This window comes from Neoalteromonas arenosi, from assembly GCF_030362855.1.
GTDB classification, from domain to species: domain Bacteria; phylum Pseudomonadota; class Gammaproteobacteria; order Enterobacterales; family Alteromonadaceae; genus Alteromonas_E; species Alteromonas_E arenosi.
In genome coordinates, this window is the sequence record NZ_JAUCBP010000002.1 from 57,672 (window position 1) to 114,808 (window position 57,137).

At 45.6% G+C, this 57,137-nt stretch carries 57 protein-coding genes and 1 tRNA gene (1 of these 58 only partly in view); 29 read left to right on the top strand and 29 right to left on the bottom strand.

What is annotated here, in order from left to right:
• Positions 1-79 precede the first annotated feature (79 nt).
• The 3 genes from QTP81_RS02200 to QTP81_RS02210 all read right to left on the bottom strand — a co-directional run bounded on the left by QTP81_RS02200 (position 80) and on the right by QTP81_RS02210 (position 3,329).
• On the bottom strand, positions 80-934 hold the full coding sequence (locus QTP81_RS02200) for a transglutaminase family protein (RefSeq protein ID WP_289363432.1): 855 nt from the start codon (positions 932-934) through the stop codon (positions 80-82).
• A gap of 34 nt (positions 935-968) precedes the next feature.
• Positions 969-2,342 (bottom strand): Na+/H+ antiporter NhaA, encoded by a 1,374-nt coding sequence (gene nhaA / locus QTP81_RS02205; RefSeq protein WP_289363433.1) that lies wholly within the window; start codon positions 2,340-2,342, stop codon positions 969-971.
• Positions 2,343-2,618: 276 nt separating this feature from the next.
• Entirely contained in the window at positions 2,619-3,329 is a 711-nt protein-coding gene (locus QTP81_RS02210) for a Crp/Fnr family transcriptional regulator (RefSeq protein WP_289363434.1), read from the bottom strand.
• A 560-nt stretch (positions 3,330-3,889) separates the two neighbouring features.
• Between QTP81_RS02210 and QTP81_RS02215 the strand changes: the two genes are divergently transcribed.
• Complete coding sequence (locus tag QTP81_RS02215) at positions 3,890-5,143, top strand: sensor domain-containing diguanylate cyclase (RefSeq protein WP_289363435.1); 1,254 nt, start codon at positions 3,890-3,892, stop codon at positions 5,141-5,143.
• Positions 5,144-5,206: 63 nt separating this feature from the next.
• On the opposite strand, the gene hflC is transcribed toward QTP81_RS02215, so the two are convergent.
• The 3 genes from hflC to QTP81_RS02230 all read right to left on the bottom strand — a co-directional run bounded on the left by hflC (position 5,207) and on the right by QTP81_RS02230 (position 8,828).
• Complete coding sequence (hflC, locus tag QTP81_RS02220; RefSeq protein WP_289363436.1) at positions 5,207-6,193, bottom strand: protease modulator HflC; 987 nt, start codon at positions 6,191-6,193, stop codon at positions 5,207-5,209.
• Entirely contained in the window at positions 6,186-7,244 is a 1,059-nt protein-coding gene (hflK, locus tag QTP81_RS02225) for an FtsH protease activity modulator HflK (protein ID WP_289363437.1), read from the bottom strand. The genes hflC and hflK overlap by 8 nt, the downstream gene beginning before the upstream one ends.
• A 165-nt stretch (positions 7,245-7,409) precedes the next feature.
• Complete coding sequence (locus QTP81_RS02230) at positions 7,410-8,828, bottom strand: class II fumarate hydratase (RefSeq protein ID WP_289363438.1); 1,419 nt, start codon at positions 8,826-8,828, stop codon at positions 7,410-7,412.
• Between the two features lie 673 nt (positions 8,829-9,501).
• On the opposite strand from QTP81_RS02230, the gene QTP81_RS17185 reads away from it, so the two are divergent.
• Positions 9,502-9,774 (top strand): PRC-barrel domain-containing protein, encoded by a 273-nt coding sequence (locus QTP81_RS17185; RefSeq protein WP_353059713.1) that lies wholly within the window; start codon positions 9,502-9,504, stop codon positions 9,772-9,774.
• Positions 9,775-10,386: 612 nt separating this feature from the next.
• Here the strand turns inward: QTP81_RS17185 and QTP81_RS02235 are convergent.
• Positions 10,387-10,473, bottom strand: a tRNA-Leu gene (locus QTP81_RS02235).
• Positions 10,474-10,735: 262 nt separating this feature from the next.
• Between QTP81_RS02235 and QTP81_RS02240 the strand changes: the two genes are divergently transcribed.
• Positions 10,736-11,179, top strand: a complete 444-nt coding sequence (locus QTP81_RS02240) for an RDD family protein (protein WP_434532964.1) — start codon at positions 10,736-10,738, stop codon at positions 11,177-11,179.
• A gap of 7 nt (positions 11,180-11,186) precedes the next feature.
• On the opposite strand, the gene lptG is transcribed toward QTP81_RS02240, so the two are convergent.
• Positions 11,187-12,248, bottom strand: a complete 1,062-nt coding sequence (gene lptG, locus QTP81_RS02245) for an LPS export ABC transporter permease LptG (RefSeq protein ID WP_289363440.1) — start codon at positions 12,246-12,248, stop codon at positions 11,187-11,189.
• Positions 12,248-13,357, bottom strand: a complete 1,110-nt coding sequence (lptF, locus tag QTP81_RS02250; RefSeq protein WP_289363441.1) for an LPS export ABC transporter permease LptF — start codon at positions 13,355-13,357, stop codon at positions 12,248-12,250. The genes lptG and lptF overlap by 1 nt, the downstream gene beginning before the upstream one ends.
• Before the next feature lie 213 nt (positions 13,358-13,570).
• Between lptF and pepA the strand changes: the two genes are divergently transcribed.
• Genes pepA through QTP81_RS02265 form a run of 3 tightly spaced genes read left to right on the top strand, consistent with a single transcriptional unit; the run spans position 13,571 to position 18,289 of the window.
• Positions 13,571-15,076: a leucyl aminopeptidase gene (gene pepA / locus QTP81_RS02255; protein WP_289363442.1), complete on the top strand. Its 1,506-nt coding sequence runs from the start codon at positions 13,571-13,573 to the stop codon at positions 15,074-15,076.
• 5 nt (positions 15,077-15,081) lie between these two features.
• Positions 15,082-15,516, top strand: a complete 435-nt coding sequence (locus QTP81_RS02260; protein ID WP_289363443.1) for a DNA polymerase III subunit chi — start codon at positions 15,082-15,084, stop codon at positions 15,514-15,516.
• On the top strand, positions 15,509-18,289 hold the full coding sequence (locus tag QTP81_RS02265) for a valine--tRNA ligase (protein ID WP_289363444.1): 2,781 nt from the start codon (positions 15,509-15,511) through the stop codon (positions 18,287-18,289). Before QTP81_RS02260 ends, QTP81_RS02265 begins: the two co-directional genes overlap by 8 nt.
• Before the next feature lie 8 nt (positions 18,290-18,297).
• On the opposite strand, the gene QTP81_RS02270 is transcribed toward QTP81_RS02265, so the two are convergent.
• The gene (locus tag QTP81_RS02270; RefSeq protein ID WP_289363445.1) at positions 18,298-18,852 is read right to left on the bottom strand and encodes a DUF6436 domain-containing protein; all 555 of its coding nucleotides are present in this window, start codon (positions 18,850-18,852) and stop codon (positions 18,298-18,300) included.
• A gap of 18 nt (positions 18,853-18,870) precedes the next feature.
• Complete coding sequence (locus QTP81_RS02275; RefSeq protein ID WP_289363446.1) at positions 18,871-20,355, bottom strand: methyl-accepting chemotaxis protein; 1,485 nt, start codon at positions 20,353-20,355, stop codon at positions 18,871-18,873.
• A gap of 154 nt (positions 20,356-20,509) precedes the next feature.
• Between QTP81_RS02275 and QTP81_RS02280 the strand changes: the two genes are divergently transcribed.
• A complete protein-coding gene (locus tag QTP81_RS02280) occupies positions 20,510-21,376 on the top strand; it encodes an SPFH domain-containing protein (protein ID WP_353059714.1) in 867 nt (288 codons plus the stop codon).
• Positions 21,376-21,588, top strand: coding sequence for a type II toxin-antitoxin system antitoxin (locus tag QTP81_RS02285; RefSeq protein ID WP_289363448.1), 213 nt, complete (start codon positions 21,376-21,378; stop codon positions 21,586-21,588). The genes QTP81_RS02280 and QTP81_RS02285 overlap by 1 nt, the downstream gene beginning before the upstream one ends.
• A 24-nt stretch (positions 21,589-21,612) precedes the next feature.
• On the opposite strand, the gene QTP81_RS02290 is transcribed toward QTP81_RS02285, so the two are convergent.
• Entirely contained in the window at positions 21,613-22,383 is a 771-nt protein-coding gene (locus QTP81_RS02290) for a choice-of-anchor H family protein (RefSeq protein WP_289363449.1), read from the bottom strand.
• A 644-nt stretch (positions 22,384-23,027) separates the two neighbouring features.
• Here QTP81_RS02290 and QTP81_RS02295 point away from each other — a divergent pair.
• The 3 genes from QTP81_RS02295 (at position 23,028) to QTP81_RS02305 (ending at position 25,051) form a co-directional block, all read left to right on the top strand.
• On the top strand, positions 23,028-23,465 hold the full coding sequence (locus QTP81_RS02295; RefSeq protein ID WP_289363450.1) for a DUF6265 family protein: 438 nt from the start codon (positions 23,028-23,030) through the stop codon (positions 23,463-23,465).
• 200 nt (positions 23,466-23,665) lie between these two features.
• Entirely contained in the window at positions 23,666-24,274 is a 609-nt protein-coding gene (locus QTP81_RS02300; RefSeq protein ID WP_289363451.1) for a hypothetical protein, read from the top strand.
• Between the two features lie 135 nt (positions 24,275-24,409).
• Complete coding sequence (locus QTP81_RS02305; RefSeq protein WP_289363452.1) at positions 24,410-25,051, top strand: C39 family peptidase; 642 nt, start codon at positions 24,410-24,412, stop codon at positions 25,049-25,051.
• On the opposite strand, the gene QTP81_RS02310 is transcribed toward QTP81_RS02305, so the two are convergent.
• The 3 genes from QTP81_RS02310 to QTP81_RS02320 all read right to left on the bottom strand — a co-directional run bounded on the left by QTP81_RS02310 (position 25,013) and on the right by QTP81_RS02320 (position 27,590).
• Positions 25,013-25,459, bottom strand: coding sequence for a hypothetical protein (locus QTP81_RS02310; protein WP_289363453.1), 447 nt, complete (start codon positions 25,457-25,459; stop codon positions 25,013-25,015). The two genes, QTP81_RS02305 and QTP81_RS02310, sit on opposite strands and share 39 nt — an antisense overlap.
• 171 nt (positions 25,460-25,630) lie before the next feature.
• Positions 25,631-26,848, bottom strand: a complete 1,218-nt coding sequence (locus QTP81_RS02315) for an acyltransferase family protein (RefSeq protein WP_353059715.1) — start codon at positions 26,846-26,848, stop codon at positions 25,631-25,633.
• On the bottom strand, positions 26,814-27,590 hold the full coding sequence (locus QTP81_RS02320; protein WP_289363455.1) for a substrate-binding periplasmic protein: 777 nt from the start codon (positions 27,588-27,590) through the stop codon (positions 26,814-26,816). The genes QTP81_RS02315 and QTP81_RS02320 overlap by 35 nt, the downstream gene beginning before the upstream one ends.
• Positions 27,591-27,782: 192 nt before the next feature.
• On the opposite strand from QTP81_RS02320, the gene QTP81_RS02325 reads away from it, so the two are divergent.
• Complete coding sequence (locus tag QTP81_RS02325; protein ID WP_289363456.1) at positions 27,783-28,205, top strand: hypothetical protein; 423 nt, start codon at positions 27,783-27,785, stop codon at positions 28,203-28,205.
• 114 nt (positions 28,206-28,319) lie between these two features.
• Here the strand turns inward: QTP81_RS02325 and rraB are convergent, their stop codons facing one another.
• Positions 28,320-28,703, bottom strand: a complete 384-nt coding sequence (gene rraB / locus QTP81_RS02330) for a ribonuclease E inhibitor RraB (RefSeq protein ID WP_289363457.1) — start codon at positions 28,701-28,703, stop codon at positions 28,320-28,322.
• A gap of 33 nt (positions 28,704-28,736) precedes the next feature.
• Positions 28,737-29,462 carry a 1-acylglycerol-3-phosphate O-acyltransferase gene (locus tag QTP81_RS02335; protein ID WP_289363458.1) on the bottom strand — a complete coding sequence of 242 codons (726 nt, stop codon included), beginning with the start codon at positions 29,460-29,462 and terminating at the stop codon, positions 28,737-28,739.
• A gap of 198 nt (positions 29,463-29,660) precedes the next feature.
• On the opposite strand from QTP81_RS02335, the gene QTP81_RS02340 reads away from it, so the two are divergent.
• Entirely contained in the window at positions 29,661-30,806 is a 1,146-nt protein-coding gene (locus QTP81_RS02340; RefSeq protein WP_289363459.1) for an HD domain-containing phosphohydrolase, read from the top strand.
• Between the two features lie 10 nt (positions 30,807-30,816).
• On the opposite strand, the gene murA is transcribed toward QTP81_RS02340, so the two are convergent.
• From murA to QTP81_RS02375, 7 genes are all read right to left on the bottom strand, one after another.
• Positions 30,817-32,079 (bottom strand): UDP-N-acetylglucosamine 1-carboxyvinyltransferase, encoded by a 1,263-nt coding sequence (gene murA, locus QTP81_RS02345; protein ID WP_289363460.1) that lies wholly within the window; start codon positions 32,077-32,079, stop codon positions 30,817-30,819.
• Positions 32,080-32,093: 14 nt separating this feature from the next.
• Positions 32,094-32,351: a BolA family protein gene (locus tag QTP81_RS02350; RefSeq protein ID WP_289363461.1), complete on the bottom strand. Its 258-nt coding sequence runs from the start codon at positions 32,349-32,351 to the stop codon at positions 32,094-32,096.
• Between the two features lie 78 nt (positions 32,352-32,429).
• Positions 32,430-32,744 (bottom strand): STAS domain-containing protein, encoded by a 315-nt coding sequence (locus QTP81_RS02355; RefSeq protein WP_289363462.1) that lies wholly within the window; start codon positions 32,742-32,744, stop codon positions 32,430-32,432.
• Between the two features lie 6 nt (positions 32,745-32,750).
• A complete protein-coding gene (locus QTP81_RS02360) occupies positions 32,751-33,386 on the bottom strand; it encodes an MlaC/ttg2D family ABC transporter substrate-binding protein (protein ID WP_289363463.1) in 636 nt (211 codons plus the stop codon).
• Between the two features lie 27 nt (positions 33,387-33,413).
• Positions 33,414-33,881: an outer membrane lipid asymmetry maintenance protein MlaD gene (gene mlaD, locus QTP81_RS02365; RefSeq protein WP_289363464.1), complete on the bottom strand. Its 468-nt coding sequence runs from the start codon at positions 33,879-33,881 to the stop codon at positions 33,414-33,416.
• Between the two features lie 8 nt (positions 33,882-33,889).
• Positions 33,890-34,669, bottom strand: a complete 780-nt coding sequence (gene mlaE / locus QTP81_RS02370) for a lipid asymmetry maintenance ABC transporter permease subunit MlaE (protein ID WP_434532962.1) — start codon at positions 34,667-34,669, stop codon at positions 33,890-33,892.
• The gene (locus QTP81_RS02375; protein WP_289363465.1) at positions 34,666-35,466 is read right to left on the bottom strand and encodes an ATP-binding cassette domain-containing protein; all 801 of its coding nucleotides are present in this window, start codon (positions 35,464-35,466) and stop codon (positions 34,666-34,668) included. Before QTP81_RS02375 ends, mlaE begins: the two co-directional genes overlap by 4 nt.
• A 332-nt stretch (positions 35,467-35,798) precedes the next feature.
• On the opposite strand from QTP81_RS02375, the gene QTP81_RS02380 reads away from it, so the two are divergent.
• The 13 genes from QTP81_RS02380 (at position 35,799) to QTP81_RS02440 (ending at position 45,355) form a co-directional block, all read left to right on the top strand.
• Positions 35,799-36,755, top strand: coding sequence for a calcium/sodium antiporter (locus QTP81_RS02380; RefSeq protein ID WP_289363466.1), 957 nt, complete (start codon positions 35,799-35,801; stop codon positions 36,753-36,755).
• Positions 36,756-36,758: 3 nt separating this feature from the next.
• Positions 36,759-37,724: a KpsF/GutQ family sugar-phosphate isomerase gene (locus QTP81_RS02385; protein WP_289363467.1), complete on the top strand. Its 966-nt coding sequence runs from the start codon at positions 36,759-36,761 to the stop codon at positions 37,722-37,724.
• The gene (gene kdsC / locus QTP81_RS02390) at positions 37,724-38,278 is read left to right on the top strand and encodes a 3-deoxy-manno-octulosonate-8-phosphatase KdsC (protein WP_289363468.1); all 555 of its coding nucleotides are present in this window, start codon (positions 37,724-37,726) and stop codon (positions 38,276-38,278) included. Before QTP81_RS02385 ends, kdsC begins: the two co-directional genes overlap by 1 nt.
• A complete protein-coding gene (lptC, locus tag QTP81_RS02395; RefSeq protein WP_289363469.1) occupies positions 38,275-38,847 on the top strand; it encodes an LPS export ABC transporter periplasmic protein LptC in 573 nt (190 codons plus the stop codon). Before kdsC ends, lptC begins: the two co-directional genes overlap by 4 nt.
• 1 nt (position 38,848) lies before the next feature.
• On the top strand, positions 38,849-39,454 hold the full coding sequence (gene lptA / locus QTP81_RS02400; protein WP_289363470.1) for a lipopolysaccharide transport periplasmic protein LptA: 606 nt from the start codon (positions 38,849-38,851) through the stop codon (positions 39,452-39,454).
• Complete coding sequence (gene lptB, locus QTP81_RS02405) at positions 39,454-40,179, top strand: LPS export ABC transporter ATP-binding protein (protein WP_289363471.1); 726 nt, start codon at positions 39,454-39,456, stop codon at positions 40,177-40,179. Before lptA ends, lptB begins: the two co-directional genes overlap by 1 nt.
• A 71-nt stretch (positions 40,180-40,250) precedes the next feature.
• Complete coding sequence (locus QTP81_RS02410) at positions 40,251-41,735, top strand: RNA polymerase factor sigma-54 (RefSeq protein ID WP_289363472.1); 1,485 nt, start codon at positions 40,251-40,253, stop codon at positions 41,733-41,735.
• Between the two features lie 27 nt (positions 41,736-41,762).
• Complete coding sequence (gene hpf / locus QTP81_RS02415; protein WP_289363473.1) at positions 41,763-42,050, top strand: ribosome hibernation promoting factor; 288 nt, start codon at positions 41,763-41,765, stop codon at positions 42,048-42,050.
• 45 nt (positions 42,051-42,095) lie between these two features.
• The gene (ptsN, locus tag QTP81_RS02420; protein WP_289363474.1) at positions 42,096-42,539 is read left to right on the top strand and encodes a PTS IIA-like nitrogen regulatory protein PtsN; all 444 of its coding nucleotides are present in this window, start codon (positions 42,096-42,098) and stop codon (positions 42,537-42,539) included.
• Positions 42,540-42,578: 39 nt separating this feature from the next.
• Positions 42,579-43,424: an RNase adapter RapZ gene (gene rapZ / locus QTP81_RS02425; protein WP_289363475.1), complete on the top strand. Its 846-nt coding sequence runs from the start codon at positions 42,579-42,581 to the stop codon at positions 43,422-43,424.
• Between the two features lie 11 nt (positions 43,425-43,435).
• Positions 43,436-43,708 carry an HPr family phosphocarrier protein gene (locus QTP81_RS02430; protein WP_289363476.1) on the top strand — a complete coding sequence of 91 codons (273 nt, stop codon included), beginning with the start codon at positions 43,436-43,438 and terminating at the stop codon, positions 43,706-43,708.
• A gap of 29 nt (positions 43,709-43,737) precedes the next feature.
• Complete coding sequence (locus QTP81_RS02435; RefSeq protein WP_289363477.1) at positions 43,738-44,139, top strand: response regulator; 402 nt, start codon at positions 43,738-43,740, stop codon at positions 44,137-44,139.
• Positions 44,140-44,368: 229 nt separating this feature from the next.
• Positions 44,369-45,355 carry a DUF4382 domain-containing protein gene (locus QTP81_RS02440; RefSeq protein ID WP_289363478.1) on the top strand — a complete coding sequence of 329 codons (987 nt, stop codon included), beginning with the start codon at positions 44,369-44,371 and terminating at the stop codon, positions 45,353-45,355.
• 81 nt (positions 45,356-45,436) lie between these two features.
• On the opposite strand, the gene QTP81_RS02445 is transcribed toward QTP81_RS02440, so the two are convergent.
• Positions 45,437-46,852, bottom strand: coding sequence for an FAD-dependent oxidoreductase (locus QTP81_RS02445; RefSeq protein WP_289363479.1), 1,416 nt, complete (start codon positions 46,850-46,852; stop codon positions 45,437-45,439).
• A gap of 17 nt (positions 46,853-46,869) precedes the next feature.
• A complete protein-coding gene (gene gltB, locus QTP81_RS02450; RefSeq protein ID WP_289363480.1) occupies positions 46,870-51,336 on the bottom strand; it encodes a glutamate synthase large subunit in 4,467 nt (1,488 codons plus the stop codon).
• A 670-nt stretch (positions 51,337-52,006) separates the two neighbouring features.
• Between gltB and QTP81_RS02455 the strand changes: the two genes are divergently transcribed.
• The 3 genes from QTP81_RS02455 (at position 52,007) to arcB (ending at position 55,784) form a co-directional block, all read left to right on the top strand.
• The gene (locus tag QTP81_RS02455; RefSeq protein ID WP_289363481.1) at positions 52,007-52,507 is read left to right on the top strand and encodes a 3TM-type holin; all 501 of its coding nucleotides are present in this window, start codon (positions 52,007-52,009) and stop codon (positions 52,505-52,507) included.
• A 5-nt stretch (positions 52,508-52,512) separates the two neighbouring features.
• Positions 52,513-53,346, top strand: a complete 834-nt coding sequence (locus tag QTP81_RS02460) for an N-acetylmuramoyl-L-alanine amidase (protein WP_289363482.1) — start codon at positions 52,513-52,515, stop codon at positions 53,344-53,346.
• An 86-nt stretch (positions 53,347-53,432) separates the two neighbouring features.
• Entirely contained in the window at positions 53,433-55,784 is a 2,352-nt protein-coding gene (gene arcB, locus QTP81_RS02465) for an aerobic respiration two-component sensor histidine kinase ArcB (RefSeq protein ID WP_289363483.1), read from the top strand.
• 17 nt (positions 55,785-55,801) lie between these two features.
• On the opposite strand, the gene QTP81_RS02470 is transcribed toward arcB, so the two are convergent.
• The 3 genes in view from QTP81_RS02470 to QTP81_RS02480 are tightly spaced (at most 5 nt apart) and all read right to left on the bottom strand, a layout consistent with a single transcriptional unit that may run on beyond the window.
• The gene (locus QTP81_RS02470) at positions 55,802-56,410 is read right to left on the bottom strand and encodes a BON domain-containing protein (protein WP_289363484.1); all 609 of its coding nucleotides are present in this window, start codon (positions 56,408-56,410) and stop codon (positions 55,802-55,804) included.
• Positions 56,410-57,003 (bottom strand): phosphoheptose isomerase, encoded by a 594-nt coding sequence (locus QTP81_RS02475; RefSeq protein WP_289363485.1) that lies wholly within the window; start codon positions 57,001-57,003, stop codon positions 56,410-56,412. Before QTP81_RS02475 ends, QTP81_RS02470 begins: the two co-directional genes overlap by 1 nt.
• A 5-nt stretch (positions 57,004-57,008) precedes the next feature.
• Positions 57,009-57,137, bottom strand: the final stretch of a protein-coding gene (locus QTP81_RS02480) for a YraN family protein (RefSeq protein ID WP_289363486.1). Its footprint extends 234 nt past the window's final position; the window shows 129 of its 363 coding nt (coding positions 235-363); its start codon lies off the right edge, out of view — the gene reads right to left on this strand; it ends in the stop codon at positions 57,009-57,011.

Here is a 57,137-nt window from a genome sequence, read left to right on the forward strand (position 1 = left end):
GCGGGTAGTGAACGACACACTTACAGCGGTTACTAATTGTGAGAAATAGTTTTCTGATAAAAAACGCAATACGGGTTCGTTAGCACACTTCAGAGACCCACACATGAACCTTTAGATTAGCACCTGGGCGCCCCCAGAAGGAGCCTTCTACTGACGGTACAAGTTCAGGGAGCCTACTCACTGCAACGGCAATATGTTCTGCGCCGACTAAGCCTCCGTGAGTCGGGTCAAACCCTTTCCAACCGGCCCCAGGAATGAATATTTCAACCCACGCATGCGTTGTTCCAGGCGTTGCGTCTCGCGATTTTTCATGAATATAACCACTGACAAATCTCGCGGCGAGACCAAGATGACGTGCAGCATCGATAAACAGGTTTGCCAGATCTCTGCACGACCCTTTGCGGCTCGTCAGGGTTGCGTTTGTACTTTGCACACCTTCCTCATCCCGTTTTATGTAACCAATAGACTGATAAATTTGCTGATTAAGCAAAAGTAATAATTCAAAGGTCTGAATCGGTTCATTTTCACACCAAATTACCCTTATCCAGTTTTTCAATGCTGTGTTACAGGAGCTGTCCCCACGGCGTAAATAGGGCGCCAATGTCCTGCCATCATCAGTCAAATAAGAAAATGGATATGAAACCGCATAGCTCTCTATTAAAAAGTCATGAGGTACTACATCGTACTTTTGAACAATTGACTTACTTTCAATAAATAAACGTTGGGTCGACTCTGAAAATGTTGCGATAGCCACCGAATTACTTTCAACATCTCTATGCCATTTTAAACACGCCTCTGGGTTTATTTTGAGTTCAAATGACTCAATAAATTGATCGTGGCCTTCACGAGGCCGCAATCTGAGCGTATGCGTTTGCAACTGAACAGTTTCGGGGTATTCATAAATCGTTTGATGGACGATTTTAAATCGCTTCATGGGTGATGTATCCTGCATATGCCATGCTGAACCCTCATTTTAGTGCGGATGGCGTTCCGGCTTCGCTGTTTTTACATAGAGAGAGTAATAGAGCCACACCCAGTACAGAGGAACACAAAGATGCCAAGAGTATTCCCAATTTAGCTGCGCTCAGGTTATCCGAGGCATATGCAAGATTGGCAATAAACATTGCCATCGTAAATCCAATACCTGCCAATATACTTCCAGCAACAATCAAACCCCAGGAAAGATCGGGCGGGCGCTCAGCGACTCCCGCTCGTAACGCCAACCAAATGAAAAAACAAATACCAACAGGCTTTCCTACCACAAAGCCCAAAAATACAGCGCTTATTACCGCAAGCGATAAGTCACTGAATACTATGGGAATGCCGGCGTTGGCGAACGCGAATAATGGCATTACAACGAACCCAACCCATGGGTGGAGAATATGTTCCAGGCGTTCAACGGGTGATAGCGCTTCCCGGGCCGCTGCTTCCATAGTATTTAACAATGTTGAGTGACTGAAACTTCGGTTTTCCCTGACTTTCGCAGAAGTCGTCCAGATAGAAGCAACGATATTGTGTAAACGCTCATCTGTTACCCACCGAATTGTTGGTGTCATCAAACCAAGAACCACACCCGTAACAGTTGGATGAATGCCTGATGCATCGACAAGGACCCAAATACAAGTTCCGGCGATAAAGAACAACGAAAAACGTCGAATACCTGACAATGACATTAGCTTTACACAAACAAAGCCAGCGATAGCACAAACAATATACAAAGGCTCTATCTTTTCGCTGTAACCGAGTGCAACAACAATAATCGCGCCAAGATCATCGACAATGGCCAGTGATAGCATAAATATACGTAAACTCTTAGGTAGTCGCTCTCCGAAGAGGGCCAAACAACCCATCACGAAGGCCGTGTCTGTAGCCATAACCGTACCCCATCCTCGCCCGGCATCGCTCTCTAGCCCAAACGAAAGATAGATGCATGCCGGTACAATCATTCCACCCACTGCAGCAGAGACTGAAAGCATTGCGATCTTTGTGTTTCGCAACTCTCCCAACACCAGCTCACGTTTAAGCTCCAGTGCGATGAGAAAGAAAAACAGGGTCATTACAGCATCGTTTATCCAGGTGTGTAAGGTATGTTCTACAATCAGCGAGCCAATCTTGAACCCGAGAGGAGTTTGCCACAAAGCTGCAAAGTCATCGCTAAATCGGGAATTAGCCAGACAAAGAGCGAAGATTGTAAAAAAAAGTAATATAAATCCAGCAGCTGACTCTATTTTAATAAACCGGTGCAAAGGATGGGTTATCCAGTCAATGGGCGCTTGTGGTAGCTGCTCTGGCTGTCCTCTTCGTTCCGCGAGGAAGGCGCTAACTAGGTACTTGATTTTCATACAGTTAACTCCTCTTTATGTCCACACCTAGTCGCGGTATTTGTAAATGGCGTCGATAGCCAGAAAACCCGACCAAAGACGAATCTATGCGGCAGACTACAAGCACTCACCACAGTTACCAACACGAACTGTATGGGCCTTCTAGTTACTTTTTCAAAGTTGCGCTATCCATTTGGGACTCATCATAAAGCAGCGATAAAGGTTAGATCTGATTAAAATATTGTTCATGCCACAAAGATGTTAATATCGTTCCATCGTATGGATAGATAGAGAGATTTAATATTCTTCAAGCCGATCGGTTTCTCTCTTAACGGTTGCATAACATTCACAGCAAAGTGTTTCTAACCTCTGTCGGTCCAGTATAGTGATATGACCACGTCTGTAAGAAATGACACCTAACTTTTGCAGCTTCCCTGCAGCTTCAGTTACTCCCTCGCGCCTGACGCCGAGCATATTGGCAATTAATTCTTGTGTCATAATCAGACTATCAGTTGACACGCGATCTAATGACATTAGAAGCCACCGGCAGAGTTGCTGGTCAATAGAGTGATGTCGGTTACATACCGCCGTTTGTGTCATCTGCGCGATAAGACCTTGGGTGTAACGCAATAGAACCATACGCGTTTTTTGATTGTTATTGAATTCATACAGCAATGACGCAGCGGGTAGCTGATAGGCAAAACCGGCACTTTGCACAACGGCTCGGTTTAGGGTACTTTCACCTCCCATGAAAACAGCGATACCAACTAAGCCATCTCTTCCTACTATAGAAATTTCCGCAGATGAACCATTTTCCATAACAGATACTAGTGAAACGATGCTATCAATAGGAAAAAATACACTAGACTCGCGTTGTCCGGCTTCAAATAACACCTTGCCTAACGGTAACTGGATGCGTTTCAGTTGTGGAAAAATTTTTAATTGACTCTCTTCAGATAATGCCTTGAGCAATATATTCCCCGATGAACTGTGCGATGCAGATCCCATTGGTCAATTCACTTTTAGCTATTCACTTTAAAGTCATTACAACACTTAACTGCACACATTACCCGAGTTTTCTGAGGTACACGCTTCACGATTCATTTTGCCGCAGATTAACGGGGGGGCTATCGACATTATTGGTCTCACTGAGAGGGGCTGTGTTGTTCTGTGAAGCATACCGCTTACGCTGCACTAATGTTTTTGGCCAGTGAGGGCTAGTTACTGCAGCTTGCACCTCATCTTGACATTGATATACATATAAAATGTGTCTGGTAATAGCCGCGCTTTTTTTTATTTGGTTCATAGATCCTTCCGCATACCTTTATTTGAGCACTACAAACAAGTTTAGGTGAATTTGTAAGAATTATCTGTGCGCTAACGCACAGACAGTGCCTTATCTTGAGTGAATACTTTGGCAATGATGCGGGTTCTTTAACAGCTTGTATTGATTAATTAAAATTATCTCTCTCAACGACAAGCTCATTTCGCATCTATTTAGATTCAGTCAGGATTGCCTAAAGGCAAATAGCCTTTTATCCCATCAGTTGCCTAGGGGACTTAACCAAATGAAGCGAGACATAGACATCTTATGCGCGATTAAAAACCAGCAATGCGCTGATAGTCTGTGCCATAAAATCAAACAAATAATACCTGATGTACATTTGGTTGTTGTGCCAGAAATGGTCGATGTGTTGTCCATTATTTCTGTTCATCAGGTAAAGTTATTTATAGTCGCACTTGAAGTAAATGAAGTTGTTGACCCGCTTACTTACACAATCGCTTCGGCTTTTCCGCTAACCTTAGTGCAGTTTTTTCCCGTCAGTCTTTTGCGATACGCTGAGTTTGCAGTGACCACAATAAAACTCTGGGCTGCTTGTCTGGAATATGATTCAAAACTTCTGCATAAGCCATTAAATAATGATGTAATTAAACGAGAAAAAATGCTGCTTTTTGCGATGCCTGAAGCAGTGATCAGTTGTAACCTACAGGGAAATATAACTTATCTAAACCGCGCAGCGGAGCGATTAATTGGCCTGAAAAAGCGTCAGATGATGGATAAACCCATTACGTCAATAGTTGAGTTCAATACGGATATTACAGCCGACGGAACCGACCTTACATTGGCAGCATTGCTGACGGAGGATTCACCACAAACTCACTGTGTAAATGCAAAGTTGCTTGCGCAAAATAGTGACCATACTTCTGTCATTAGTTCGTTTGGCTGGTTGCGAGATAATAGGGAGGATTTGAAAGGTCTAGTATTGGTAATGCGAATGGTTGACAGGCAGTATGTGAAGCTTTATCACCAAGCAAATTATGATGAATTGACCTCCTTACCCAATAGGGCATTGATGAATGATAGGTCAAACCTAGCCGTTAGGTTAGCCGTCAGACATAATTGTTACGTTGGTCTAATGTTTATTGATTTGGACTACTTTAAAGCCGTTAACGATGCGATGGGACATGATGCCGGCGATCAAATGCTCAAATCCGTTGCCAAGCGACTCATTTCATGTGTTCGCGCAAGCGATACCGTCAGTCGACATGGTGGTGACGAGTTTGTAATTTTACTCACTGAGGTCGTCAACTTAAGCGACTGTGAACGGATAGCTAAGAAAATCTTGGACGCATTTAAGTTACCTCACATGGTAAACGACAAATCGTGTGTCATTGGCCTGAGCATCGGTATTAGTATATTTCCACTAGACGCTGACAGTAGTCAGGCAATGTATGTAAATGCCGACAAGGCTATGTATGCCGCGAAAGCCAGTGGACGCAATACATTTGAAATCTATCATTATCATCGATATGGTTTATGATTGGTCATTATGCAGTGACAGAAAACTCCTGGAATTGAACTCCGTAAAGAGCTGAGTTACCCGTTAATTACCTTTTTCTTCCTCAAGCCCCGGTTCCTTAAGATATTTAAAAAGTTCGCTATCCGTGGTCAAAATTAAGGTTGTACTGTTACCTATGACCGAAGGGTAGGCTGCCATAGTTCGAGTAAACTGGTAAAACTCTGCTGCTTCAGGGCTTTGGCCGTAGGCGCTAGCATATATCAGCGCGGCCAAAGCGTCGGCCTCGCCACGAATGGCCTCTACTTGTTGGTATGCTTCCGACTGAATTTTGTCCAGATCTCGTACCCTGTTGCCTCGAATTCGCGCAGCTTCACCGTTGCCTTCGGAAATAAAGCGTTCGGCAATCTGTCGCCGTTCGCTGATCATTCTATCGTAGATTTTTGGCCTTACGCTAGCGTTGTAGTTCACTCGTTTGAAGCGAATGTCCAGTAGTTCAATACCAAAAACTTTGACCTTCTCTGCCGCCGATCTAAAAATTTCTAATTCGACGATTTTACGACCTTTATGAATGGGTACCAACGTTCCTATATCCGATGCAGTTTCTCCAGCAGTAGGCAATTCGTCACGCTGCGGAGTCCGATCTTTGGTTGTCCGAATGATTTCTATCAATTCATGTTTAGCTACTGCATTGCGGGTTTCACTACCAAGGATGTCATCAAGTCTGGATTGCGCACTTCGTTCATCTCGCAAACGCAAAAAATATTGGAGTGGATCGGTAATTCGCCACCGAGCAAATAAGTCAACCGAGATATATAACTTGTCTTTGGTTGGCATATCAGATGGACTACCGTCCCATTCCAACACCCTTTTTTCGATAGGGTTAACGTGCTGAATAAATGGCACTTTAAATTGCAAACCTGCAGTGACTATGGCGTCGCCGACGGGCTTGCCAAATTGAGTAACAATAACTTGTTCTACCTCACTCACGGTGTACAGTGCACTGTTCAACACTATGGCGATACTGGCCGTTAATACAATTGCGGCAATTGTTAACCGTTTCACTTTATTCATGATTCGCCTGTTCTTCAGTTTTCAGATTTAGTAACGGCAAAATGCTCTGTGAATCAACATCCAGAATTACTTTACTGGAGACCCTTGGCATAACCTCTTGCATGGTTTCTAGATAAATTCGCTTACGTGTTACTGTGGGGGCTTTGATATATGCAGCAAACAAGGCATTGAACCGAGCAATGTCACCTTTTGCTTCATTAATACGCTTTAGGCGGTAGCCGTCTGCTTCTCGAATACGTTGATCTTTTTCACCTTCCGCAAGCGGAATAACTTTGTTGTAATCGCGCCGCGCTTCATTTATTAGCTTTTCTTTTTCCTGCTGTGCTTGATTGACTTCATTAAAGGATTCCTGAACAGGCTTAGGCGGATTAATGTTTTTCAACTGTACCTGATCGATGCTTATACCCATGGCATATTTGCTTGACGTAGCCTGCATTTTTATTAACGCTTCAGATTCAATTTCTTGGCGGCCAATAGTTATGACTTCATCAACAGTGCGGTCGCCCACCACTTCACGCATGACCGACTCCGATACGTATCGGAGAGTTTCACTGGGCTCTCTGACCTCAAACAAAAATTTAACGGGGTCAGAAATCCTGTATTGCACTACCCATTCGACCAAAGCCGCATTTAAATCTCCGGTAACCATCTGGGTTTCTCGTTGAGGATCTATATTACGCAGACTTTGATTCGGGTCAGTGGCATTTGGGGTACTAAAGCCAAACTCTTGTTTGAGTTGGCGCTTTACTGGGACAATTTGGACCGAATCGATTCCAAATGGATAGCGAAAATGTAAACCTGGCTGGACTTGTTTAATGTACTTCCCAAAGCGTTGTACGACCGCCACTGAATCACTGGGTACTGTATATACGGCACTCCATAGGACTGACCCGACAACAAAGATCAGCGCGAGAGTGAAAAATGCATGTGGGCTTCCCCCAGGAAGCCATTTTTTGAAACGGTTGAAGAACTGCTTGATTGCCTGATCTAAATCAGGAGGCGGTAAGTTACTCTTCCAAGGATTTCTTGAAGGGTCATTTTCTTGCGCCATGATTTTTGCCTCAAGTTATTGGTGGGATATTGGTAAATCTCACCACTTACAGTTTAATCGAGACACTGTGTGGAGTATGTTCGTTAGCAAACATTAGCCAGATAAAATTACTTCGAATCGTTATTTTGACGGGTTTAAATGTCTAGGCATCCCATTTTAATAATGCTACTGAAAGGCGTTCCGTTTTAATAAGTCCTCGAAGTCAGTGCGACTGAAGAGGCCTAATGATTCAGCAGATTGGGCTAACGAGAGGTGTTTTTTCTGTGCCTCCTTTACAATAGAGGCTGCCATGTCATAGCCCAGCTCTGGTGTAAGTAAGGTAATAATGGATAAGTTGTTGGTCATATTCTGCTCAATCTGTGCTTTGTTGAGAGTTAATCCATATAGGCAATTTTCCGCAAACGATTGTATTGCATCGGATAATAATTCTATGCTCTCCATAATGTTGTGAATAATGACGGGTCGTGAGGTGTTCAACTGTAATTGGCCAGCAGAGGCCGCTAGAGAAACGGTGAGATCGTTACCAAACACCTGCATGCAAACCATACTTAAAGCCTCGCATTGGGTAGGATTTACTTTGCCGGGCATAATTGAGCTACCGGGTTCATTGGCAGGCAATATCCACTCATTCAAGCCACATCGAGGGCCACTACCCAAAAGCCGAAAATCATTCGCCATTTTCAGCAATACCGAAGCCAGTAGTTTCAGTGACGCACTAAATTTTAACAATGCTGATTCTCCAGACACGGCAGTGTATAGATTTTCATGCTGTTCAAATGGCAACTCAAAGCGCTTTGCCAAACCTGCAATAACCTGGCGGCCAAAATTGGGGGGAGAATTAGCCCCCGAGCCAACGGCCGTGCCCCCGAGTGCCAACTTGAAAACTTGTTGTAAACTAGCCTGGAGGTCCAACTTAGCATGATTTAGTTCGCTCAAATATACCGACAAAATTGCCCCTGCTGGCAATGGAATAGCGTCCATTAAATGGGTGCGCCCTACGCATGAAACACCTTTAAACTCCGATTGTTTTTCCTGTAAGTATTGACAAAGTTTGTTTAACGAAGGCAATAATTTTCGTGTCGATTGCTGTGCCACAACTACGTGCATAGCGCTAGGAAATACATCATTTGAGGATTGCGACATATTGACGTGATCGTTGGGGTGAATCTTGTCTTTTGTAAGCAATTCAAAGGTTTTAACTTGATCACGCAGATAAGCATTCGCAAGCGAGGCTATAACCTCGTTCACATTCATATTGGTTTGTGTGCCAGAACCAGTTTGCCAAATCCGCAATGGAAACTGATCTTCATAGTGTCCTTTAATGATTAATTTACAGGCATATAAAATTGCGTGATGTTGTGTCTTATTCAACAGGCCTTCTGCATAGTTGACATCTGCACATAAAAGCTTAATTGCTACCAGAGCATGAATAAAATCATGGTCAAAACACTGCTTACCAATGTTAAAGTGCAGTAATGAGCTTTGCGTTTGTTTCCCCCACCATACACCTTGACTCACCTTTTCCGTGCACTCCGATTGAGCTTTGTTGGCTTGTATAAACGTAGAGACAGGTTTAAACGACATACTGTGATGCCACATAAACGTGTCTTGCATTCGGTATTGTCAAATCATCTGTGCTGTTCACAAGTCCTTTACCCGTCTTATAAAAATCGACATTTTCTCCGACCCACTATCGTTTTTGTGATCTTGAAGCAACAGTTAAGCGCTGTTCCATTGCGGTTGAACTGTTCGGTAATCTTTCTCAAAGCTAGTTATCTGGTAATTAATAGAAATTAATAATAACGGTTTGCTTAGTTCAGTTAAAATACCCCAGGTCCCCCCCCGGGGAATACACATCAAAATCAAACGTATTTTAGAATCAATGAGGGATATGAAAAGCTCTTACAATACATTTTGCGACACATTAACAAGAACCATCATGGCTGTTTCTTTTGGTCTTGCTTTGATTGTTGCTTTTGCGGCTCTTTGCTCGGAGCTAGTTGCTTTTCTTGGTCGGGCTTGCCATCTTTCGTTGGAGTTTGCATAAATGCCTCTGGCGTTTCACCGTTAGCTTGATTGCCAACAGTTCAAGTAAAGCTTAGATGCTTTATTAGTATCTTTCCGTTCGCTAGCGAACAGAACGCCAACTCGTCCGTTGGTATATTTTTCTTGCAATGAATCTTTTAGGAACAAGACAATGAATGTGCTCGCTCACCAAGTAAAACGAGTTCCATCCAAACCCAATTCGGTTAAAGAAATGCAGTGGTACCTAAGCAGCAATACGTTATGCAACAATAGTGTTTACAACCATAAGGAACAAAAGCTAGGTAAATTAAACAGTTTGATGGTTAGCCTGCCAACAGGGGTGGTAACTTATGCTATCATCGCCCATGGCGGATTTTTCGGGATCGGCGGGAACTTAACCGCAGTGCCATGGCGCTCGTTAATATTGGACCGCGAGAAAAAATGCTTCACTTTATCCGTTCCAAAGAAAAGGTTTGAGGGGGGCTCCATCATTCAATGCGAATAGCTGGCCAAATATGGAAAATACAAAATGGGCGACGGAAGTTCTCGGCTATTTTAACGTTAAAGATACCAATTTAAACATGTAAAGGTCTAAAGAGCTTAGTTGCGCAGTCAGTCTGTTGTTGAATTTTTTCTTCTACATTTTTTCGTCGTTGAGTTTCGCAGCTTACCATGTGGTCGCTTCTAACTAGCTAGACATCTCATAACCACGATCTCCAAGTCAAAGGAATCGTTGTTATATTTTCAATAAAGGTCGAATCTTCTAATAACTATGCACAAAGACAAACCTCTATTATACGTAACAGTGACCTAGCGTGGTGTGTCTCCGAAAGTACACCCACAGGGTGCGCTTTCTCCGGGCACAAAAAAACCGACTTTCGTCGGTTGGTGTGCATAGTGGTACCAGAGGCCGGGCTTGATGGGACTGACTTTTCAGCCGGTACACGATTTTTCTAATCGTTATTAGATGATGGTACCAGAGGCCGGGCTTGATGGGACTGACCTTTCAGCCGGTACACGATTTCTCGAATCGTTATTAGATGATGGTACCAGAGGCCGGGCTTGATGGGACTGACCTTTCAGCCGGTACACGATTTTTCGAATCGTCATTAGATGATGGTACCAGAGGCCGGACTTGAACCGGCACACCCTCACGGGCGGCGGATTTTGAATCCGCTGCGTCTACCAATTCCGCCACTCTGGCAATGGTAACCATGCAATGCTCGATACGTAGTTTAACGCTTCGAGGTTGCGCATTATAGCGAGCTAAAAAATCCACGCAAGAGAATTTTACCATCGGTTTATCAATAGCTCATTTGTTGTGCTATTCAGCAGAAGTGCTAGCGCAGGTTGATCAACTTTGTCAGACTATAGGTAATCATACATACCCGACTTTTAGAGCTGTAGCCGTGACCGAGAGTAAAACCCAACCCAAACGCGCTGGATTTTTTAAGCGATTAGCCGCCATGGTTTACGATGTACTGGTGGCAACCGCAGTGGCGATGTGTGCGGCACTGGTCATTATTATTACCCTGCTGATTTTGTATGAAACCAACGTGATCCCGCATACCGGAGGTATGTTATTTAATGACTTTATTCAGCAGTCGTTGTTGTACACCAGCATCATCCAAGCCTGGGTATTACTCTGGGTTATTGGCTTTTTCTTGTACTTTTGGAAAAATGGCGGTCAAACATTGGGGATGCGAGCATGGCGTTTGCGCATGTATTCGCTAACAGATAAACCGGTAGGCTACGGACGCTTGCTGCTGAGAATGATCAGTGCATTTGGTGGGCTCGGTACTCTCTTGGTGCTGCTTGATTTTAAGCACAAACTGGCCTTACAAGATCGCATTTCGCAAATTGAAGTGTTGAGCTTAAGCAAGGAAGATAACCACCACCGTTCTTGGTAGTGGCTCACTACTTCCTCAGCAGGAATCCAGCGATCGCGATAAATACAAAACTGGGCACCAACGCGCCGAGTATGGGGGGTAATTGATACACCAAACTCAGTGGCCCAAATACTTCGTTGCTGATAAAGAATGCAAAGCCAGTCAGCACACCCATAATCACACGTGCGCCCATGGTCACGCTGCGCAGTGGTCCGAAGATAAAACTCAGCGCCATCAACAGCATCACCGAAACCGAGACCGGTTGCATTATTTTTCGCCAAAGGGCTAATTCGTAGCGCGATGGATCTTGGGCATTATTTTCTAAATAGGTCACGTAATCGAGTAAACCGCGAATAGACAGTGCTTCGGGTTTTACGGCTACCACGCCAAGCTTGTCAGGCGTAAGCGTTGAGGGCCAGCTGTTGGATTCTATCGACTCTTGGCGGATGGCTAAGTCAGAGAAGTAGGTGTGATTTACGCTTTTCAATTGCCATTCATCCGCAGCATAAGCAGCTTCTTCGGCATAGGTTAAACGGGTTAAATTTAGCGATTCATCGAACCAGTAGATGGTGACTTCACGCAGTAACTCACGTGATACCACTTGGCCAATGCTCACGAAATTATCGCCGTCCTTAGCCCAGACCAACTGTTCGGAAGAGAATAAACTACCACCGGATATTGCTTCGGTGCGGATCTCTTTGGCCTTTGATTCACTGGCTGGGGTCACAAACTCGCCGACTGCCATTACCACCAAAATCATCACCACGCATGACTTCATCGCCGAGCCGATAATGTTCCAACGGCTAAGCCCCGCAGCTTGCATCACAACCAGCTCGGAATGTGTCGCCAATACGCCCATACCGATTAGGCCACCGAGTAGGGTAGCCATGGGGAAGAATTGTTCAAGATCGCGGGGCAGGCTCAATATCACATACAACAAGGCAACTGTCATATCGTATTCACCTTCGCCAATACGACGAAGTTGTTCGACGAATTTAATCAACCCGCTAAGACCCAATAAAATAGTCAGCGTCAGTGTGACTGTGCCCAGCAGGGTACGGGCTACGTATAAATCGAGGATCTTAAACATTAGCTGCGCCTCCGCAGCAATGACCGCACCCAAGTACCAGTGCGCCTATCCCTCGCAATTAAGGTAATACCAATAACCAGCATGATCAGATGTACCCACCACAAACCAATTTGCGCGGGGATTTTCCCATCTTCGAGTACACGACGGCTAGCAAGTAGCAGTAAAAAGTAGCCTAGGTATAAAAGGATAGCTGGAAACATCTTACCGAATCGGCCTTGGCGGGGGTCAACGGCGGACAGAGGGACTGCAATCAATACCAAAAATGGTAGTGAAAGCGGGATGGCTATGCGCCATTGCAACTCTGCGATAGCTTCAATAGAACCATCATTCAAAAGGTCTAATGTCGGAACGGCAACCATTTTGCGACTGGATTCTTGTGGAGCCTGTTCACTGATTTGAATTTGATACTCGTCAAATTCAACAATGCGATAGTCACTGTTGGCCGAATTGCCTTCATACTGATTACCGTTGTTGAGGATAAGGTTTTGCTCGCCGGTTTCGCTGACCGAAATACTGCCAGTGTCCGCATAAACTATGTGCACATCCGGTGGCCCTGCACTTTGCTGCTTGCGCTGAGACAAGAAAATTTTGCGCAGCGGTTGGTCCAATTCAGTATCGACTTCATGAATAAAGATTACCGCCTTATCGTTGCCAGTTTGTTGGAATCGGCCTGGGATTAAAGCCGCGATGCTCGCTTCAGAACTGGCCTTGTCGCGTAGTTGGTACTCACTTTCAGCTGATAGCGGTGCAAGCCACAAGGTCACAACACCGGTAATTACCATGAGGAACGCCGACAGCACTAGCATGACGCGTGTGACGTACCACTCACTGATGCCACAAGCTTTCATTACGGTCATTTCGCTATCAACGTATAACCTTCCATAGGCTAGCATGATGCCCAAGAAGGCACTAATGGGCAGTACTAAGGAGGCTAAGACAGGACTATATAACGCCAGAAAACCCACCACTAAACTGGCAGGAATATCGCCGTCTGATGCATCGCCTAACACCCGCACGAATCGCAGGGTGATGAATATTGCCATCAAAACGAAAAAAATCGCGAATTGAGATTTTAGTGTTTCTTTAAGCAGGTAACGGAAAATTAGCATTGCTTAGTCACACACAAACTTGGATTTTTAGTGAAAGCAGTCACAGATTTAAGTAAACTCAGTGTTTTGACATGTTTTGTCGACATGCGGTCAAGCATATACGCATTCAATTGCCCGCATATTAAATCACAAGCAACAGCAAAAGGTTAATGCAAATTGGATTAAAATGACAATTTGATCGATTAAAACCGCCCTGTTGAACGAGAGATTATTATGGAATTTAGTGTAAAAAGTGGTAGCCCTGAAAAACAACGTAGCGCGTGTATTGTCGTGGGCGTGTATGAACCGCGTCGGTTATCACCAGTAGCAGAGCAATTAGATGAAATCAGCGATGGTTACATCAGCAGCTTGTTACGCCGCGGTGATTTGGAAGGCAAAGCGGGCCAGATGCTGTTATTACACCATGTGCCGAATGTACTCAGTGAGCGTGTTTTGTTAGTCGGTTGTGGTAAAGAGCGCGAGTTAGACGAGCGTCAGTACAAACAAATTATTGCCAAAACGATTCGTACTTTGAATGAAACCGGCTCAATGGAAGCGGTGTGTTACTTATCGGATCTGCACGTTAAGGGGCGTGATGTATATTGGAAAGTGCGTCAGGCGGTGGAAGCAACACAAGATTCTCTCTACACCTTTTTGCAATTAAAAAGCAAGAAAGGCGAGCCTCGCCGTCCTTTGCGCAAAATCGTATTTAACGTGCCAACGCGTAAAGAGCTGCCAATTGGTGAGCGCGCACTTGAGCACGGCTTAGCGATTTCGGTAGGTTCACGTACAGCGCGTGATGTCGCGAATATGCCGCCGAATATCTGTAACCCTGAGTACTTGTATCAGCAAGCCAAAGACATGGTCGCTGAATATCCACATTTGAGCCTTGAACACGTTAACGAAGCGCAAATGGAAGAGCTTGGGATGCACAGCTATCTCGCGGTTGGTCGCGGTTCAGAGAACGAATCGATGATGTCGATCATCCACCACAAAGGTGCTAGCGATGACGACGCGCCCATCGTATTAGTTGGTAAAGGCTTAACCTTTGACAGCGGCGGTATTTCAATCAAGCCTGGCGAAGCCATGGACGAAATGAAATACGATATGTGTGGTGCGGCATCTGTTCTGGGTGTAATGCATACGGTGGCTGAGCTCAACTTACCATTGAACATTATCGGCGTGCTGGCTGGGTGTGAAAATATGCCTGACGGTAAAGCCTATCGTCCAGGTGATATCCTCACAACCATGTCAGGTCAAACCGTAGAAGTGTTAAATACAGATGCGGAAGGCCGCTTAGTCTTGTGTGATGCATTGACTTATGTTGAGCGTTACATGCCAGACACTGTCATCGATATTGCTACCTTAACGGGCGCTTGTGTTATCGCCCTGGGCAAACACGCCACTGGCGTGATGAGCCCGCACAATCCGTTGGCACACGAGTTAGTCAATGCATCGGAGCAAAGCTCAGATAAGGCGTGGCGTTTGCCATTGTGGGATGAGTATCAAGAGCAAATCGAAAGTCCGTTTGCTGATATGACAAACCTCGGCGGTCGACCTGCAGGTACGATCACGGCCGCATGTTTTTTGTCGCGTTTCACTAAAAAGTACAACTGGGCGCATATGGATATTGCCGGAACATCTTGGGTTTCGGGCAAAAACAAAGGCGCGACAGGTCGTCCAGTACCGATGTTGACGCAGTTTTTGATGAACCGTGCAGGCTTGCGCACTGAAGATTAATTTTGATGACGCAAGTAACGTTTTATCAGCTGCAAGACGATGATCTTACTGCCGCTGCAACCCAGTTAATCACCAGCCAGTACCGTGCTCGACAGCATGTCCTGGTTGTTTGTTCTGACCAAGTACAGGGAGAACACTGGGATGAGCATTTGTGGCAACAGCCAACTGACGCCTTTATTCCGCACAATTTGCGCGGTGAGGGCCCACCAAATGGTGCGCCGGTAACTATTGTGTGGCCACCTGTGAGTGAAACGCGCGCCGTGGTTGTAAACTTAAGCGACACGACGATAGCTGTGAACAATCGCACACGCCAAGTGATTGAATTTGTGCCTACCGACGAAACCGGTAAACAAGCGGCGCGTGAACGTTATAAAAATTACCAAAGGGCTGGCTGCCAATTGCAGTTTCAGCCGTTAGCAAAAGAGACAAATAATGGATAAGACCTTTAATCCTGGTGCAATTGAACAAACCTGTTATACCGACTGGGAACAAAATGGTTATTTCAAACCCTCGGGGCAGGGCGAGCCTTACTGTATTTTGTTGCCACCTCCGAATGTGACCGGTAGCCTGCATATGGGCCACGCGTTTCAGCACACTATCATGGATACGTTAACGCGTTATCACCGCATGAAAGGCGACAACACCTTATGGCAATGTGGTACAGACCACGCCGGTATCGCCACACAAATGGTGGTAGAGCGTCAATTGGACGCGCAAGGCAAAAGCCGACATGATCTAGGTCGCGAAGCCTTCCTTGAAAAAGTCTGGGAGTGGAAGGCCGAATCAGGCGGTACGATTAGTCAGCAAATGCGTCGCTTGGGGACTTCGACCGATTGGGATCGCGAAGTATTCACCATGGATGAGAACTTATCCAAAGCGGTGACAAAAGTATTTGTCGAGTTGCATAAAGAGGGTTTGATCTATCGCGGTAAGCGTTTGGTTAACTGGGATCCGGTACTGCACACAGCGGTTTCTGACTTAGAAGTTGTCAATGAGGAAGAAGCGGGCCACATGTGGCATATGCGTTATCCATTGGCTGACGGCTCTGGCGAGCTAGTGGTAGCAACTACGCGCCCTGAAACCATGTTGGGCGATACCGCTGTTGCCGTGCATCCAGACGATCAACGCTATGCAAGCATGGTCGGCAAAGAAATTAAGCTACCACTTACAGGCCGCTTAATTCCAATCATTGCGGATGATTATGTTGACCAAGAATTTGGTACAGGTTGTGTAAAAATCACGCCTGCTCACGACTTTAACGATTACGATATGGGTAAGCGTCACGACTTGCCGATGATCAATATCCTAACCGACGACGCCAAGCTTAACGATGACGTGCCAGAAGCCTATCGCGGTATGGATCGTTTTGATGCGCGTAAGCAAATTGTCGCTGATCTAGAGGCGCAAGGTGTATTGGTAAAAATTGAGCCACACAGCTTAAAAGTGCCACGCGGCGATCGCTCCGGTACGGTTATCGAACCGTATTTGACTGACCAATGGTATGTAGCGGTTGAGTCGCTGGCGAAGCCTGCCATTGAAGCGGTTGAAAGTGGTGAGATCCGCTTCGTTCCAGAGAACTGGAACAAGACCTACTATCAATGGATGCACAACATTCAAGACTGGTGTATTTCGCGTCAGTTGTGGTGGGGACACAGAATTCCAGCTTGGTATGACGATGCGGGTAATATCTACGTAGGCGAAGATGAAGCTGCCGTGCGCCGTGAAAACGGCTTAGACGATGCGGTTGCGTTAAAACAAGATGAAGATGTATTAGATACTTGGTTCTCTTCTGCCCTGTGGCCATTTGCAACTATGGGCTGGCCTGAAAAAACACCAGAGCTAGAAACATTCGTACCTAGCTCAGTGCTAGTGACCGGTTTTGACATTATCTTCTTCTGGGTCGCACGTATGATCATGATGACCAAGAAGTTCACCGGCAAAATTCCGTTTAAAGACATTTACATCACCGGTCTTATTCGCGATGAGCAAGGCGACAAGATGTCGAAGTCGAAGGGTAACGTACTTGACCCGATCGATTTGATTGACGGTATCAGCTTAGACGCGTTACTTGAAAAGCGCACCGGCGGCATGATGCAGCCACAGAAAGCTGAGAAAATTGCTAAGCGCACGCGTAAACAGTTCCCAGAGGGCATTGCCAGTTATGGTACTGATGCACTTCGCTTTACCTTTGCGGCGATGGCGTCAACTAGCCGTGATATTAACTTTGATATGGGCCGGGTTGAAGGTTACCGCAACTTCTGTAACAAGATTTGGAACGCATCGCGCTTCGTGCTGATGAATACCGAAACTGAAGACACCGGTGCCAATGCATCAGCAAGTGAACGGGAGTTAAGCGTAGCGGATCGCTGGATCTGGGCGCGCTTTTATCAAACTGTTACAGATTTTGAACAAGCCATCGCGCAATACCGTTTTGATATTGCTGCACAAGCATTATATGAGTTTACTTGGAACCAGTTCTGTGACTGGTACTTAGAGCTTACCAAGCCAGTGCTTAACTCAGAGCACAGCAGTGACGCACAAAAACGCGGCACGCGTCACACGCTAGTGAACGTACTTGAACAATTAATGCGTTTACTTCACCCAGTAATGCCATTTATTACTGAGTCGATTTGGCAACGTGTTGCACCATTAACGGCAGTCGGTGCAGGCGAAACGGCGAGCGTTATGACGCAAGCGTTTCCACAAATGCCAGCAGAAGGTGTTGATCAAGACGCCTTGGCAGACATCGAATGGTTCAAGAAAGTGATTGTCGGTATTCGCAACATTCGCGGCGAAATGGATATTTCACCTAACAAGCCACTGTCGGTCATGCTGCGCAATGCTACCGCTGAAGATGAGCAGCGCTTCGACACGTTGTCGTTGTACGTAACGCGTATGGCCAAGCTTGAAGATGTGAAAGTGTTGGCTCAAGACGAAACAGCACCACCATCAGCGAGCGCGATTGTGGGTGAGATGGAAGTTTTGATCCCTATGGCGGGGCTTATCGATAAAGATGCCGAGCTGGCGCGGATCAGCAAAGCGATGGAAAAAATCGAGAAAGACGTGGCACGCACGCAAGGCAAGCTCAGCAATGAGAACTTTGTGAGTAAAGCCCCAGAAGCGGTGATTGAAAAAGAAAAGCAGAAGCTTGCCGAAGCCTCTCAGCAATTAGCTAAATTGCAAGAGCAGTACAAGAGCATCGAAGCTATCTAATTCAATCGTTAGGTTGCAAAAGGCTGGGATTTCCCGGCCTTTTTTGTGGCTGCCCGGCAATAACAACCTTCAGCTTCCATCAATATTGTCGCGCCAATATGGGCTGTATTATCAAGATGGCTTTCAACAATGCCTTGACCAGTAAAACAACCAGCACCTTCGGCGTAGGGGCCCAAATAGGTTAGCTCGCCATTGGCGTCAAAAACTGCGACAGCGGGGGTGGCGGGGATCGTATTTAACCAGCTTGAGCTTTCAGCGAGTGCAACATCTATGTTATTTTTTCCGAGCTCAGAGGATAAGTTTTTCACGGCTTGAATATGACGGCTAGCTACCGTTTCGCACATGCAGTTATCTTGACTGCTAAAGTGCACAACTGTATTGGCAATATCTTGGCCTAATTGCTGTGTAGCTAGCGCGCCAAATTGACGCTCAAAATCGCGTGCCTGTACGGCATTGTATAAACGGCTATCATCAAAAGGCAGGTTTGATGACTGTGAGAACACCACTAACGCTGTGATGGACGCCCCTATCCACAAAACGAATAACACGTAAAACCAGCGCATAACACAACATCCTGTTGATTAGGTTTCAAATTTGGCTAATGCATTGTCGAGGTGCATCAAGCTCTCTTTTAAAGCCGCCAATTCCGCCACGTTTTGCTCTAACTGATTTAATTGGCTCGCACTTGAAGTGGTGAGTCGCTCAGCGGAATCAGTAATTTGCTCAGACATGCTGCGCTGCTCAATGGTGGCAGCCTCTACTGATTTCATATTGTCAGTTAAACGCGTGATCATCTGATTGATGTTTGCCATAGTCTCACTGGTGGTAGCAGTACTGCTAACTGACGATTCAACTTTTTCGGCACAACCAGAGATGCTGGTCATCGCGTGATTCGCACTGGTCACCAGATTTTCGGTGATCGCACTGATTTCGGCAGCATTTTCACCTGTTTTGGTCGCCAGTTGACGTACTTCGTCAGCGACAACAGCAAAGCCACGACCATGCTCGCCAGCCCGGGCTGACTCGATAGCTGCATTTAATGCGAGCAGATTAGTTTGCTCCGCGATGGCTTTGATTGATGACATAAAGGTGTCGATGTCATTACACATACGAGATAACTCGTTGATAGTTTGCACAGCCGTGTCCATTTCAACTTTCAAGTGGCGCGCCTCATCGAGATTCCTGTCTATTTGCTCTTTACTGTTGCTGGTTTCGACACTGGCATCAACGCTCAACCCAGACACTTCCTCGATATTTTCAGCCACAGATTGGTTGGTTAACTTAACTTGGTCGAGAGCGGTAGAGATACTTTCCACGTCTTTTTGATTCTCACGCGCACTGACTATTATTTTTGCAGAACTGTCGGAGACACTCACTGACATTTCGGTCGCATGTTTACCATCGCGCTTAACTGAGCTGACTAATGAACATAGCGAATCAAGCAGTAAATTAAAGTCAGCGATAGTCTCACCTTCAATATTACTGATGCTTTTATTCGCGACATTGATTTTGTCGTTATTAACGATTTGGTCGATAGTTGAGGAAATGGCATAAGCCGTTACTGCTTCGGTATGTGTATTCTTCGCGATAAACATCAGTGCAACACCTTCCGCAACAGCAAAAAAAGCGTGTAAAAACAGGATGCCCCAAAGCACATGGCCGTCTTCAAAAACAAATAGATTGGCCCCACCAAGTTGTGCAATGAAAAATGCGACATGGTGAATAGCCACCACGGCAACAGCGGACGCAATTATTTTCCAGTCTCGGTAAACGCTTAAAATAGCCAAAATCGTGAAGATTTCGAAGTGAATTTCAATCAAACCCATTGCTTGATGGATATGCAAGGCAGTTAGCAGCTGAGTAGCTATCGCTATGGCGTGGCGCGTCAGTGCTTGGTCAGGTGCAGTCCTTATCATCAATAACGGCGGTGCCGCAAATAGCGTCGCAATTAACAAACTACTGAGCAATTGCCCTTGGTATAAACCAATACCAATTGCTGCAATCCATTGCAAAATAATTACGCCGCTAAAAATGCGGTGTGCAAATGCATGCCATGGATACTGCATTGATAAGTCCTCAAAAACGCTAAGCAATTACACAAACTATAGGCGCTCTGTGGAATTGTGCCAAAGCCGATCACAGAAAGATCGTTACTTTATTGCAATTTATTTTATATCGATCTAAAGTGATATCAAAATGACATCAAAAGGAAATGTTATGATAGTCGAAAAGAAAGCGTGGTCGTTTAATGGTTATATCTCAGCGTTGGTTCTGATAGCAGTGACAATCGCCTCGTTTACATTAATAGGCAGTAACACGGTGCCAATTAACGGCTTGGAATTATTGAATATCTTTATATTTATTATTGTTTTGGCTTGTTGGGGTGGATTTTTTATGGTGCAACCCAATCAAGGTAAAGTCCTGACTTTATTCGGTAGTTACGTAGGCACAGAAAAGCGCGCTGGACTGCGTTGGACCATCCCATTGTTTATGCGCAAAGCTATCTCATTGCGGATCCGCAACTTTGAAAGTGCCAAGATCAAGGTTAATGACAACCAGGGGAATCCGATTGAAATTGCGACTATTGTGGTGTGGTCGGTAACCGATACAGCTGAAGCGGTGTTTGAAGTGGATGATTATGAAAGCTATGTAACAATCCAAAGTGAATCGGCATTGCGTATTTTAGCTAGCAGTTATCCATACGATCCCCGCGATGATGGTGAGGCTGAAATCGCGCTACGGAGCCATCCGGTAGAAATAGCCGATCGCCTCTCAGGCGAAATTCAAGAGCGTTTAGGTAAAGCCGGGATCACTGTGCACGAAGCGCGTATTAGCCACTTAGCGTATGCACAGGAGATCGCCAGTGCCATGCTGCAACGTCAACAAGCTGCTGCCATTATTGCGGCCAGAGGACGCATTGTTGAGGGGGCGGTGAGTATGGTCGAGATGGCGTTGCAGAAACTTAATGAACAGCAGATTGTTGAGTTAGATGAAGAGCGCAAGGCCGCGATGGTGAGTAATTTGTTGGTGGTGTTGTGTGGCGACAAAAACACGCAGCCGATAATCAATACAGGCTCATTATATTAATGGCTAAAAAAGCGTATCCACTACGAATAAATGCCAACGTATTGGCCGCAATGCAGCGCTGGGCTGATGATGACTTGCGGAGTTTGAATGCGCAGATTGAGTTTGTCCTACGTGATGCGTTGGTAAAAAATGGCCGGGTCAAGTTAGTGGAAAAAGTTGTTGTAGATATTGAACAACTTGAACCACCAGACCCGGCCGAAAGCCGCAAGTAAAGCTTGCGGCATACGGCTCTGCGTTTAATGTGTTTCCCGCAGACGCAGAGCGCGTAATCCTATGCCGGCGAGCAGTAGTAAAATAACACCAGACAAACTACCACCATGTTCTTCAATGATGACTACTCGTTCTTCAATCACTTCATAGTTTTCGCTTTCTAGCGGTATAAAAGCCAAGTCTGCGTCGTCGTAGCCATCGGTCAGCGCGACTAATTCATCGGTGTCGGCATCGTAAAGCTCGATCAGTACTTCGTAATCATTGGGTGGATAGCCACTAATCAGCTCGCTTTCAACAACAAAGCTATCGAGGCTAGACTGGGCATCAATGGCGAAAACTGAAGTGACATGCAGCGATTCAAATACATCGCCAATACCGAGATATATCACTGCATACACATACGCACGGGTGTATACGGTATCAGCATCAAACTCAACGTTAAGTTGGGTATAGTAGCCGTCGTAATCAAAGTCGTCGCTGACGCTAGTCCAACTGTCATAGATCCAAAAATCCGTTCCTAGCGCGGTATTAAATGAATCGCGATCTTTACTGATTGAACCGCGCGCTTGTAACTCCGCATTTTTTTGTTGCCAGTCGGTAACCTGTTCAACAGCAGCAGTGGTAAGCGCATCCTTTTCCACTAAAGGTTGGCGAGGCGGCGAAACAAAAGCTTGCTCGTATTGAAATTCATTAATATTTGCTAGCTTAGTTGACGCTTCACTTGACGGATCAGCCACGCTAGCGCTTGAAGCAGTTAAAAGAGCAATGCTGCTTAGTGTTGTGAGTAACTTGTTCATTGGCGGCTCCTGATCCCTATCACTTTTGCCTTAAAGTTGGGAACAGTTTGCCTTGCTAAAACTGAACGAAAACTGAAAGCTATCTGAATTTCAGTGAGTTAAATGGCAGCGTTTTGCAATAGCATAAGGCACACTGAGTCAATCATTTTTATGCCTCAAAAATCGATTCAATTCTTGCGAGTCGTTAGGGGCCAAGGAAATTGTGAGTGTTTAAAAAAACGCTTCAGGCTCGATGCATGTGAGCCTAGCGTTACCAGAGGCATGCGCGTTAGCAATTATTTATTAAGCACTAGATGGAATCGCGCATGTGAACTTTCGCTATGTATGACAATACTGTTAAGTTATCGTTCTAGTAGTTAGACGTTATATTTCGGCCGATAATATGAAATTTGTACAATCATTTTCACAAGCGGTATTTGACCGTTTTTACAAAAGTATTGGAGATGCTCTTTTCTATTTTGGCATTGCTCTAGTTTTTTCTTACTTATACCAAAGTGAGAGTAGCTTGCGCATCCCTCTGTTCATTATTCTGTTATTTCCAATTCTTGTGACTCAAACGCTCGCTCCAAGGTGGCATTGGTATGACTGAAAGAACAAAGAGGGGCGGTATGCGGAGATATAGGTCTTTTTTAGGCCTATTGTTTGTGTTTACTCAATTTGTGAATGCCTCGGATAGTTGTGATTCTTTGCATCAAACCCAGTGGGTGTTAGGTAGCTGGGTTTCAAAATCGAACGAGCGCACCTATGAGGAAAGTTGGCAAAAGGTAAGTGATAAGACTTTCGAGGGTTTTAGTAAAATCACCTTAGTTAATGGCAAAAATGGAGGGAGTGAGTCACTCCGGTTGGTTGCTATGGGCACCGAAGTTTTTTTCATTGCTAAAGTTAGTCACAACGAATTACCAATCGCTTTTAAACTGATTTTTTGTTCGGCACAACAATTACACTTTCAAAATACCAATCACGATTTTCCTCAGTCACTTAAGTATCATCGCACTGGCGATAATACTCTTTCGGTTTTGGTTGAAGGTGACGCTGAGCAAGGGGTTAAGCTGGATTTTGTCCGTAGTGAGGGCGACAGTTAGCTAGCTTTTTGGTGAAGGTTGCTATTCCACATGAGGCTTAGTGCATGTAAAGTGGGGCAGTAGGCCTGGCTGATTCAGCAGGAACGCAGATTTTCGAACCCTTGCGCTTGTGCGCTCGGGTAGGTTTTACAACCGCTACTTTAGTCATGCCCCTAGTATCTGCTCATACAGGGAGTCAGTTTTAGAGCAAAGGAATAATTATGAAATTAAAGTCATTGTTTGGTTTAGTGTTTTTCGCACTATCGCTACCGGCACTTGCTGGCAACTACATTTTAAAGATCGATGGTAAACTCTACGAGATAGGACTGGGTGAACAAACGGAAGTCAGAATTGGTGACAAAGTTGTGAGTGTTTCGCTCGATCAAAAAGCAGTGTTGACCTACAGCTCACAGTATTTTTCGTTTGACCATCCCAGAGAGTTTGTTCCTGCAAAGAGTGATTTGGGCTCAGGCTTATATCAGACTGCAACTATGACCCCACTGGGTTCCGTTGTTCTAGTGCAGGAATATACAACGATGAGTCCGGTAAGTTTACTTGATCTGATGATCAATGAAATTACAAAAGTAGAGCGACAGTATGGTTATAACATAACCGAGGAGCCCAAGGCGATCACCCTCAAAGACGGCAAAGTGGTGAAGGGTAAAATGGTGTACTCCAAATATAACGATACTGATATCGAACGTTTTATTGGTGTCTATGGCAATCGTGACTCTGGCGTGTTGATAATGACACAAATCGACTTCGGCATAGACAGTGGCTCTCAACCATTCATTCAAGGTGTTCTGGATTCTCTAGTGTTGAAACTGTAGTTGGAATCACAGTAAGGTATTGTCGTCAGCAGAACGTGTATTTCTGCTGATGTTACGTACATGCTATTTTTTTGCACAATAGCGCAGCGTGACCTATGTTTGATGCCTAACCTCACATTGCTATAAGGATTTTCTATGCGGACAATTATTGCCGTTGTGGCCCTATGCATAGGTTCAATCATATTAGGGCACGGTGCTGCACAAGCGCAATTTCCTCAGCAAGTTCAGCAACCTCAATATGTTGGAATACCGTCAACACAGATGAACTATTTTGCTGCTGCGCAAAACAACTCGCAGTGGTGTTGGGCTGCAGCTATTCAGATGGTACTGAATTATTACGGCGTAAGTATTTCTCAAGAACAAATCGTGGCGCGAACATACGGTGTTGACCCATACGGTAATTTGCCAAACTGGGCTGGAAGCTTCCAAGCCATAACTGCCAATTTGAATAATTGGAATGTGGACAACCTCGGGAATCAGTACCAAGTAATGGCGTCGTTAAACTGGGGTGCTCCAACCCCTGCGGTACTATTACAGGAACTCAGCCAAGGACGACCAGTTATCGTCGGATACAGCACTGGACCTAACACCGGGCACGCGGTTGTTATTACTGCTGCCAGCTATACGATGTCGCCCAGTGGCCCCATCATTCAATCTGTAGTGGTTCGTGATCCTTGGCCATCAGCGCAAAATATCCAAACATCTGGTCGGGTTGAGTATCCAGGGGCGCAACTAGCTTCAGTTATGCAGGCGTACTGGTACGTGCGAGTTCAATAGGTATTTCTTTACTACATAGCCCCATGGTACGGCCAAAATCGGCAGTAAAACTAAGCCAAAAGCAAAAACAGTTGCTTCACTGCCAGAACCTTCTAATTGGCCACTACTAGCGAGTGGCCAAGCAAAAATCACCAACCACAGCACTTTGTAAAAGATCTCTAGCAGTAGCAACGGGATCATCTCAACCGGTCTAAAAACACCCAAGGCCGCCAGGCCAGAAAATGCGGCCCATACACTCCATGCAATAGCCTCCATCTCTTGCCATGGACCTTCATGCGTCAGAATATGGCTCCACACATCTTTGCCCAGCACAAAAAACATCAATAAATAGATCGCGCGCATGAAATAAATATTGAACGGTCGAATACCATCGTATTTCTCTTGAGGGATAAATAGTCTTGCTAGCATGATGCACTCTCGGCTGTCGAGTTGAGTCACCATGCTATCTGGAATAGGCAGTCAGACGCTATTAGTAAAGTGTTTCACTGTCGTCAGATTTGTAACAAATAGCGACTTTGGTCGGTTGAGGATGCCAATGAACTTAGTGATATTGCTCAATGGCACAGAGCGATGACTAAATCACCTCACTTTTTTGGATAGCTTAATTGATGGCTTTTCTACCCATATATGCATCAAATGAGAAGCAATTACGCTTACAACAACGCCAACCATTAAGACAAATAACATGTTCAGCAGCGATTCCACTGGCACATAAATTTTTGAGAACGACATGACCTTCCAGCCTAAGTCCGCGTGAAGCACATATAACGGGTAGGAAATTGAGCCAAGATACAGCATCCAGCTATTGGTGAGAAACCTTGCCTTAAATTGATACTGTCGCATCAACACAATAAATGCAGCGGTTAGCATTGCGGCGATTGTGTATGGTTTAGCATGCAAGAAAAGCATAAAACCGAGTAGGCAAATTGCCCAGGCAAAGAATGCCATTCTAAATGCACCCCCTTGGCGAAAGAATCGTTCACACAAGTACCCCAAAAAGAAATAATGCCATTGTGAGAAGAACAAGCCGGTATACAATTCCTTTAGGACCCGTAAATCGACCAAAATTGAATACACAGCAAGGGGTAAGCCGATAGCAAAGCAAAATACGATATCTGCTTTGTCTTTAAATAAGGCCTTACAAGTTAGCAGGCTAAGTATAAAAAAGAGGTAGAATTGTACTTCTAAACACAAAGTCCAATAAACCATAGAGATTTGGTTTTCTAAGTCCAGAATGTTTTGTAAGTAAAACATGTGAATAAGGACTTCGCTGGTGGAGTACATTTCGAGTGTTTCGTTGGTCACTTTGGACTCAACCACTAATAGAAAAATAGCAATAGCTATCGACAGCCAATAGACAATGTCTAAGCGGATGCTGCGTCTTAAAATAAACTTTCCGACATATTTTGAACCCATTTCATTAAGGTTCACAGTAAGCGAAATAACGAAGCCACTGATCACAAAGAAAATGGGGACGCCCAGATACCCATAAGACAAAATATCACTAATGAAAGGGTAGTTGGCTGCTAAAAAAGGTGACAACGCAAGGTTAAAGTGGAATAACATTACCATTACGGCGGCTACTCCCCTCATTCCATGTATAAACTCTATCCTCATACGACGATTAACCCTACTGCTCGCGTGTCTATCAAGTTGCTGTAAAACTACACTAAGTTTATCAGATTTGAAACACTCAACGAGATAATGAACAATACACAATGCTAACGCATGTAGCGGTTCTGATGATTGGGCTCGTCTATTTTCAGTGGCTCGCCAGTTGAGTCCACTGCAACCCATAATACTTGATGGCACTAGCAATCATACCGAGCTGTTTTTCAGAGGCTAGACGCTGTTCAAATTCAGTAACTACGTTTGGACAAGTCTTGGCATATTCATGGGTAAAGGCGTTATGGACTTCCGGGCCTTGGATCACAATGGCAGGGCGTATTTCGTGCTCGATACTGCTCGCTTCGATGTATTCATTACCAACTAAGTACCCCGTCACGAAGTAATCTGTTTCGCGTTCGAGTAACATCCTAAAGTTTTTTGCTAAACCTTCAATGGCTTGCACTTGTGGCTGACTAAGCAGAAATGCATCGATTGCTTCAGTATGCGAGTCACCTGCGTTAATGCTACCTAGTTTGCCGGCTAAATCATCCATCTGATCGACGTCTAACAGCTCTGCAGCACGCACGTAAAAAGCGACCGGGTTGGCAGCAAATGATTCTTGGGTAAAGTGCAAATATTGTTGCCGTTCACTATTGTTTTTTAGTGCTGGTATAAAGTCGATATCGTTGCGTTTGGCACTGTTAAGGACTTCTTGCCAATTCCCAACGTATTTTACATATACGTTTAAACCCAGTCGTCTGAAAATGCCTTTGCTGATGTCAATCGAAGCGCCGGCCAAGGAATCGCCTTCGCGCCAGTGAAAGGGGGGATAATTGGGGTGCGCAGAAATAGTAATACTGCGGCATTGTTCATCTGCGAAGCTCGGCAAGGCAACGATAATAATTAGGATGAGCAAAAATAGTTTGTCCATAAATACCTACAGCGATTGGCGTAACAGCACCACTAAAAGTATAGCTACGCAATTGTCTTCATCAAGTAACCTAACCGATTAGACAGTATAAATAATTGAAGGCCATATTGCGGTTGTGCGCGTAGTCACTTAGAACGCAGAATAAATCATATCGCAATATAGCGAAGGTGCTTACAACAGGATTCTTGGACCATGAGATTGTGTATTTTTGTAACGTTAGTTGGCTTACTCACCGCGTGCTCTAAACCGTTTCACCACCCGGAAAAGCTCTGGTTTAATAGTTTACAGCAAGGGACCGCGTTAATACTGTCAGAACATGTTGATGGTGATTGGAACTCGGTGTGTATTTTTGCCCCTTATAGTGACAACGCTCAAGCGCGGCAAAAGCTGGGCTTTGAGTGGCCCTTGGAAGACTTAACTACCGTTTGGGTATTAGACAATGTCAGCTTATTAGTATTTGTTGATAACAATACTGTGATTGATTTTTTGGAGGTGAGGCGTGACCATGTGGACTTCGCACCCCTCGCGGGTGAGTGTTTGGTGCGCGAAAAATCAAAATTTTACTATGATAATGGCATTGCAGTGCAGACTAATCGTAACCACAACCGTCTATAAGTAAATTTATTGACTAATAATGTGCGGCTGCGAGGATTGGTGTTTATGCTGAGTTTCGTCGCTGTGCTCGCGATGTGGGCCCTACTAATGGTTCAATAATAGAGCCAAAGCTACTTAATCGTCTAACTCTTGCGGCGCAGCGTCGTCACCGATGTAATAAGTGCCCCAACCGTCATAGTGGACCTGATGCTTGTCGCTGATAGTGACCAATGTGTCGGTATCTTTGTCTAATACATCGCGAGTCAATGCTCGCTCTACAATGGCGTCAAAGCAAAAAATAGTGCCACCATCATCAAGCACCAACTCCTCGGCATCCGTTACTTCAAAACCCGCTTTAAACACATCAACAGCGGCTTTTTCTAAACGGTCAAAATCCGCTGAGGCAATATGGTGTTCAACCGTGTAGGTCGCATCCATTTGGCTACCGTCTTCACGCAACGCATCAATAGTTTCCTGATTAAACGCGTACCACTCTTGCTGTTCTTGTTGAATACTCATAACTTTTACTTAATTGCCCGTTTCACTCATAGTTTATCGCGTTGGATCACATTGCGCGACCTCCACATTGAGTTTTTCAATGTGTTGTTGCATTAAACCATGACAATGTTCAGCCCACTGCTTAGCGCTCTTACTCTTGTCAAGCGTTATAGGTGGCAAGATATCAATCACCACTTCACCATTATTCCACCGGTTGAGCTTGATGGTTTTATGCGTATCACTGGCACACACCATCACAATTTGTTCATCGGTATCTAATGCTAAGCGGAATGCACCAGTTTTAAAGGGAAGTAATCCACGACCGTAACTGCGTGTGCCTTCAGGGAAAAACCATACACTTAAGCGTCTTTCGCGGATTTTCTCTGCCGTTAGCGACAGTGTATCACGGGCTTTTCCCGAGTTTTTTCTGTCGATCATTATATTGCCAGTTAGCCAATAAAGCTGTCCAAATACAGGGATCCACTTCAGGCTCTTTTTGCCGATGGTAACAACGCCGGGCAATGCTGCTTTACAAATAGTCAACAAGTCATAACTGTTTTGGTGGTTGGCGATAAATACATAGGGTACGTCTTGCTTCACTTCTGGCGAGCAGCGCACAATGATTTTCACGCCAATAAACCGAGACATTGACGCATAGACTTGTCCCGCCATATGGACATTATTGCGGTGAAAAGGCCTGAATAGACAGACCAGAATAAGGAAAAAATTGATCATCAAAAAATAAAAGAAAATGATCACACAACGAATTACAGCTAACACATGTACGCTCAAAATGATTTTGCGACGCAGTATACGGATTTCGGCGCAGATCTAAAGCACAGATTTGACTTGTCTTACCTCCAGATTGCGCGTTTGTTTACAACCATATCAGTTGAAATTGCGTGGATATGCTAAAGTGTTAAATTAGGTTGGTCGATATTAAGACTTATTGATAAAGAAGAGAGGTTTGCCGCACCGATGCAAGTATTTACGCCTGAAGAGTTAGACGATGAAATCCTCGGCGATTTAATGGAGGAGATCCAGGAGTTATACGAAGCGAGTGAGCAAACCTTAATTGAACTGGAGCTGCGCCCCGAAGATAACGAGTTACAGCGTTCGCTATTTCGCTCGGTACATACAATTAAAGGCGACCTTGGCTTGGTCAGCTTTTCGCCGATGATCCCTATTTTACAACACGTAGAAGATTTGCTTGATTATTTGCGTAAAGGCCAGATTGCCTATACCAGTACTATGAGTGATTTAGTACTAATCACCATGGACAAGGTTAAAACCTTTGTTGAGCAGTGCATGAATCAGGGAAAAGCACCTTACGATGGTGATATGCACGATAGGCTAGTAGCAGCTATAGCTAAGATTCAACCTGATAATCAGGCAATGCATGAGAAGCTATTAGCAAACGCAGTGTTGATTTTGGACCCAAGCCTCGATCTCGGCGGTGACAATGATGACGGCGATAGCAGTGCAAAACCGTCTTCAGCTGCGGCAATGATCGGCAATACCGGTATACCCAAGGATCTTAGCTCTGAAAAGCAACAGGATATTCTGTTTTTCCGCGACTTGATGAAAGCGATTGAACGACGCTCTAAGTATTGGGAAGGTCGTGGTGACCGCATTGCTAAATTGGCAAGCTACGTTAACAAAGCCTCCGGTTACTTAGTCGATGCTGATCAATTGGCTGTCGCCTGCTATACCCATGACTTCGGCATGGCGTTTATGCCTCTAAAGTTGCTCAACAAAACCGATAAATACTCTGAGATTGAGTTTAACCTCATGCGCTCTCACGTGTACAAAAGCTCGCGTTTGTTAGAACACTTAGACGAGTGGGACGGAGCGCGTAAAATCGTCATGCAGCATCACGAAAGAGTAGACGGCTCTGGTTATCCATTAGGTATTAAAGAAAAAGATATGTGTGAGGGCGCAAAGCTCTTAGCCATTCTCGATGCTTACGACGCTATGACACATTCGCGCGCCCACAACGGTGAAGCGAAGTATTCTAAGAAGGACGCCGTAATCGCTATTAACCGTGAAGCTAAAGGCCAATACAGCGTAAAGTGGCTGCGTATATTTAATCAAGCAATGACAGCACTGCTCACTAAACAGTGAGCAGCTCCTATTACTCTTTCACTCGCTGAATATTCGCGCCTAGATTACCCAGTTTGGTTTCAATCGACTCATAACCGCGGTCTAAGTGATAGATACGATTTACGGTAGTTTCACCGTCGGCGACTAGCCCAGCGATAACTAAGCTGGCCGAAGCGCGTAAATCCGTTGCCATTACTGGCGCACCACGCAAATGCGACTTACCCTTAGACACAGCGCTATTGCCCTCCAGCGCGATATCTGCTCCCATTCGGTGCAGCTCTGGAACGTGCATGAATCGGTTTTCAAAAATAGTCTCGGTAACTACTCCTGTGCCTTCGGCAACACAGTTCAGCGTTACAAACTGGGCTTGCATATCGGTAGGAAAGCCCGGATGTGGTGCGGTTTTTAAGTCTACTGCACGAGGTAATTCACCCTTCATATCGAGCTCAATCCAATCATCACCTGTAGTGATTGTGGCACCCGCTTGTTGTAATTTATCAATAACAGCATCCAGTGTTTCTGGTGCGGCTTTCTCACAGCGGATTTTACCGGCAGTAACTGCGGCGGCGACCAAAAATGTGCCGGTTTCAATGCGGTCGGGTAATACTTGGTGATCACAACCGTGAAGCTCGGCGACACCTTGAATGCGAATATTGTCAGTACCTGCGCCTTCGATTTTTGCGCCCATGCTGTTTAAACATGCAGCCAAATCAACAATCTCCGGTTCACGTGCAGCGTTTTCAAGGATGGTTTCGCCGTCAGCCAGTGCTGCGGCCATCATTAAGTTTTCGGTCGCCCCTACACTGACGATATCCATAAAAATGCGCGCACCTTTAAGGCGGCCATTGACGTTGGCGCGAATGTAGCCTTCTTCGACTTCAATAGTCGCGCCCATTTTCTCAAGGCCAGTCAAATGCAAATTTACCGGACGTGCACCAATCGCACAACCGCCTGGCAGCGATACATTAGCCTTGCCGTGTTTGGCAAGTAGTGGACCGAGAACTAAGATGGATGCGCGCATGGTGCGCACCAGTTCATAGGATGCAGTGATCGAATTTAACGTGCTGGCGTTTAATAATACGGTGTTGTCATCCTCGCGTTCAACGGTTACCCCCATCTCAGCTAAGAGCGCCAAGCTGGTATTAATATCGCGTAAATTAGGGACATTGCTGAATCGACACTGTTGATCGGTGAGTAAGCAAGTGATCAACAAAGGAAGCGCTGCGTTCTTGGCACCTGAGATGGTGACAGAGCCCTGCAGTGCTGGGCTTTTCTTTATGACTAGTTTATCCATTATTGTTCTTTTCGTTAGCTTGGCATATTAAACATGCGCTCGCGTTGCCACTGAGCTTCTGTAAACGTCTTGATTGTGATCGCGTGTAAACTGCCATCAGCAATCTTTTCTTTTAGTGGCGCATATATAGCCTGTTGACGTTTTACTCGGCTCATCGCTTCAAAATCATCACTAACGGCAATAATTTTGTAATGGGTTCCTTCGCTTTGCACATGTACCTCAGAGAGGTTGAGTGTTTCTTTCAGCAAAAGTTCGATTTCTTCGTTGGTCATGTTCAGATCCCGAATACAAAAAAGCAGTTGAAGTTTAATTTCCAACTGCGATGCAGAATTTAAAAAGTAGATTTGGCGCTATTCTAACGGTAAAAGCACTGAAGCGTCGCTAATTTTCGCAATATTTAGCAAATCTTCGGGGACATTAGTAAATTTCACTGTCAAATTTGCGGTTTTACAGTCGCGAATAAGGTTAATCAGCCATGCCAACCCAGCACTATCGATCCGCTCAATATTGTGCAGGTCAAACAGAATAGGCCGCTGTTTATCGAGTTTATCAACCGCGCTTTTACCTTCAGTGGGCCACCAGTCTTTGCGAATGGTATACATGGTGAGTTCACCGCGAATAGCGACTAAATTATCGTCCTTGAAGGTTAACGAGTAATTCGACATGAGTACTTAAGACTCTTCCGCATTTAACTGGATAGGCTTGTTAATTGTATCGCGCATGGTGCTAATTACTTTCTCGATTCCGTCTTGGCGCAACATGGTTTCAAATTCACTGCGGGTGCTCGACAACATACTGATACCCTCTGCAATCATATCGTAAGCGCGCCAGTCACCCGAGCGGCCTTTGCGTACTTTAAACGCAATCTTGATCTCAGGACGGTCATCGTCTTGTATCACAGCGCGAACTGTTACCGTTTTCTCGCCGTCAGAATCACCTTGCGGTTCAAATACAACCGTTTGATCGTCGTAGTAACCCATAGCCACGGCGTAACGTGTGATCAGGTACTCGCGAAATACTTGAACATATTCACCTAACCGATCTTCGGGCACAGATTTAAAGTGTTTACCGAGCACCATAAACGCCGCAAACCGATAGTCGATATACGGGATTAACTCTTCTTCCATTACTAAGCGCAATTGTTCAGGGTTTGCTTTTATTTGTGCTTGCTCATTTTTGATCCGATCAAAGGTCCTATTTGCGACCTCTGTAACCATCAAATACGGGTCTTCAGATGATACCTCTGCCAATACTGATCCACAGAATAGGACGCTTGCTGTAATAAGACCCACAAACCACTTTTTCACTATACTTTCTCCACTAATGACGGCGCACTAATCGCTATCACGACTAAACAAAAACTGTCCAATTAAATCTTCTAACACCAACGCAGATTTGGTGTCCTCAATAAAGTCACCATCTTTGAGGTTCTCAATATCGCCAAATGAAAACCCCGGTTGTAAACCGACGTACTGCTCACCCAGTAATCCCGAGGTTAAAATTGCCACCGATGTCGTCTCTGGAAACGTACTGTACTGCGTACTAATTGACAAAACGACCACTGGTGTAAAATCGTCACTGTCGAGTTCAATCGATTCGACCCGGCCGACGGTTACACCGCCGACTTTCACGGCTGAACGCTCTTTTAAGCCGCCGATGTTGTCAAACTTTGCCTTCAAGGTGTAGGTGTCACCGTTGGCTTGCATTCCTTGATTGGCTACTTTTAGGCCTAACAGTAAGGTTGCGGCAATAGTTAGCAGCACAAAGATGCCGACCAAAATTTCTGTTTTACGTGTTGTCATTGTTTCTCCTACTCAATGCCAAACATTATAGCTGTTAGCACAAAGTCCAACCCTAATACTGCTAAAGAACTAAATACGACCGTTTCAGTCGTTGCTTTACTGATACCCTCAGATGTTGGTATCGCGTCATAACCTTTAAATATGGCGATCCATGTTACAACGGTAGCAAATACAACACTTTTAATAATGCCGTTCACCACGTCTTCATTCCAATCCACCGTCGCCTGCATGATTGACCAATAGCTACCAGCGTCTACGCCAAGCCAATCAACGCCGACAAAATGCCCACCTAGGATACCAACCGCACTGAATATTAGTGCCAGCATTGGCATTGAAATCATCCCAGCCCAGAAGCGTGGTGCAACCACTCGGCGCAATGGATCAACAGCCATCATTTCCAAACTGCTCAGCTGTTCGGTCGCTTTCATCAAACCGATTTCCGCAGTCAGTGCTGAACCCGCACGACCAGCAAATAACAAAGCGGTAACCACTGGGCCTAATTCGCGTAGCAGCGATAGCGCTACCATAGGGCCTAAACTCCCTTCAGCACCATAGTCAACCAAAATGGTATAACCTTGCAGCGCCATAACCATGCCGATAAACAAGCCTGACACAATAATGATTAACAAAGACTGAACACCCACTACGTAAATTTGTTGGATGGTCAGACGGATATTTTTCAGTTGCGGCAATGCAAATATTGCCCCAAACAACATTAAACCAGCACGCCCTGTGGCTGCGATTTTTGAAATTGTGCGTGCACCAATCTGGGCAACCCAGTCGATCATGATGACGCTCCTAATAATTGCTCTGATAAATCGGGTGCGCTGAAATGGAATGGCACTGGTCCGTCGGCTTTACCCTGCAAGAATTGCTGAACTAGATCCGACTCGCTTTGTTGGATTTGTTCAGGAGTGCCTTCACCGATAATTTTTTGCTCGGCTAGGATATACACATAATCTGCAATAGTGAGCACTTCCGTAACATCGTGGGTCACCACGATACTGGTGACACCGAGCGAATCATTTAGGGCGCGAATAAGCTTAACTAGCACGCCCATTGAAATAGGGTCTTGTCCGGCAAAAGGCTCATCAAACATGATAAGTTTGGGGTCTAACGCAATTGCCCGGGCTAATGCTGCCCGTCGCGCCATACCGCCCGATAGTTCACTGGGCATCAAGTTTGCTGCACCACGCAAACCCACGGCTTGGAGTTTCAGCGCAACCAAGCTTTTTATGACTGACTCAGACAAGTGGGTGTGTTCGCGCAATGGGAAAGCCACATTGTCGAACACAGATATGTCAGTAAACAATGCGCCGCTTTGAAACAGCATGCTCATATCACGGCGCAATTCGAATAATTGATTGCGAGAGATGGCGTGAACGTTTTTACCATTGAACTCAACCGTGCCAGAATCTGGTGTAAGTTGACCGCCAATCAGCTTTAACAACGTTGTTTTGCCAATTCCACTAGGTCCCATAACCGCAGTGATTTTACCGCGCGGCACGTTCAACGAAATATCGTTGTAAATCGTTCTAGAGCCACGCTTAAATGTCATGTTTTTGATGGTTACAAGATTATCCATGAGAGCCTTATCACTAGCTATCCTATTGCACTTTACGGCATCATAATTGATACCAGTGCGCTTATGTTGCGACATTTTAACGGTTTTCAAGCCTCATCGGCAAAGATAAAAAGTAACAACTTATATCCGAAAAAAACGAACAATTGAGTAAATTCCGTTGTGTCGTCCTGATTTACTTATTCATTTCAACGTAACAGACCGCGAAAATGCGCAAAAGATTCCATTAAAAAACTTTCATAATACAAATACTAAGCTGAATCTTAGCTTTGCACTCTCGTAATTTTCTGCGATCATTGAGGGTAGAACTCGCAAATTTTATATTGCTTAAATTTATGTTTATACATGTAGCGATATTCGTGCTGGGCGTTATCGTACTGAGCTGGTCGGCGGATCGCTTTGTGTACGGGGCTTCAGCTATCGCAAAAAACAGTGGTGTGTCGCCGCTGTTGATTGGGCTTACAATCGTTGCCATGGGCTCTTCTGCGCCAGAAATTGTGGTCGCCGCTATTGCATCTTTCGCTGGAAACCCCGATACCGCGGTGGGCAATGCAATAGGTTCAAATATTACCAATATTGGCCTAGTGTTGGGTATCACAGCGCTGATGCGGCCGGTAATTGTGCGCTCGCTGACGGTTAAGCGGGAAATGCCTATTCTTTTGTTAATTTGTCTTCTCGCCGCATGGTTTATCTCCGATCAGGTGATAAGTTTCGTCGAAGGTGTGGTGTTGATTATCGGTTTTGGTTTGATCTTATTTGGCATGGGGTATTTAGCCTTGACCACGCGCAAGGACGATCCTATGCAGCGAGAAACAGAGGACGAAATACCTAAAAATGTGTCAGATTTAAGTGCTTGGTTATGGATTGTCACGGGGTTAGTTCTACTTCCCGCAAGTGCCCATTTCATCATTGAGTCCGCCACTCATATCGCCATTTACCTTGGCGTGAGCCAATTAGTCATCGGTTTAACCGTAATCGCTTTGGGCACTAGCCTACCTGAGTTGGCGGCAAGCATCGCTGGAGTGCTAAAGGGTGAACATGATTTGGCCATGGGCAACATAGTCGGTTCCAATATATTTAATTTACTCGCCGTGTTGGCAATGCCTGGTCTGATTGCGCCGGGCGTTATTGATCAAGAAGCGGCAACACGCGACATATACGTTATGCTTGGTTTTACCATTTTACTGTTAGTATATAGTTTCGATGTTCTTGGAAGGAGGCGGATCAATCGCCTGGAAGCCTTTAGTTTGTTAATCGCCTTTGGCGTTTATCAATGGTTCTTGTTTGGATAATGAATGACAGATTTTATTGAATCAGGCAAACGCGTAGTTGCGATTGAACAGCGTGAGCTAACTGCGCTATCTGACCGAATTAATTCGGCTTTCGCGCAAGCGTGTGAGCTGTGTTTGGCGTGTACGGGAAAAGTTGTGGTCAGTGGTATGGGTAAATCAGGCCATATTGGCCACAAAATTGCGGCCACGTTAGCGAGTACCGGGACGCCGGCATTTTTTATGCATCCTGGTGAAGCCAATCACGGTGACCTTGGCATGTTGGCAGCGGGAGATGTATTGTTGGCTATATCCAACTCGGGGGAGTCCGGCGAATTGTTGAGTATCCTTCCGGTGATCAAACGACTTAAGATCCCAGTCATTGCGATGACCAATAACGCGCATAGTTCGCTGGCAAAGAGCGCCGATGTTGTTTTAGATATTAGCGTCGAGGAGGAGGCCTGCTCATTGGGTTTAGCACCAACCACCAGTACGACTGTCACGCTCGTTATGGGGGATGCATTAGCTGTCGCTTTACTGGATGCCAAAGGGTTTACGTCAGATGATTTTGCTTTATCTCACCCCGGTGGCAGCCTAGGACGTAAGCTACTGCTTAACGTCGATGATGTAATGCTAAAAGGCCCTCAATTGCCATTGGTTACGCCTAAACAAACTATTTCAGAAGCGTTACTCGAGATTTCTCGCAAAGGCTTGGGTATGACCGGTGTTCACGATAATAACGGCACTTTACTGGGGATATTCACCGATGGGGATCTCAGACGCTTACTCGATGCGCGCATTGATATTCACTCTACCAATGTGGGTCAGGTGATGACCAAGGGCAGTGTTACCGTCCAATCACATACGCTCGCGGTTAATGCACTGAACCTTATGGAGCAGCACAAAATTAATGCAATGTTTGTTATTGATGACAACGGCCAACCTGTGGGTGCATTTAATATGCACATGTTATTAATGGCGGGAGTGATTTAATGGCAAGCATACAAACCATTTACGGCGAGCTTGATGAGGCCATTTTTGCCAGTTTAAAGCAAATTAAACTGCTAGTTTGCGATATTGATGGCGTTTTCTCCGATGGCCGTATTTATTTGGGCAATAATGGCGAAGAACTCAAAGCCTTTCACACTCGCGATGGGTTTGGTTTTAAAGCGGTGAAGAAAGTCGGTATTAAAACGGCGGTGATCACCGGGCGTCAGTCAGCGATTGTGACTAAACGTATGGGGTCACTGCAAACCGACTTTATCATTCAAGGACGAGAAGATAAGAAAACGGCATTGCAGGCATTGTTGGTAGAACAACAAATTGAACCTGAAGAAGTACTCGCCATGGGTGACGATGTGCCCGACCTTGGCATGTTTGCGTTGGCAGGCGTTAAAGTTGCTGTCGCCGATGCTCATCCTTCGGTTGTCCAGAAGTCTAACTGGCAAACTACGGTGCGCGGCGGATTTGGTGCGGTTCGAGAAGTCTGTGATATGCTATTGCAAGCTAATAACCGTCTTGACGATTACACCGGCTCCAGTACATGAACCGTCTAACCTACAGCATTTCAGCATTATTTATTTTGGCATTAGCCACTTACATCCCAACATGGTTGAAAGAAGAGGAAATGCCCCAAATCACTAATGATGATGATGTATTTCGGCCGACTTATCAGGCGAAGAATTTGCGCAGTGCATTGTATGATGAAAACGGCAAACTGAGTCATAGAATTTTTGCTAGTCAAATGGAGCATTTTGAGCAATTAGGTTTTGTGTACTTTAAGCAACCGCAATACACTATTTACCTAGATGAGAGCGAAACGCCTTGGCAGGTTACTGCTGAAGAGGGCACTTTGTATGATGACAATCGCATTCAATTGGAACGAAATGTTGTCATCACGAGTCTCAGTGATGGTGAGTTTGTAAAATCTATCACCACAGAATTCTTGCAAATGAACCTGGATTCGAAGGTAATGACCTCCGATCAAGCGGTCATTATTGAAGGGCAAGATTACACAATAGAGAGCAATGGTTTGGATGCTAATTTGGAAACCAAGCTCTACGAACTAAAGCAGCATGTACAAACAGTATATTCACCGACGGAAAAATCTTCGTAATATGAAAACAATCACACAAGCGCTTCACAAAGCGATTCCGGCGGTAAGCAAGCAGTTAATTAGCGGGGTCTGTACCTTGGGGTTAATTGCTGGGTTAAATCTAGCCCACGCGGACCAAAGTGACTTTTCACAACCCATCACCGTTGATGCGAAATCGCAGTTTGTCGACGGTAAAAACAAAACATCTATCTTTAAAGACGATGTGCACATTACGCAAGGCTCAATGGAAATCAAAGCCGATGAAGTTGAAGTCATCGCAACTGATGGCGAGGGCCGTGAAGTATTCATCGCGCGCGGTAACCCAGCGATCTACGCCCAAGACATGGACGATGGTACACGGGTATCAGCACAAGCCAACGTGATCACTTATGAAGTAAGCTCGCGAGCAATTACACTAGATGGTAATGCACAATTGATCCGCGACACCAGCATGGTGCAAGGTGATTTAATTCAGTTTGATATGCAAAACGAGCAATTGCTAGCGCAAAGTAGTGAAGACGGTGAAACTGGGGTTACGACTATCTTTAGACCGGAAACATTCCGCGATTTGCAAGAACAAGAAGAGCGGGATGAACCGCAATCTGAGCAACAGGATGAACCGCGTTAATGGCAACTTTAACGGCGAAGAATCTCGCTAAATCGTACAAATCTCGACAAGTCGTTCGCGACGTTAGTGTCAGCGTCGATAGTGGCCAAATCGTCGGCTTACTTGGCCCCAATGGTGCCGGTAAAACAACCACTTTCTACATGATTGTCGGCCTTGTTCCTCTTGATGCGGGCAAGATATTTATAGACCAATCCGAGCTAACTCTGTTGCCTATGCATGAGCGCGCACGGCAAGGTATTGGTTATCTGCCACAGGAAGCCTCGATTTTCCGCAAACTAACAGTGATCGAGAATATCATGGCGATTTTGCAGACGCGCAAAGAGTTGTCGAATAATCAGCGTGAACAAGAAGCTGATGCGCTGCTCGACGAGTTTAATATCAATCATATCCGCAACAGTTTGGGGATGAGCCTTTCAGGTGGTGAACGACGTCGCGTTGAGATAGCCCGAGCACTGGCTGCTAATCCGCAGTTTATCCTACTGGACGAGCCCTTCGCAGGTGTCGATCCTATTTCAGTTAACGACATCAAAAAAATTATCCAGCAATTGTGTGAGCGCGGAATTGGCGTACTGATTACTGACCATAACGTGCGTGAAACATTAGATGTGTGTGAGAAGGCTTACATCGTCAGTCACGGTGAACTCATTGCCTCTGGATCGGCTGAAGAAGTTTTAGCAAATCAAAAGGTAAGAGATGTATACCTAGGTGAGCAATTCAGGCTATAGTTAAGCTATAGGCATTCGATACTTCAAAAGGTTATTTAACCAACAATGTTGTGGGAAATTAAGAGCAATAGATGAAGCCCTCGTTACAGCTGAAATTCAGTCAACAACTCACGATGACACCACAATTGCAACAAGCGATAAAATTGTTGCAGTTATCGACGTTGGACTTACAAACTGAAATCCAAGAAGCACTAGATTCCAATCCGCTGTTGGAAATGGAAGAGGGGCATGAACCTGACAGCAATTCTGATCTGCAAACTAATGCCAAAGACCGCGAAGAGCCTGCTGTTGAAGCCAGTCATGACTCGATAGAAAGTGGTGATGCGCTTGAGAAAAATGATCTTCCCGATGAGTTGCCCATCGATAGTACTTGGGATGAGTATTACAGTGCATCTTCAGCCCCGGCGCCCATGTCATCGACGAATGATGACGAACAAGTTTTCCAAGGTGAAACCACCGATAACATCCAAGATCATTTGCTCTGGCAAATGGGGTTAACTCCATTCAGTGAGGTAGACCGTGCGATAGCTATTGCGATTATCGATTCGATTGATGAGTCAGGCTATTTAACTTGTAGCGTCGATGACATTCTCGCTAGCGTGAATGACGATGATGTCACTGAAGAGCCGATTGAAGAAGATGAAGTCTTGTGTGTACTCAAGCGGATCCAAATGTTCGATCCCATTGGCTCCGGTTCGCGCACGCCACAAGAGTGTTTGTTAGTACAGCTGAATCAATTTGCCCCTGACACGCCATGGGTCGAAGAGGCCAAGCAGCTACTGACCGAATACTCGGATTTACTTAGCAGCAAAGACTATCGCACGTTGATGCGCAAGAGCCGCTTAAAAGAAGATGAACTGCGTGAAGCGCTACGTTTATTGCAAACGCTGAATCCACGTCCTGGCAGTGCGTTAGTGACCAAAGAGCCCGAATACGTTATACCGGATGTGTCGGTATCGAAAAAAAATGGTCGCTGGCATGTGGAACTAAATCCAGATAGCTTGCCTAAGTTAAGTATCAACCAGCAATATGCAGCGATGAGTCGCAATGCTCGCAACAGTAGCGATTCACAATTTATTCGCTCGCATATGCAAGAAGCTAAGTGGTTTATTAAGAGTTTAGAAAGTCGCAACGAAACACTGATGAAAGTCGCTAATTGTATTGTCCAACAGCAAATCGGCTTTTTCGAACACGGGCCAGAAATGATGAAGCCCATGGTGTTAAACGATGTGGCGGAAATGGTGGATATGCATGAATCAACCATTTCGCGGGTAACAACCCAGAAGTATATGCACACACCTCGCGGCATTTATGAGCTGAAGTATTTCTTCTCTAGTCATGTTGCTACCGACAGTGGCGGTGAGTGTTCGTCTACGGCGATTCGTGCATTAATTAAAAAGTTAGTGGCAGCGGAAAAACCCAGTAAGCCACTGAGTGATAGCAAGATTGCTCAATTGTTGGCCGACCAAGGCATTCAAGTCGCACGGCGGACAATAGCAAAATACCGTGAATCGCTTGCGATTCCTCCGTCCAATCAACGTAAGAGTTTACTTTAACAACTCGAACAAGAAGGAAGACGATTTATGCAAATTAACTTAACTGGTCATCATGTAGATATCACTGATTCATTACGCAATTATGTGGATACCAAGTTTTCGAAGTTAGAGCGACATTTTGATCACATTTCCAATGTCCATGTCATACTCAATGTTGAAAAGCTCAGTCAAAAAGCAGAGGCAACGATGCATCTAAGCGGTGCCGAAGTATTTGCGTCATCTGAAGACACTGATATGTACGCGGCTATTGATAGCATGATAGACAAACTCGATCGGCAAGTGATTAAGCACAAGGAAAAACTCAAACGACATTAGGGCGTTTTGAACGCTGCCTTTTTTCGCAGTAATTTTTTTAGACGTATGAACTTACAAACCATTTTAAGCACGAGCCGCACGCAATGTGCGGTTCAGTGCAATAGTAAAAAACGAATTCTCGAGATCATCAGCCAGTTGGCTGCTGAAAATAATCGCGACATTGAATCAGACACAGTCTTAGCGGCATTAATGCATCGCGAACGAATGGGCAGTACCGGTATCGGTAACGGCATTGCTATTCCGCATGGTCGCTTGGCCAACCTCGACCGCGTGATGGCGATTGTGGTAACCAGTGAGCCGGCGATTGATTTTGACGCAATTGACGACAAGCCAGTTGATATCTTTTTTGCGTTACTCGTACCTGAAGATCAGGCCGAAGGGCACTTACAAGTACTGGCCGGTGTAGCCGGTAAATTAGCTGACAAAGAGCGGGTTAAATTAATCCGCAAAGCTCAGTCCAGCGATGATATTATGCAAGCGCTAGCGTAAGCGACACGCCTTCTACATGACTAAGGAAACGTCGATAAAATGAAATTGATAATAGTGAGTGGTCGCAGCGGTTCGGGTAAATCCATTGCATTGCGATCGTTAGAAGACCTAGGCTATTACTGCGTCGATAACATTCCTGTCAATTTATTACCGACACTGACTCATGCAGTTGTCGATGAATACGACCTCGTCGCAGTCAGCATCGACGTGCGCAATTTACCCAAAGATCCTATGGAACTGGTGGAAATTTTGAATTATCTACCAGATGCATGGGACATGAATATTATCTACCTAGACGCCAGCGATGATGAGCTAGTCAAACGCTTCAGTGAAACGCGCCGTTTACACCCACTGTCGAAAGAAAATAAATCCCTAGCTGATGCGATTATTGCTGAGCGTCAATTACTCGCACCTATTGCTGAGCGCGCTGACTTATATCTTGATACTGATAAGTTATCAGTTCATCAGTTGGCGGAACTGATCCGAGAGCGGGTATTGGGTAAGAAAAGCTCGCGCTTGGTATTGGTGTTTGAAAGCTTTGGTTTCAAATATGGTATACCTAAAGACGCTGATTATGTATTTGATGCACGGTTTTTACCTAACCCCCATTGGGAGCCAGATTTGAAACACCTAACCGGTCTCGATTCACCGGTAGAGGTATTTTTGTCTTCACAGCCTATCGTGACCAAATTCGTGTGGCAGATCCAAAACCTAATTTCTACCTGGTTACCGCATTTAGAGCGCAACAATCGCAGCTACGTGACAATAGCTATTGGTTGTACCGGCGGTCAGCACCGTTCGGTCTACGTAACAGAATGTCTGGCGAAAACGTTTGGTGAAATACATCCAGATGTGCAAATCCGCCATCGTGAACTCAATCGATAACTGAACCTACTATGCGCATTGAAAAACAACTGACTATCGTCAACAAATTAGGCCTGCACGCGCGTGCCGCTACAAAGCTGGTAACTTTGGCCAATCAGTTTGAAGCTACCATAACGATTATTAAGGACGACAAACCGGCTGATGCTAGCAGTGTTTTAGGCTTGATGATGCTCGAGAGCCATCAAGGCGAAAATGTTCAGGTGGTGTGTGAGGGCGGTGACGCTGAACAAGCGTTTGTCGCAATAAAGACACTGATTGATGGTAAGTTTGACGAATCAGAATAATCCATAGGTGCTAACGTTAGGAATGTGAAGTGGGAAAGTTAGAAAAACTGCTCAATAAGATTCACATTTTAATTGTCGACGACATGGAGTCCATTCGCAATTTAGTCAAAAGCTGCTTGTACGAGCTTGGCGCTAAGAACATTAGCATGGCGGCAGACGGAGAGCACGCGTGGAAACACCTCAATAGTGCTAGGTTTGATTTAGTCATATGTGATATTGATATGCCTAAGCTTGACGGGATCGAGTTACTCAAACGCATTCGCTTTTCCGACAGTCACGCTAAAATCCCGGTCATTATGCTGACCGCCGCGGTGGATAAAGACAATGTTAATGCCTGTATCAAAGTGGGTGCTAATGATTATGTAGCCAAGCCTTTTCAGCCTAAAACGCTCATATTCAGGGTGATTAAGCAACTGAATAAAATGACCTAGCTAGGTTAGCTAATGGAAGAGGACGACAATAGGTACCTGCCAATGTTTCTTTTTTGCGACACTTTATTGCTTAACACTTCCCTTTTTCATTGTACATCCACCACTAATTTTCTGTTTTGCTCGAGCTAAGGGCCTATTAACCGCGGGCTATGCAGAATTAGTGGTGATCATAAGCAAGCGTGGCACGGTTGTTGTTATACTCGTTAGGAGTATTTAAAGAGGTATTTTTATGCAGTTATCAACAATCTTCGCAATGACTAACAAACAACAATTCAGATGTGCGGCACTAGCTGGTTGCATGTTTGGGTTAGTCGCCTGTGGTGGATCCAGCGGGGGTAGTGATAGTGAAGTCGTTGCACCTTCAACACCGCAACCGACATTATTCTCTTTGGCAGTTTCTGATGCACCGATTGACGAGGCTATATCAGTCAATGTCTATTTTGACCAAGTCGAGCTTGTAGGGGCAGCAGGTGGACCTATCACCTTTGATGTGCGCGATGAGAATGGCGACCCTAAAATGATTGATTTGCTGCAAGTACAAGGCGCGGATTTTGAGCCCATTGTCACAGATACTGAGATACCCAGTGGCGAATATAATCAATTGCGCTTATCGGTTACTGACGAAAGTTTTATTGAAATGGAGTCAGGAACATTTCCACTTCGCGTACCCAGTAATGAATTAAAGCTTGATGGTTTTTCTGCTTTACCTGGCTTTCAAGCCGCATACACGGTCGAATTCGATTTGCGCAAAGGATTAGTCGATCCGGTAGGGCAAGACGTTATCTTGCTTAAACCCAGAGGTGTGCGCTTAGTCGCGAATGACGATGTTGGTATTTTGTCGGGCACAGTAGATGAGTCGCTAATTATTGCTACAGAATGTGCAGTGAAGGATGATGCAATGGCAGGCAATGCCGTGTATGTGTATGAAGGCGTGGGCCTTGATTTTGCTAACTTAGGTGATGATGCAGATGCCTTTGAAGGCGATACAGAAGTTCGACCGTTGACTATCGTGCCGGTTAACTTCAATGCATCTGAACAGAACTATGAGTTTGTCGCCGGTTTTGTGCCTGAAGGTGAATATACATTGGCTTTTAGTTGTCTAGCTTTATTTGATGAGCCAGAAAGTGACGAAAATGCGGAAGAGGGTTTCGCATTACAGACTCAAGACGAAGTTACGGTGGTAGCGACAACAACAACGACCGTTGTGATTGAGTAGGTTGTAAGGTAGCCATAGAATGCTGTGTCGCAATAAAGATACAGTAAGCGCCAGTGGCGATTGAACACTACTGGCGTTTTTTTACACGTTGAGGTAATCGAGAATGCCTTCAGCGGCTTTACGGCCCTCATCGATAGCTGTAACCACTAAGTCACTACCACGAACCATATCACCACCCGAAAACACCTGGGGATTCGAAGTTTGAAAGGCATAAGTGCCATTCGCTGGTGCTCTTACCCGACCTTTTTCGTCTAAGATAATGCCAAAGTCAGCAAACCAATTAGCCGGACTGGGTTGGAAACCAAACGCAATAATTACGGCATCAGCTTCTAACACATGCTCTGAGCCTTCGACCTCTACAGGGCGACGGCGTCCTTGTTCATCAGGTGGACCCATTTCGGTTTTAACCAAGTGCACACCAACCGCATTGCCATTTTCATCCACGGCTATGTCTTTGGGTTGCAAGTTAAACTGGAATTCAACGCCTTCTTCGCGCGCGTTAACCACTTCACGGCGTGAACCCGGCATACTTTCTTCGTCACGACGGTATGCACAAGTCACGCTTTTAGCACCTTGACGAATGGAGGTGCGCACACAATCCATTGTGGTATCACCACCACCTAGAACCACTACGCGCTTATCGCGCATATCGATAAACTCGCTCGGGTCTTTTTCAAAGCCCATCAAACGATTGACGTTGGCAATTAAAAACGGCAGAGCCTCATACACACCACGGGCTTTTTCGTTCTCAAATCCGCCTTGCATAGCTTTATAAGTGCCCATACCGAGGAATACCGCGTCGTAATCATCAAGCAATTGCTGGAATGGAATATCCTTACCAATTTCTGTGTTGAGTACAAACTCAACACCCATGTCAGTAAAGATTTCACGGCGCAGTTTAACGACGTCTTTTTCCAACTTAAACGACGGAATACCAAAGGTTAGCAAGCCACCGATTTCTTCGTAGCGATCATAGACCACAGGTTTAACACCGTTGCGCACTAAGATGTCTGCACAGGCAAGTCCAGCAGGTCCAGCGCCGACTACCGCGACTTTTCTGTCAGTCCAGGTCACACCCGACATATCCGGACGCCAGCCCATCGAAAATGCAGTATCAGTAATGTATTTTTCGATACTGCCAATGGTTACCGCGCCAAAGTCGTCATTTAGCGTACAAGCACCCTCACAGAGACGATCTTGTGGGCACACCCGACCGCAAACCTCTGGCAAGCTATTGGTTTTATGCGACAGCTCAGCGGCTTCAATAATACGCCCTTCATTAGCCAAGGCTAACCACTGCGGAATGTAGTTGTGCACGGGGCACTTCCACTCACAGTATGGGTTACCACAATCTAAACAACGGTCAGCTTGGCCTTCCGTCTGTGACTGGGTCATCGGCTGATATATTTCGCCGAACTCTTCCTTGCGCACAATAATTGGTTTTTTCGGCGGATCAATTCTTTCAACATCTACAAATTGATATACGTTCTTTGCCATGTCTTACAATCCTTCCACTACTGCGCTTGTAACTGAAGCTCTGACGTTGAGCGACTAATGTGCCCAAGTAGATTCTTCACATCACTGGTTTTTGGCTTAACTAAACGGAACTTGGTTACTGCCTCGGTAAAGTGGGTCAGTAATTGCAATGAATGTTCGCTGCCTGTTTCTTCATAATGTTGGTTGATCAAACCGCGTAGATGCTCAGTAAGGATACCTTTTTGTTCAACCGGCAGAACTTCGACCAATTCTGGATTGACTCGTGCATTCAAATCGTCATTTTCATCATACAGATAAGCAAAGCCACCGGTCATACCAGCACCGAAGTTAACGCCGCAAGAGCCAAGCACGGCAACAATACCACCGGTCATATATTCACAACCGTTATCACCAATACCTTCTACTACCGCAATTGCGCCAGAATTACGCACGGCAAAACGCTCACCGGCACGGCCCGCGGCAAATAATTTACCGCCAGTGGCACCGTACAAGCAGGTATTACCCATGATTGCACTTGCGTGCGGATCAAACTTGATATTGCGTGGTGGATTGATCACTAATTTACCGCCAGCCATACCTTTACCGACATAGTCGTTGGCATCGCCAATCAGGTGCATATTCACACCACCGGCATTCCACACGCCAAAGCTCTGGCCGCTGGTACCGGTTAAGGTGATATTAATCGGTGAATCTTCCACACCTTCATTGCCGTAACGTTTAGCAATTTCTCCCGATAGTGTTGCGCCTACACTGCGATCAGTGTTGCGAATATCGTAATTGACGGATAGCGGTTTACGCTGTTCCACCGCATCGATGCAGTCTGCGACGATTTGTAGGTTCAAATCACCTTTATCGAGCGGCGCATTGGTTGTTTCCGAGCAGAATAAGCGCGTGTGATCCATCGCTGAAGCCTTAGCCAACAGAGGTTGCAGATCAAGGCGATTCTGTTTCGCTGTAATACCGTCGAGTACTTCGAGATACTCGGTGCGGCCAATGATGTCATCCAGCTTTGTGACGCCAAGGCTAGCGAGGATCTCGCGAACTTCTTGAGCGACAAACTTGAAATAATTCATTACCATTTCAGGCAAGCCAATGAAGTAGTTGTCGCGCAACTTCTCATCCTGAGTTGCAACCCCCGTCGCGCAGTTGTTCAAGTGACAAATTCTTAGGTATTTGCAGCCGAGCGCCACCATTGGACCGGTGCCGAAACCGAAGCTCTCTGCACCTAAAATGGCGCCTTTGACTACGTCTAAGCCGGTTTTCAAGCCGCCGTCAGTTTGCACACGGACTTTGTGGCGCAGGCCATTTTCAACTAGCGCTTGTTGCGTTTCTGATAGACCCAGTTCAAACGGACTACCCGCATATTTCACTGATGTAAGTGGACTTGCACCTGTACCGCCGTCATAACCGGAGATGGTAATTAAATCGGCATAGGCTTTTGCAACACCGGTAGCGATGGTCCCAACGCCAGGCTCAGACACTAACTTAACGGAGATAAGCGCTTTAGGATTGACTTGCTTCAAGTCAAAAATGAGCTGCGCCAAATCTTCAATTGAATAAATATCATGGTGCGGAGGCGGCGATATCAAGGTTACTCCCGGCACAGAGAAACGCAGCTGAGCAATATATTTATTTACCTTGTCACCTGGTAGCTGACCGCCTTCGCCAGGCTTCGCGCCTTGGGCTACTTTGATCTGAATAATGTTGGCATTGGTCAAATAGTGCGGGGTTACACCGAAACGACCGGATGCAACCTGTTTAATATTTGAATTGCGCTCGGTGTTAAAGCGTTTCGGATCTTCACCGCCTTCACCAGAGTTTGAGTTTCCGCCTAAGCGGTTCATAGCTATTGCCAAGGCCTCGTGTGCTTCAGGGCTTAATGCGCCAATCGACATTGCGGCGGTATCAAAGCGCGGGTACAGGTTTTCAGCCGGCTCAACTTTCTCGATATCAATCGGTTCGTGCGGACTGGTTAGTTTTAATAGATCACGCAAGTGTGACGGACTGCGGTCATTAACTAAACGGCTAAATGCTTTGTAGTGTTCATAATCGCCACTTTTAACCGCGACTTGCAGTGTTTGGACGACATCGGGGTTGTACGCGTGGTATTCACCGTCGTGCACATACTTGAGTAGGCCGCCATGCGATAGTTTTTTACGCTTCAACCAGGCAACGCGATTAAGATTGATCGTATCTTGCTCAAAGTCGTCAAAGCTAGCACCTTGGATGCGGCTATGTACGCCTTTAAAGCACAGTTCCATCACACTGTCATTGATACCTACGGCTTCAAACAGTTTAGAACTGCGATAACTGGCTACAGTACTGATACCCATTTTCGACATGATCTTGTATAGACCCTTATTGATCCCTTTGCGGTAGTTCAACACGGCGTCTAATACTGGGATGTCAAACTCGCCACGCTCAGCCATTTGTTCAATGGTTTCGTAGGCGAGGAATGGATAGATAGCCGTTGCGCCCAGCCCAATCAGAACAGCAAAGTGGTGCGGGTCACGGACACTAGCCGTTTCGACTACTATGTTTGCATCGCAGCGCAATTGCTTGGTTACTAGGCGCTGATGCACAGCACCAACCGCCATCGCCGCCGGGATGGGTAAGCGATTAGGCTTAACGTTGCGGTCAGACAAAATTACAAAAGCAGCGTGCTTTTGCTTGACCAAGTATTCCACTTCACCACACACGCGTTCGATAGCTTGTTTTAAGCCTTCTTCAGGTGAGTAGTTAAGGTCGACCACTTCGGAGTAGTAGTTTTCAGGATTAAATTCGCGCAGCTGTTTTAAATCGGTATACATCAATACTGGTGAATCGAATAGCACGCGGTCAGCGTAACCACTGGTTTCACTGAAGACGTTTTGCTCGCGACCAATACAGGTAGCCAGCGACATCACGTGGTTTTCGCGTAGTGAATCGATTGGCGGGTTAGTTACCTGCGCAAATTGCTGGCGGAAATAATCGAACAGCGTTCGTTGCTTCGACGACATAACGGCCATTGGCGTGTCATCACCCATGGAGCCAACGGCTTCTTGCCCATCTTTGGCCAGTACCTTTATGACCTGCTGGATCTCTTCATAACTGTAATTGAATAGCTTGTGATAAGTGGCTATGGCATCATCATCAAACACCCGCTTACCGATTAGGCTGGCGTCAAGTTGCTCAATGGGTGTTAAGCGACGGATGTGTTTCTCCAGCCACTCTTGATACGGATGGCGATCTTTCAGATCTTCATCTATTTCATTCGAGCGTAAAATTGTTCCGGTATAAGTATCAACAGCGAGCATTTCACCGGGACCGACCCTGCCTTTTTCGACTACTGATGCTTGATCGTAATCCCAGATCCCAACTTCCGAAGCCAGAGTAATAAAACCGTCGTCCGTTAATACGTAACGGGCAGGACGCAAGCCATTGCGGTCAAGGTTACAGGCTACGTGACGACCATTGGTCAACACGATACCGGCAGGACCATCCCATGGCTCCATGTGCATTGAGTTAAACTCGTAGAATGCACGCAGTTCAGGATCCATGGTCTTATTATTCTGGTACGCGGGCGGCACGAGTAAACGCATCGCGCGGAATAAATCCATCCCACCGGCAAGGAATAGTTCTAGCATGTTGTCCAGCGAGCTAGAATCTGAGCCTTCGGTATTAACAAAAGGAGCCGCATCTTTTAAGTCAGGGATCAGAGGCGTGGCAAATTTCGCCGTACGTGCCATCGCCCAGTCGCGATTACCTTTGATGGTATTAATCTCACCGTTGTGAGCAAGGAAGCGGAATGGTTGTGCCAATGGCCACTTAGGCAGCGTATTGGTTGAGAATCGCTGGTGGAATACACATATCGCGCTTTCCATGCGTTCATCCGCCAAATCCAAATAAAACTTGGGCAAATCGCGTGGCATTACCAAGCCTTTGTAGATGGTAACTAAGGCTGAAAGACAAGCGATGTAAAAGTCAGGGTCTTCGGCCAGGCGCTTTTCTGCGCGACGACGGATCATAAACAAACGGCGCTCAAGGTCGCGCTTACGCCATCCCGGTGGTGCGTTAACGAATACTTGCTCGATAACCGGTACACCGGTTTTTGCCAAGTCGCCTAGCACACTAGTATCAACTGGAACAACACGCCAGCCAACAACGCCAAGTGTCTCTTTTGCTAACTCTTCATTGATTACGGCACGCGCTTGCTCGCGCAGCGTCTCGTCTTGGCTAAAAAAGACAGTACCTACACCGTACTTCTTACTTAGTTTCCAGCCATTATCTTCGGCGATGGCACGAAAGAAACCGTCGGGTTTTTGCATTAGCAAACCACAACCATCTCCCGTTTTACCGTCAGCGGCGATACCGCCCCGGTGCTGCATGCGGTCGAGACCTTCAATGGCTGTTGCGACTAATCGGTGACTTGGCTGGCCTTCGATCTGGGCAATCAGTCCGAACCCACAATTATCCCGCGAATCAGCAGGGTTATATAAACTCATTCCAAAAACTCCTATTGCATATGCTTTGGTGACATGGTCAACACCAAAGCCGGGCAGAATCAGCAGACATCTTGTATACAACAACAGCTTTTGCATAGTCGCACCGCTGCCTCCATTGGCAAACGCCGACTCCAAGCGTCCACACGCACTCAACGGTGTGGTCCGAAACGTTCCTGTAATCTGTTGTGTGTTTTATTTTGTTATGTCGTTGTGCTTTGCGAGGATACTAGGCCCTGTTTACCGCATTTTTATTCATTTTTGTGCGCGGTGAATTACTCAAAATACCGATGTTCGAAGACAAAATCAATTGGATAATGTCGTTGTTGTGGTTGGATTCCGTGAATATTTAACTAAATTCAATAAAAACATAGGTTTGCGCTTTTATTTAAACAGTTGCAATTGCAACTAAAATCCCGTTAAAACGGGATTTTGTTGACGAAAAAAGCAGCGGTTAACACAGTGTTTACAAATTGAAATGACTCTCATTTAGAAAAGACGTGAAGTGAATAATCATTCATTATTGCGCGCTTCTGCTGCATACGTATTCAGGCTTGTAGTGTTTTCGAGCGTTTAATCCTCGCGCTTCGACGAGGTTAGACTATGCTTTGAATATCCATGCAGACCCATGCATTCGTATGGATACGTTGATTAAACACAAAAGGAGTCTGTAATGAGTTGGTTCACTGATTTATTTAGTGGGAGTGCGGGTACCATCATCGAAAAGGTCGGCAACACGATCGACCAGTTTCATTTGTCAGGTGAAGAAAAGCAGCAATTTAAAATTGAGTTGCAGCGCTTAATGGCTGCGCGTGATTCTGAGATTGAGCAGACCATGCGTAAAAACCTAGAAGCCCGTGAGCGGATTTTGGTCGCTGAATTGCAGCAAGGCGATACGTACACGAAGCGGGCACGTCCAACAGTGGTTTATTTTGGTTTGGTAATGATCGCGCTAAATTACTTTGTAGTGCCATTAATCTCACAAATCACAAGCGGAACGCCGGATCCATTCCCATTACCCGGGGAGTTTTGGGCCGCTTGGGGCGGTATTGTAGCGACCTGGGCTATCGGCCGTTCATTCGAGAAGCGCGGCGTACAAAATCAAATGACTCGCGCGGTGACCGGGGAGCGTCAGCGCTCCTCTTTACTCGATGACAGTACTCCTATGGGGTAGGGCCTATGCAACCAATCTATGTGATAGACAATCATCAATTGCACGGCGTAAATGTTACTCAAACGCCGTCACCTAATCACGGTCAAAATTTTGCTAGTGGTCTACCTGATACCATTGTAATGCACTACACCGCAGGCAGCAGTGTGAATTCTTCGGTATCGACAATGTGTAATCCAGCTAACAAAGTTTCTGCCCATTTAGTAATTGGTCGTAAAGGTCAGGTAGTACAGTTAGTCGATTTTAATACCATTGCTTGGCATGCTGGGCGCAGTTCTTGGCAAGGGCGGACTGGCTTAAATAAGTACAGCATTGGTATTGAGTTAGACAACGCTGGACCGCTCACGCAGAATGACGATGGCCTGTTTTTAAGCTGGTTTAACAAAGCCTACACTGGCGAAGAAGTGTTCAAAGGCAAGCACAGGAATCAAAGCCAAAGTGGTTATTGGCACGCCTACACAGAAGCTCAAATCCTTGTTGCATTTGATGTTTGTCGGTTGTTGTGCGAAACCTATGGGATCAAAACCATTGTCGGTCATGAAGAAATTGCGCCGGGACGTAAATCCGATCCTGGTCCGGCGTTTCCGCTCGACAAATTGCGTAACAACTTGCTCGAAAGCCGCGACCAGGAGGGTAGTGCAGTCGATGTACTCAGTGTGGAAAACACAGGGATAGTTACCGTGCCCAAGCTCAATATACGTAGTGGTCCTGGCGCTAACTTTAAGCCTGTAGCACCACCGCTTACAGGCGGGGCTACTGTGCAAGTTAAGGAGCGCTATCAAGGTTGGGCTAAGGTTGATTACGTGGTCAGTGGCTGGGTTAGTGAAAAGTACATTAAGTGACTTAGAGCGATTTAAAATTACCACTCGCGCCGTTGCAGAATGCTGGTAACATGCAAACATCGTGTTAACAGCATTACTTTTAGTTCATGTACGAAAAACAACCGAAAGATTCTTGGGCGATCCGCTTTGCACAGTTTGTTGAACGTTTTGGCACCATCAAGCTGAGTTTTTTATTCGTTTTCGGCAGCTTGGTTTTCACTATTGGGGGCTCATATATTATTCGTATTAGCCTCGACAGCAATATCGAGCCAGACGACTTTATCAGTGCCATTATTCTTACTATGTTAAGTGCACCTTGGGTACTGTATTTCTTTAGTGAGCTGGTCAAACATCTTGAGCACTCGCGCAATGACTTGCAAGATTTGGTTGAGCAGATGGAAAAGCTGCGCGAGGAAGACGTGTTTCTCAATCGCGAGTTACAACACAATATTCGCCAGCTCAACCACGAAATTGAACAACGTAAAGCTGCCCAATTAGAGCGTGAATCGGTATTTGTCGAGCTTGAAAAAGAGATCAAAGAAAAATCTGAGCAAGAGATCCAAGCGCGTCGTATATCCACTTTATTGCGCTCCATCATCGATGCATCGCCGGATCTAATTTATTACCGCAATGAAGAGGGACGTTTTGCTGGTTGTAATCGCGTTGCAGAGCAGTTGACAGGTAAAACTCAAGAAGAGCTTTTGGGTTTAACTCCGCATGATGTATACGAGGAAGACCTAGCGAAGCAAGTGGTTGCCAGTGATCACGAAGTTTTAGAAAGTAATGCCAGCATTACGGAAGAACTGTGGTTGCGTTTTGCTGATGGAAGGCGTCGTTATTTTGAAATGCGCAAGGTTCCATTCTTTGATAATGACGGCAATCGCCTTGGGCTACTAGCGTTCGGGCGTGATATGACAGAGCGCAAACAAGCAGAAAGCGCTGCAGCGAAAGCCAGCAATGATAAGACGCGCTTTATCGCTACTATCAGCCATGAGTTACGAACTCCACTGAATGGGATCGTGGGATTGAGCCGCATGCTGCGGGATACTGAATTAACTAAAGAACAGTTTAATTGGGTCAGTACGATTTATGCTAGTGCTATCACGTTGGGGAATATCTTCAACGATATTATCGATCTAGACCGGCTCGATCGCGACAAGCTAGAGCTGTCACTTAAGACCGTATCACTGAATGAATTCACCGATGAGTTGGCGAGTATTATCCGTCTACTCGCTGCCGATAAAGGTTTAGAATTCAATTGGACGATTAATGAACCTTTGCCAACGCTTGTCGAGGTTGATGGCACACGCTTGCGTCAAGTATTGTGGAATATCCTGTTTAACGCAGTTAAGTTTACACCGCGCGGGCAAGTGAGCTTGTCGGTGTCAGCCACAAAACCGGAAAACGGCGTATCGCTGGTTAAATTTGTGGTGGAAGATTCCGGTGTAGGGATTCCACAAGATGAGCTCGATAAAATCTTCGCGATGTATTATCAAGTGGACCACCCCGATCATCAGACTGCGACTGGCACTGGTATCGGTTTAGCTATCTGTAAACAAATGGTCGATTTGATGAAAGGCCAAATTTCAGTGCAAAGCCAAGTGGGTAAGGGCTCGCGATTTGAAATTCAACTTCCCGTGGCTATTTCAACGCAACCAGTGCAGCTTGAATCATTGCAGGTTGATAATCTCGATATTCTGCTGGTAGAAGATATTGAACTAAACGTAATGGTGGCCAAGGCGCTGTTGGAAAAACTCGGTCAGCGGGTGGATGTAGCTATGACAGGGCAAGAGGCGATAGATAAAGTCCGAAGCCATACCTATGACTTAATTTTATTAGATATTCAGTTGCCTGACATGAATGGTTTTGAAGTCGCGAAAACACTGCATGAAGAAGACCTAGTTATTCAAACCCCGATCGTCGCTCTGACTGCAAATGTTATCAAAAAACGTGAAGAATACCTGCAAAACGGCATGGACGATATTATCGCTAAACCGATTAAAAAGAGTCGGGTGATTGAAGTGTTTAATGAACTGTTTACGCAGACGCCAGCATCGCCAGCTGTTGAGCAGCAAGAGCTAGTGCCAGCAGCTAAAGATCTTGGTAATGTGCTTGATTTGGAGTTGTTGCAAATGTTGGTCGATACCATTGGTGAAGATATGGTTCGCACTAGCGTTAAGGTATTCCAAGAAAAGATGCCAGAATACATGGAAATATTGCAGCTGAGCTTGAGTGCGGATGAGAAATCTGAAGTGTGTTCGCAAGCCCATAAAATTAAAGGTGCAGCGGGCTCAGTGGGTCTGGCACGAGTACAGAGGATTGCCAATCAGATCCAACAAGGTGATCACCCCGCTTGGTGGCAAAACGTCCATGATTGGGTCGAGGAGTTACAAATGGCAGTTCAAAAAGATATGACCATGCTCACAGATTGGCTCAGTGAGCAAACGGTCGAAGATTAAGGCTGCCACGCCCCAGTCTAAGGGGCATCCGATAGTTCAATGATATCGAAGGCGCGAGTCACGCGTGAGACACCATTTACATTGCGAGCGATGTCAACGGCTGCGTTGGCTTCCTGCATGGTCAAGCTGCCCATTAAGAATACTTCACTGTTTTCAACAATCACTTCGACATTGAGCGTCGGCACAGTCTCGTCGGCGACAAATTGAGCACGGATCTTAGAAGCCAACCAGATATCATTTGCCTGAGTGCTAGCACCAATTGGTTCACCAATCCGAATTTGATTGTGGATTTTGTCAATATTACTAACCTTCTGAGCGGCATGTGCGGCTTCATTGCGTAACGCCTCGCTGGGGGCTTGGCCGGTAAGCAGTGCAACGGAGTTGTAGACGTGTACTTGAATGTTAGTGCGCTCTTTAAGGGCTTCACTTTGTCCAAGCTCATAGGCTACTTTTCCTGCGGTAGTAGTATCGTCTAACTGTGTGCCGAGTGTACGACGATCATTAGCACTAACTGCGGCTACAGTGCCAGCGGCACCAACCGCTAAGACAGTGCAACCAGTTTGGACTGATAAAACTACACCGGCTAGTAGGCTATATCGTATACAACGCCACGCGCTTGTCGCCATTAGTTGTCCTCACTTACCGGGAAGAGTGTGTCATCTATACATTCACACAGGTTGTGGATGATCAATAAGTGGACTTCCTGAATACGAGCCGTTCGCGAAGAAGGCACGCGAATTTCAACATCGTTTGGTCCGAAGAAGCCAGCCATCTCACCGCCGTCTTTGCCGGTGAGTGCAACGATAGTCATATCTCTGGAGAGAGCTGCTTGCATCGCATTGATGACATTGCGTGAATTACCACTGGTTGAGATTGCCAATAGAATATCACCTGGTTGACCCAACGCTCGCACTTGCTTCGCAAATACTTCGTCGTAGCTGTAATCATTGGCGATGGAGGTCAATGTTGAACTATCAGTGCTCAAGGCTACTGCGGGAAGGCTGGGACGATCGCGCTCGTAGCGATTGAGTAACTCTGACGAGAAGTGTTGCGCATCACCCGCTGAACCACCATTACCACAGCTGAGGATTTTATTGCCATTGATCAAACACTCGGTCATCATCATGGCCGCTTTTTCAATCGCTTCAGGCAAGACTTCCATCGCCGATAATTTGGTTTGCACACTTTCGGTGAAATTCGCTTTAATTTTTTCCAGCATTCTGATTATCCTGTGACATTTTTAATCCACTCGATTGACGTATCGGTCAAGGCAATAAAGTCGATACGTATCGGGGTGTGGTATTCATTGAGATGATTATCTAACAAAAAAACTCTCACCGCATTAAGGACTTT

What these genes read in the sequence shown, in the direction of transcription:
- QTP81_RS02200 (WP_289363432.1), bottom strand. Translation starts at nt 934, where the DNA reads ATGAAGCGATTTAAAATCGTCCATCAAACGATTTATGAATACCCCGAA.
- nhaA (WP_289363433.1), bottom strand. Translation starts at nt 2,342, where the DNA reads ATGAAAATCAAGTACCTAGTTAGCGCCTTCCTCGCGGAACGAAGAGGA.
- QTP81_RS02210 (WP_289363434.1), bottom strand. Translation starts at nt 3,329, where the DNA reads ATGGGATCTGCATCGCACAGTTCATCGGGGAATATATTGCTCAAGGCA.
- QTP81_RS02215 (WP_289363435.1), top strand. Translation starts at nt 3,890, where the DNA reads ATGAAGCGAGACATAGACATCTTATGCGCGATTAAAAACCAGCAATGC.
- hflC (WP_289363436.1), bottom strand. Translation starts at nt 6,193, where the DNA reads ATGAATAAAGTGAAACGGTTAACAATTGCCGCAATTGTATTAACGGCC.
- hflK (WP_289363437.1), bottom strand. Translation starts at nt 7,244, where the DNA reads ATGGCGCAAGAAAATGACCCTTCAAGAAATCCTTGGAAGAGTAACTTA.
- QTP81_RS02230 (WP_289363438.1), bottom strand. Translation starts at nt 8,828, where the DNA reads ATGTCGTTTAAACCTGTCTCTACGTTTATACAAGCCAACAAAGCTCAA.
- QTP81_RS17185 (WP_353059713.1), top strand. Translation starts at nt 9,502, where the DNA reads ATGCAGTGGTACCTAAGCAGCAATACGTTATGCAACAATAGTGTTTAC.
- QTP81_RS02240 (WP_434532964.1), top strand. Translation starts at nt 10,736, where the DNA reads ATGGTTTACGATGTACTGGTGGCAACCGCAGTGGCGATGTGTGCGGCA.
- lptG (WP_289363440.1), bottom strand. Translation starts at nt 12,248, where the DNA reads ATGTTTAAGATCCTCGATTTATACGTAGCCCGTACCCTGCTGGGCACA.
- lptF (WP_289363441.1), bottom strand. Translation starts at nt 13,357, where the DNA reads ATGCTAATTTTCCGTTACCTGCTTAAAGAAACACTAAAATCTCAATTC.
- pepA (WP_289363442.1), top strand. Translation starts at nt 13,571, where the DNA reads ATGGAATTTAGTGTAAAAAGTGGTAGCCCTGAAAAACAACGTAGCGCG.
- QTP81_RS02260 (WP_289363443.1), top strand. Translation starts at nt 15,082, where the DNA reads ATGACGCAAGTAACGTTTTATCAGCTGCAAGACGATGATCTTACTGCC.
- QTP81_RS02265 (WP_289363444.1), top strand. Translation starts at nt 15,509, where the DNA reads ATGGATAAGACCTTTAATCCTGGTGCAATTGAACAAACCTGTTATACC.
- QTP81_RS02270 (WP_289363445.1), bottom strand. Translation starts at nt 18,852, where the DNA reads ATGCGCTGGTTTTACGTGTTATTCGTTTTGTGGATAGGGGCGTCCATC.
- QTP81_RS02275 (WP_289363446.1), bottom strand. Translation starts at nt 20,355, where the DNA reads ATGCAGTATCCATGGCATGCATTTGCACACCGCATTTTTAGCGGCGTA.
- QTP81_RS02285 (WP_289363448.1), top strand. Translation starts at nt 21,376, where the DNA reads ATGGCTAAAAAAGCGTATCCACTACGAATAAATGCCAACGTATTGGCC.
- QTP81_RS02290 (WP_289363449.1), bottom strand. Translation starts at nt 22,383, where the DNA reads ATGAACAAGTTACTCACAACACTAAGCAGCATTGCTCTTTTAACTGCT.
- QTP81_RS02300 (WP_289363451.1), top strand. Translation starts at nt 23,666, where the DNA reads ATGAAATTAAAGTCATTGTTTGGTTTAGTGTTTTTCGCACTATCGCTA.
- QTP81_RS02305 (WP_289363452.1), top strand. Translation starts at nt 24,410, where the DNA reads ATGCGGACAATTATTGCCGTTGTGGCCCTATGCATAGGTTCAATCATA.
- QTP81_RS02310 (WP_289363453.1), bottom strand. Translation starts at nt 25,459, where the DNA reads ATGCTAGCAAGACTATTTATCCCTCAAGAGAAATACGATGGTATTCGA.
- QTP81_RS02315 (WP_353059715.1), bottom strand. Translation starts at nt 26,848, where the DNA reads ATGGGTTGCAGTGGACTCAACTGGCGAGCCACTGAAAATAGACGAGCC.
- QTP81_RS02320 (WP_289363455.1), bottom strand. Translation starts at nt 27,590, where the DNA reads ATGGACAAACTATTTTTGCTCATCCTAATTATTATCGTTGCCTTGCCG.
- QTP81_RS02325 (WP_289363456.1), top strand. Translation starts at nt 27,783, where the DNA reads ATGAGATTGTGTATTTTTGTAACGTTAGTTGGCTTACTCACCGCGTGC.
- rraB (WP_289363457.1), bottom strand. Translation starts at nt 28,703, where the DNA reads ATGAGTATTCAACAAGAACAGCAAGAGTGGTACGCGTTTAATCAGGAA.
- QTP81_RS02340 (WP_289363459.1), top strand. Translation starts at nt 29,661, where the DNA reads ATGCAAGTATTTACGCCTGAAGAGTTAGACGATGAAATCCTCGGCGAT.
- murA (WP_289363460.1), bottom strand. Translation starts at nt 32,079, where the DNA reads ATGGATAAACTAGTCATAAAGAAAAGCCCAGCACTGCAGGGCTCTGTC.
- QTP81_RS02350 (WP_289363461.1), bottom strand. Translation starts at nt 32,351, where the DNA reads ATGACCAACGAAGAAATCGAACTTTTGCTGAAAGAAACACTCAACCTC.
- QTP81_RS02355 (WP_289363462.1), bottom strand. Translation starts at nt 32,744, where the DNA reads ATGTCGAATTACTCGTTAACCTTCAAGGACGATAATTTAGTCGCTATT.
- mlaD (WP_289363464.1), bottom strand. Translation starts at nt 33,881, where the DNA reads ATGACAACACGTAAAACAGAAATTTTGGTCGGCATCTTTGTGCTGCTA.
- mlaE (WP_434532962.1), bottom strand. Translation starts at nt 34,669, where the DNA reads ATGATCGACTGGGTTGCCCAGATTGGTGCACGCACAATTTCAAAAATC.
- QTP81_RS02375 (WP_289363465.1), bottom strand. Translation starts at nt 35,466, where the DNA reads ATGGATAATCTTGTAACCATCAAAAACATGACATTTAAGCGTGGCTCT.
- QTP81_RS02380 (WP_289363466.1), top strand. Translation starts at nt 35,799, where the DNA reads ATGTTTATACATGTAGCGATATTCGTGCTGGGCGTTATCGTACTGAGC.
- QTP81_RS02385 (WP_289363467.1), top strand. Translation starts at nt 36,759, where the DNA reads ATGACAGATTTTATTGAATCAGGCAAACGCGTAGTTGCGATTGAACAG.
- kdsC (WP_289363468.1), top strand. Translation starts at nt 37,724, where the DNA reads ATGGCAAGCATACAAACCATTTACGGCGAGCTTGATGAGGCCATTTTT.
- lptC (WP_289363469.1), top strand. Translation starts at nt 38,275, where the DNA reads ATGAACCGTCTAACCTACAGCATTTCAGCATTATTTATTTTGGCATTA.
- lptA (WP_289363470.1), top strand. Translation starts at nt 38,849, where the DNA reads ATGAAAACAATCACACAAGCGCTTCACAAAGCGATTCCGGCGGTAAGC.
- lptB (WP_289363471.1), top strand. Translation starts at nt 39,454, where the DNA reads ATGGCAACTTTAACGGCGAAGAATCTCGCTAAATCGTACAAATCTCGA.
- QTP81_RS02410 (WP_289363472.1), top strand. Translation starts at nt 40,251, where the DNA reads ATGAAGCCCTCGTTACAGCTGAAATTCAGTCAACAACTCACGATGACA.
- hpf (WP_289363473.1), top strand. Translation starts at nt 41,763, where the DNA reads ATGCAAATTAACTTAACTGGTCATCATGTAGATATCACTGATTCATTA.
- ptsN (WP_289363474.1), top strand. Translation starts at nt 42,096, where the DNA reads ATGAACTTACAAACCATTTTAAGCACGAGCCGCACGCAATGTGCGGTT.
- rapZ (WP_289363475.1), top strand. Translation starts at nt 42,579, where the DNA reads ATGAAATTGATAATAGTGAGTGGTCGCAGCGGTTCGGGTAAATCCATT.
- QTP81_RS02430 (WP_289363476.1), top strand. Translation starts at nt 43,436, where the DNA reads ATGCGCATTGAAAAACAACTGACTATCGTCAACAAATTAGGCCTGCAC.
- QTP81_RS02440 (WP_289363478.1), top strand. Translation starts at nt 44,369, where the DNA reads ATGCAGTTATCAACAATCTTCGCAATGACTAACAAACAACAATTCAGA.
- QTP81_RS02445 (WP_289363479.1), bottom strand. Translation starts at nt 46,852, where the DNA reads ATGGCAAAGAACGTATATCAATTTGTAGATGTTGAAAGAATTGATCCG.
- gltB (WP_289363480.1), bottom strand. Translation starts at nt 51,336, where the DNA reads ATGAGTTTATATAACCCTGCTGATTCGCGGGATAATTGTGGGTTCGGA.
- QTP81_RS02455 (WP_289363481.1), top strand. Translation starts at nt 52,007, where the DNA reads ATGAGTTGGTTCACTGATTTATTTAGTGGGAGTGCGGGTACCATCATC.
- QTP81_RS02460 (WP_289363482.1), top strand. Translation starts at nt 52,513, where the DNA reads ATGCAACCAATCTATGTGATAGACAATCATCAATTGCACGGCGTAAAT.
- arcB (WP_289363483.1), top strand. Translation starts at nt 53,433, where the DNA reads ATGTACGAAAAACAACCGAAAGATTCTTGGGCGATCCGCTTTGCACAG.
- QTP81_RS02470 (WP_289363484.1), bottom strand. Translation starts at nt 56,410, where the DNA reads ATGGCGACAAGCGCGTGGCGTTGTATACGATATAGCCTACTAGCCGGT.
- QTP81_RS02475 (WP_289363485.1), bottom strand. Translation starts at nt 57,003, where the DNA reads ATGCTGGAAAAAATTAAAGCGAATTTCACCGAAAGTGTGCAAACCAAA.